Below are 57,671 nucleotides of genomic sequence, written 5' to 3'. Positions count from 1 at the left end.
ATGGTGGGCCACCTCGGTGCAGTGAGCCTGGCGGGCCTGTCTCTGGCCTCCTCGATCCTGACGACGACGGTGGGTCTATTCGTCTTCCTGGCCTACGCGACGACGGCGACAACGGCCCGCCTCTTCGGTGCCGGCCGCCGCATCGAGGGCCTGCGGGCCGGCGTCGACGGGATGTGGCTGGCGCTCCTGCTGGGGCTGGGTGCGGGGGCATTCCTGGGACTGACCGCCCCCTGGCTGACTGAGGCGATGGGAGCCCACGGCCCGGTGGCCCAGGCCGCCATTGCCTACCTACGCGCCTCCTGCCCGGGGCTGCCGGGCATGTTCATGGTTCTGGCGGCCACCGGCGTGCTGCGCGGTCTGCTGGACACGCGCACGCCCTTCGTCGTGGCCACCGGTGGGGCGGTCCTCAACATCGTCGTCAACGCGATCCTGCTCTACGGCGTCGGGATGGGGATCGCGGGCTCGGGCGCGGGCACCGCGATCGCGCAGACGGCCATGGCGCTGGCGCTGGCTGGTCCAATTGCCCGGACGGCCCGGGCGGCCGGCGTGGGCCTGCTCCCCCACCGTGAGGGCCTGCGGGCCTCTCTGGGCAGTGGGACCCCTCTGCTCATCCGCTCGCTGAGCCTCAGGGTGGCGATCCTGGCGACCGTGTGGGCGGCGACGGCACTTGGGGACGTGTCGCTGGCCGCTCACCAGGTGGTGAACGCCCTGTGGACCTTTGCGGCCTTCGCCCTCGACGCATTGGCCGTGGCGGCACAGGCCCTCATCGGCACCGCCCTGGGGCAGGCGCAGAGATCCGACGCCGACTCCGCTACGAGCGACATCGAGGTCGACACCGCGGCAGACACCGACACTCAGTCCGCCACGGCCACGGCCGGCTGGTCCATTGATGAGCTCCTAAGACGGCTGCTGGCCTGGGGTGCTGGAACCGGCGTGCTCATCGGGGTGCTCATGGCGGCGGGCGCCGCCTGGTTGCCTCACGCCTTCACCTCCGACCCCGGCGTCATCACGGCCGCGACGCCGACGCTCCTGGTCGCGGCGAGCGCGCTGCCGCTGGCCGGGGTCGTCTATCTGCTCGACGGCGTGCTCATGGGCGCCGGTGACGGCCGCTACCTGGCGTGGGCGGGCCTGCTGACGCTGGTGCCCTACGTCCCCCTCGCCCTGCTCATCGGCGGCGGCGCACTGCCGGGAGTAGTCGGCACGGTCTCGGGCCTGGTGCTGCTGTGGATCGCCTTCGCCTGGGTCTTCATGGCCGCCCGCGGCGCCACCACCTACCTACGGGCCCGCGGCACCGGCTGGCGCCACTGACCTACCCCTCGCCGACCGGCCCTTCCCGCGCTGTCGTGCTTTACGCCTCGAGGTCGAGGGTTAAGGCTACGACCTCGCGACCTACCCTACGATCCGGACCGCCGGCACGAGGCCGTCACCCCGTGGCCACAGCGCTGTCCGTTCCCTGCTGCATCCACAGGGCTCCGATGCTGCGGTGGCCACCTCTCCCACCCGCCCATCACGCTTGCGACATGGAGCCCTATCCCGAACCGCCTCAGCTGCCGCCCGTTGTCGCGTCCGCTGGCCCACCGGCCGCCATGCGCAACCCCGTCAGGCTCCTTCGTGGTGTCTATGGGGATATCGGCGTTCAGGACCTGCCCCGTTGGGAGGCCGGCGCGCGCCTCAGTCTGGCTCGTTGCGCGGCCGCCTGCCTTCAGGTCAAGTCCGCGCGCTGCCTGAGCCACGAGTCGGCCGCACTCGTTCACGGTCTGTGGTTGCGGGAGCGTGAGCCGGATGTCAGCGTCGTCGTCCCCTCAAGTCCGCACCATCCCCACCAGGAGCTCCCCCTCCCACCGGGAGCGCAGCGCCTCGCGTACCTGCGCCGGCGACATCTGACGCTGCCGCAGAAGGACATCACCACCGTCTCGGGCCTGCCTGTGAGCACCTTGGGACGGACCGCGGTCGACTGCGCCTTTGACCTTCCCGCCCACGACTCGGTGTGCGTGGTCGAGTCGGCGCTTCGCGCTATCGCCCGTCCATCGCGATACCAGTACGCGCAGTCGAGCCGCCGAGTCGAGGCTGCCCGGCATCAGCTCCAAGCCGCCATCGCGGCGCAGGGCCCGCGTGCCGGGGCCCGGCGCGCCCGTGCCGTCGTCGCCATAGCCTCGGCCTTCACCGAATCACCGGGAGAGTCACTGCTGCACTGGTTGGTGCGCGCCCTGGGCCTGCCGGCTCCGCGCATTCAGATGGCGATCACGGATGTCCACCACTCCCGCCTCTACTTCCCCGATGAGGCATGCCCGGAATACCGGGTACTGGCGGAGTTCGACGGGCGGATCAAGTACAGGGCCCCGGAGGACCTGTGGCAGGAGAAGCAGCGCCAGGACGCCCTCACGCGCATGGGCTGGCGCATCGAGCGCTTCATCTGGGCGGACTTCACGCATCTCGACGTGCTGCGCGACCGGATCCTGGCTCTCTTCCCCGCCACCGTCGCCCGCAGCGCGCGCCCCGTGGCAGACCTGTGGAGATGACCGCCGGCTCCCGACCGCGCTGTCGTGCCTTATGCCTCGAGGTTGAGGGTTAAGGGTACGACCTCGCGACCTACCCTACGATCCGGACCGCCGGCACGACCCAGCACGACCCTGTACGACCCCGGACAACGCCGTCGGGCCGGAGTCCCCGCATGGAGGACCCGGCCCGACGGCGGAAGGATGCCCGGTGGCGCTCAGCGCGCGGGGACGACGTTGACCTCGAGGGGGGCCACGACATCGGCGTGCAGGCGCACAGAGGCGCTGTGACGGCCGGTCGACTTGATCGGCGGCACGACCTGGATCTTGCGACGGTCGACGGCGGGGCCGCCGGCAGCCTTGACGGCGTCGGCCAGGGTCGCGGTGGTGACGGCGCCGAAGAGGCGGCCGTTGTCACCCGCGGTGGCGGAGACGGTCACGACGTTCTCCTGCAGCCAGGCGCGCGCGGTCTGGGCGTGCTCGAGGGACTCGATGGAGCGCTTGCGGCGAGCCTCGGCCATCTGGTCGATCTGGCGCTGGGCGCCCTTGGTCCACGGGGTGGCCAGCTTGCGGGGCAGGAGGTAGTTACGGGCGTAGCCGTCCTTGACCTCCACGACCTCGCCGGCGGAGCCGAGGTGGGAGACGTCGTGCGTGAGGATGAGCTTGGTGGTCATTGCGCGTGCCTCCGATCAGCGAGCCGAGCTCGAGTAGGGCAGCAGAGCCATCTCGCGGGCGTTCTTCACGGCCTTGGCGATCTTGCGCTGCTCCTGGACGGAGACGCCGGTGACGCGACGGGCGCGGATCTTGCCGCGGTCGGAGATGAACTTCCGCAGCGTGGCGGTGTCCTTGTAGTCGATGGTGCCGACCTTGATGGCCTTGACGGGGCTGACCTTCTTCTTCGGCTTGCGAAGTTGGGGCTTCGCCATGGTGGTACTCCTTGGTCTGAGCGCCTGGGCGCTCTACGAGATGAAAAGTATTGTGGTTGAGGGAACGGGTCGACGACGTCGCGGCTTCAGAACGGGGGCTCGTCACCGAAGGAGGTGGAGCCGCCCGTGGCCCACGGGTCGTCCGCGGCGCCGCCGGCAGGGGCGTTGTACCCGGACTGGCCCTGGCCGCCGAAGCCGCCACCGCCGTTGTAGCCGCCCTGCTGGGGACCGCCCTGGTTGTATCCGCCCTGGTTCTGGTTGCCGAAGCCGCCGCCCTGGGGACCGCCCTGACCTCCGCCGAAGCCTCCCTGGCCACCCCCGCGGGGCTGGCGGGTGACCTGGGCCTTGGCGTAGCGCAGTGAGGGGCCGATCTCATCGACCTGCATCTCCACCACCGTGCGGTTCTCGCCTTCACGGGTGGTGAAGGAGCGCTGGACCAGTCGGCCCTGGACGATGACGCGTGTGCCCTTGGTCAGCGACTCGGCCACGTTCTCCGCGGCGTCGCGCCAGATCGAGCAGCGCATGAACAGGGTCTCCCCGTCCTTCCACTCGCCGGCCTGGCGGTCGAAGGTGCGCGGCGTGGAGGCGACGGTGAAGGAGGCCACCGCTGCCCCGGAGGGCGTGAAGCGCATCTCGGGGTCCGCGGTGAGGTTCCCGACGATGGTGATGATGGTGTCTCCGGCCATGGCGTTGTCTCCGTTCCCGGTAGAGGCTCAGGCCTCGGGACGCAGCAGCTTGGTGCGCAGAACGGTCTCGTTGAGACCGAGCTGACGGTCGAGCTCCTGGGCGATCTCGGGCGTGGTGGTCATGTCCACGACGGCGTAGAAGCCCTCGGACTTCTTCTTGATGTCGTAGGCCAGCCGGCGCTTGCCCCAGATGTCGACCTTGTCCACGGTGCCCCCGTTGCTGGGAACGACCTGCAGCAGCTTCTCGAGCGTCGCGCTGGCGGTGCGCTCGTCCGTCTCGGGGTCGAGGATGATCATGATCTCGTAGTGACGCATGCTTGGTACCCACCTCCTCTGGTCTGTGGCGGTCACGGTCCTTCCGTGACAGGAGGGTGATGCGTGCGGCGCACCATCTGGCGGAAACAGGTTCATCCGCCCGACGACGCAGCCAGTTCGCCACATTACCGGACAACCGGGCGGCCCTGAAAGCCGAGACGGTGGGCCGACGACGTGCCATGCAACACGTCGTCGGCCCACCGTCAGGCACCTATCGGCAAGCGGGTGCTCATTCGCCGTGGACTAGTGGCGCTAGCCGACGCCGCCCTGGCCCCCGCCTTGGCCGCCGCCCTGGTTTCCACCGTTGCCGCCGTTACCGCCTTGGTCTCCACCGTTGCCGCCGGCATCGCCGCCTTGGTTTCCACCATCGCCGCCAGAGTCACTTGTGGCCTCAGGTACCTTGGTCTGTTGCCGCTCAGGCTGCGGCGTACCCTGCTGAGTCGCCTCGGGTGTGGGCGCGGCGGTGGGAGCCTGCGTCGCCTCCGGTTGGGCGGTGGGGGTCGCAGTCGCCTCCTCCTCCGGCTCGCCAGTGGGGTTGGCGGTCTCAGGAACCGTTCCGCCACGGGTGGCCGGGATGTCGGCCGGCTCCGGGAAGTCCTCGACCTCGAGACCCTCGTGGGCGACCTTCATGTAGTTGATGAAGATGTCGGCGGGGTAGGTCGAACCGGTGATCTCCTCGTAGTCGCCCCAGGGCTCGATCGACTCCTCGGAGCCGTCAGTACCAGTCTGGTAGAGGGTCACCGCGGTGACCACCTGCGGCGTGAAGCCCACGAACTGGGCGGACTTGTTGTCCGACGACGACCCGGTCTTGGCGGCGACCGGGCGATCCATCTGGGCGGCCACCTTGTCCGCGCTGCCGTTCGCGCCGGAGACGACCTGCTGGAGGGCGTAGGTCGTGTCCGCCATGACGTCCTCTTCGAACTCCCGATGACCAGCGGTGTCCGCCTTGTAACGGTCCGTGCCATCGGGGTTCTTCAAGGAGGCCACGATGTGGGTGTCACGCCTGATGCCCTGCGCGGCGAAGGTGGAGTAGGCCGAGGCGATGTCGATCGTGTGCGGCGAGGCCGACCCGAGGACGTTCTGGATGAGAGTCCGCTGCTCCGGGGTCTTCAGCCCCTCGGTCTGCTCCGGGTAGCCGGCGCGGTTCGCCACCTTCGCCGTGACCCCCTCCTCGATGTCATCGGCATTCATGAGCTCCTGATTGAGCTGAAGGTAGGGAGTGTTGAGCGACTGCTCCGTGGCCTGAGTCAGGCTGGCCCACTTCAGTGAGACGTTCTTGAAGTTCTGGAACTCGTGCCCCTCAATGGTCATTGGCGAGGTAGCCGGATAACCACTGCCCAAGGACCACCCGTTCTCCAGGGCTGCCACCAGCGCGAAGGGCTTGAAGGTGGAGCCGGCCTGGGCGATGGCGTCAGTAGAGGTGTTGACCTGGCTGGTCAGATAGTCCTCGCCCCCGTAGAGCGCCAGCAGACCCCCCGTCTTGGGATCGATGGACACCAGCGCCTTGCGCAGGTTGGGTGAGGCTCCCGGAGGCAGGGAGTTGACCGCGTTGACGGCGGCCTCCTGGTCCTTCGGGTTGATCGTGGTGATGATCTTGAAACCACCCGTATCGACCTGCTCGGGCGTGAGCTTGGCCTTGCTCTGCAGCTCGGCGCGCACCATCTGGAGCAGGTAGCCGTTGGTTCCGGCGTAGACCTGCTTGGTCTGGGACTCTTGAGTCTTCGGCATGCCCGCCTGCTTGGCGGTGTTGTACTGCTCGGAGGTGATGTAGCCGTCGTCGGCCATGAACTGCAGGACTCGACCCCACCGCTCCTGGGCCTTATCCGGGTTCTCGGCCGGGTCCCAGGCGCTGGGCGATGGCAGGATTCCCGCCAGAAGCGCGGCCTCAGACGGGCTGAGGTCCTTGGCGGGCTTGCCGAAGAAGGACTTCGAGGCAGCCTCGATACCGTAGGCACCGCGACCGAAGTAGACCGTGTTGAGGTAGTCCCCCAGAATCGCCTTCTTGGGCTTCTCCCGGTCGATCTTGATGGCCATGATGGCCTGCTTGAACTTGCCGCTGTAGGAGCTCGTCGTGTCGACGTAGTAGTTCTTCACGTACTGCTGCGTCAGCGTTGATGCTCCCTGGGTGTCGCCTCCGCGCAGGTTGTTCACCAGAGCACGGGCAATGCCCTTGGGATCGACTCCCTTGTTGGAGTAGAAGGTGCGGTCCTCGGAGGCCACGACCGAGTTGCCCACGTAGTCCGGCAGGGTGGAGGCGTCCACGGACTCACGATTGATCTCGGCGAACTTACCCATCTCCGTCGAGCCGTCGGCGTAGTACACCGTGCTGCTCTGCGCGAGCGCGAACTCGCTGGGGTTGGGAACCTTGATCGTGTTGTAGGCCCACATGAAGGCGCCCACCATGCTGAGCACCCCCAGCAGGAAGGTGCCCAGGACGAACCGCCAGCTGGGGATCCAGCGATGGATCTTGCCCTTACCGGCGCGAGGGTAGTTGAAGAAACGGCGCTTGCGCCCCGAGGCGGCGTCCTGAGATCGCTCGGCCTTCGAGGGCCTGCGTCCCTTTCCGGACTTCTTGCCAGGCCCCGAGGCCTTGCCCTGGACCTGCCGACCGGCGCTGGCCCTCTGGGACAGCTTCTTGCCGACGGGGCGGCTGGGTCCGCCCCAGTTCGTGCCTTCTGCCACGCGCTCCTCGTTTCGGTTGACTGTCATAGAAGGTGACTGGATACCGCGACGGCGCGGGGGATAACGCTCCGGTTGCGGTCAGGACTCCATCATGACCGATATTGGCGGTCGATGCCGACTCGGGTATCAGTCACAGTCCTGTATGACTGTCGACGGCGATCGGACGCGATCGCTGCGGACAAGCCGCATCGGGCATCGACTGCGGACCAGTATGGGGGAACAGAGGGGAGTGGCGGTAGCGATGCAGGCCTGGGAACCGGCCATGGAAGCCGCCACCGAACGTTATCTTAACTCCACCTGATTGGCCCTGACCAGCGCGCTCATGCGCTTTGCGAACCGTAAACATTTCGCGGCAAAACCAGAATGTGAGTTCGCGCCCAGACAGCACCACCGTCCGATGTCATCGGATATTACCGATCGGGACAATAGTCCCGCACAATGAATGAGACACTGGACACAGTGCTGACAACCTGTCAGTTCCTCACCCTGGCTCCTCGGTCTGCCCGAGGAGCCCCGGCTCCCGTCCGCCCTGCTCATGAGGGAGTTCCACCGTGGACGCCAGTTCAGCCCTCCAGACCCTCAGCATCATCCTTCAAGTCGGCATCATCCTCACCTGCCTCATCGTCGGGGCGAAGAAGGGCGGGATCGCCCTCGGCCTCATTGCGGGAATCGGCCTACTGGTTCTCGTCTTCGGCTTCCGTCTGGAGCCGGGTGAGGCTCCGGTCGATGTCATCCTCACCATCCTGGCCGTCATCGGGTGCGCAGCCACTCTCCAGCAGTCCGGGGGACTGGACGTCATGATGCAGATGGCCGAACGAGTCCTGCGTCGACATCCCGAGCAGATCACCATTCTCGGCCCATGCGTCACCTGGCTCCTCACCGTGCTGTGCGGAACCGGGCACGTCGTCTACACGATGCTTCCGATCATTGCGGACATCGCCATCAAGAAGGACATCCGACCCGAGCGCCCCATGGCCGCCTCCTCAGTCGCCGCCCAGATGGGGATCACCGCCTCACCGGTCTCCGTGGCCACGGTCTCCGTGGTCTCCATCATCGCCAAGAACACCGACCGGCACTGGTCGGTCCTCCAGATCCTGGCGATCTCCATCCCGGCGTCCCTGTGCGGAGTACTCCTGGCCGCCCTGTGGTCGATGCGTCGCGGCAAGGACCTGGACCAGGACGAGGCGTACCAGAAGCGCCTGGAGGATCCGGAGTTCCGCGCCGCCGTCCACTCCAGCTCCGAGACCCTTATCGGGAAGGTGTTCTCACCCGAGGCCTACCGCGCCACTGGGATCTTCCTGGCAGCCATCATCGCCGTCGTCGTCCTGGGCGCCTTCGACGTACTGCGTCCCGAGTTCCCCACCGGCGACAACGGCGAGCTGGAGCACCTGAGCATGAACCTCGTCATTCAGATGGTCATGCTCGCCGCCGGGGCACTCATCCTGCTGACCTGCAAGGTGCAGGCCGGCAAGATCGCCTCCACCGCCGTGTTCAAGGCCGGAGCCACCGCCATGTTCTCCATCTTCGGGGTCGCCTGGATGACCGAGACGGTCGTCCACGCACACCTGGAGGACCTGGAGCACGGACTGGCCGGCGTGCTGGCGAACCACGTGTGGATGTACGCCATCGTCTTGTTCATCATCGGCAAGCTGGTGAACTCTCAGGCGGCCGGCCTGCTCATCGTTGCCCCGATGGCCCTGTCACTCGGGGTGAGTCCGGTCGTCGTCGTCGGGTTCATCGGCGCCTCCTACGGGTACTTCATCCTGCCCACATACCCCTCGGATCTCGCGGCGATCGGCTTCGATCCCACCGGCACCACCCACATCGGCAAGTACGTCATCAACCACTCCTTCCTGGTCCCCGGACTCATCGGAGTCGTCACCTCCTGCCTCGTGGGCTCCGGACTGGCCCAGCTGCTCCTGTCATGAGCCCGGTCTCCTGCCGGCCGGGGCGGGGGTGAGGTACGACCGGTAGGCAGGTGCGACGTCAACCACACTGCTCAAGCCGTCCTTCTGGGCAGAACGTAACAGGAGCGTGTCATCTGGTCTGTCTAGGCTCGTGCCATGACAACTACAGACGCGGCCACTACTTCCGCCATCGCCCTGCGTTTGGAGCTGCTGGGGCTCTCCGCCCCGGCACCGGTCAAACAGAGTGAGGCGGACCGTCTCATGTCCCCGATCCTGGCACGCCAGCGCGAGCTCTCCCGCCGGTTGGCCCACCGCCCCTGTGCCGCTGACCAGCGCATCCAGACCTTCCTCGACTCCTACCTGGAGGGCGCGGCCGCCACCCCGAAGCTGCCCCGCTCGACCTTCGTCCTGGACCAGCCCGGCCTGGCGCGGGCCCTGTCCCTGCCGGCGGACTCCACCAGCTTCACCTCCGACTACGTCGAGAGCTACCAGGTGCTCGGCGGTGTCCTGCACAACCCCCGCAACGACCGCCGTACCACTGCCGGCGTCTTCCACGTCGCCGAGGGCGGCCTGCCGATCCCAGATGACAAGATCGCCGTCCCACGCGACGTCTTCGCCCGCCTGCTGGCCCACGCCGTCGAGGCCCCCGAGGACCTACTGACCCTGCCCTGGGCCTCCCGGCAGGAGGACCCGGCGCGCTGCTTCGTGTCCCTGCTGCTGCGCCCCGTCGTCGTGCCCGAGGTCCCCGGCTTCTCCGCCGAGCGCTCCATGGAGATCCGCTTCATCGCCCCCGGCGGTCTGGTCTCCAACCTGGACTTCGTCGAGGGCATCTTCGGCAACGGCGGCGACCCCTACCTGCCGGAGAACGACTCCTCCCTGGCCCCGGAGTCCTGGACCGGCCACACCGGCTGCGTCATTCTCGCCCCGCACCTGACCACCCTGACCAAGAAGGAGCTGGGCCTGCCCTCCTGGGAGGAGGCCACTGAGCGCCAGCGCCGCGATGGCCAGTGCTGGAAGGACGAGGCCGAGCTCTACAACGGCGGCAAGGCCTTCAAGTGCGTGGCCCGCGACGAGCGCGGCGTCATCGTCACCATCATCGCGGACAACTACTTCGGCTACTGCAAGAAGGAGGTCAAGACCCAGATCGGGTACTCGGCCAACCTCTTCGGCTGCGTGGAGGAGGAGCACGCCGGCGGCGCCGTCGCCTACCCGCGTTACAACATGAGCCAGGAGTACACCGACACCCACACGCCCGAGGGCCTGACCCTCGAGCACGTCGTCGAGCGCAACCCCGGCCGCTTCGAGCGGCGCGAGGACGGCTCCGCCGTCGCCATCGACGACCCAACCGTGGTCCTGGTTCCCGCCGGCGCCCACTACTCGATGCGCAGCCAGACGATCACCTGGACCGGCCCCGACGGTCAGGAGGCCTCGATCCCGTTGCTGGTGAGCAACACCTACGTGGCCCCCAACGGCTATCGGGTCCACGCCAAGCACCGCGAGGGCGACGCCACCCAGTGGCACCTGGTGGGCACCGCCCCCTGGTCCACGCAGGCCCACAAGCCGGCCACCGTCTCCGGCGGCGGCAAGTCGGAGATCTCCAAGTCCCTCCTGGACGCCTTCGTCTTCGGTGAGGCCTACGTCGGCGACGTCGACGAGGACTTCGACACCGTCCAGAGCATCCTCGACGGCAACTACGCCGACCGCTTCGTCGACCCGGCCAACAAGAGCGACAACCACCGCTCGATCCTCTCCGAGCGCCGCTCGCTGGGAAGCGTCATCAAGCTGCTGACGCCGTCGTCGATGTACACCGACGAATACAACGCCTTCCTGGAGTCTATCCCGGCCCACATCAAGGAGCTCATCTTCACCGTCAAGCGCTTCTACCAGCCCAGCTGGGGCCAGGACTGGCGCAGCCACTTCTCCGTGGGCATCATCAACGGCCGCAAGGGCAACTCCCTGCGCCTGGACGGTGAGGTCATCAAGGTCAACATGCTGCGCGTGGGCTTCGAGGACGACGGCGCCTGGCGCCTGCTGTCCCTGCGTCCGGACTTCTCCCCCGCCGCCAAGGTCCAGACCGAGGACGACATCACCTCCTCGATCGTGGTTCCCGGCGGCCTGGTCTCCACCCCGGACGCGGAGCTGTCGCGCAAGTTCGTCACCAACTGCGAGTCCTTGCTCTTCCAGCGGCCCGACGACGCGATCGTGCGCGGCTACGACAAGCAGACCGAGTCGGACATGTCGGATGCGCAGGCGGACCTGTTCATCTCGAACTTCCAGCCGCTCACGCCCGCCGACGCCCGGGCGATGGCCGCCGACGCCCCCGGTCTGTCCCGCTTCACTCAGCCCATGCAGGACCTCGTAGCCCGTGCCGCCGCCCTGCCCGAGGCCGAGGATCCCGCCGAGGAGACCTACTGGGTCTCCACGGCCAACCCGCGCCTGGTCAACGGGGCCCCCACCAAGAACCCCCGTTACCTCCAGGTGCGCCCCGACATCGCCAACCCGAAGGATGTGGCGCTGGCGGACCTCACCAACCACCTCTTCCGCGACGTGCCGCTGACCGAGCCGCTGTGCCACAGCGTCGACGTCGTCGCCGCCGGACGCCGCAACAACCCGCCCGAGGACGGGGTTCCGCCGCTGTGCGCCTACAACCCGCTGCACTACATGGAGCTGCCGGAGCTGTTCATGGAGTTCATCTCCTCCATGACCGGCAAGTCCCCCTCGACGACGGGCGCCGGCAGCGAGGGGGCGCTGACCAAGTCCCCGTTCAACGCGCTGCCCGCGATCTACGACCTCAACGCAGCCCTGCTGTCCTACGCCCTCAGTGGCTACGACGGCTGGCTGTCCTCGGCCGGCTACATCGGTCCGAAGGTCCAGGTGGCTCACGACATCTCGCTGCTCATCCCGGAGATCTTCTCCCGCATGAGCGCTGAGGAGCGAGACGCCCACAACCTCATCGAGGACGGCTACCTCGAGCGCATCGAGGACTTCGAGTACAAGGGCCGCACCGTTCAGGCCTCGCGCCTGGGCTACCGCATGAACCAGGCCTTCGCCTCGACCTTCTTCGGACGGATCTTCCTTCACCCGGACGTCGTCTTCACCGAGGAGATGCTGCGTCCCGAGCTGCAGGACGAGGAGGTCTTCGCCGACTCGGTGGACATCATCGTCACCACCCACAAGGTGGTGGCCGAGCACTACCGGGCCGACGGCTCCATCGAGTGGGCCGTGCCGCCGCTGCGGGCCCTGCTGGAGATCATGATCGACGGCACCTCCCGCGAGGGCTGGGACCTGACGAGCCCGGAGTTCCGCGCCCTGTTCGAGCGCGAGAACATCCTGAGCTCGTCGTGGTACGCGGAGCGTCTGGACGCCAAGGTCGCCCGCGACTCCCACCAGGCCCAACAGGCCATCGAGGACCTCACCCGCTTCTACACCGCGGAGAACAACGAGGAGGTCATCGAGCGCCTGGGCATCGAGGGCCGCCTGGCCGAGGCTCGCGCCTGGCTGGACAAGGTCAGCTCTCCGGCCTACCGCGAGCACCTCGTGGGCACGCTCGGTCTCCAGCCCTCATTGGCCTGAGCCGACGCTCCCCTGCTGACTGGGAGCTTCCACGCGTGGGGGGGCAGGATTCCTGTCCCCCCATTGCCGCCGCAGTACTCCAGCTCACCCCGCAGCGGTCACTCCTCAATGCCGAGACCTTCGGCGAGGCCTTCGGGCTGCTGCTCGAGTCGTCATGCCTCCACGATCTGCGGGTCTACGGCGGAGCGCTGGGAGGAAGCATCTTCCACACGGCAACGGGTCGCGACCACTCTCAGGCGGTCGCGACCCGTGAGGCCTGAGGGGCGTCAGCCGACGTCGGCGTTGCCGGAGAGGTGCCAGGTGGCGTTGGCCCAGGGGAAGACGTACTGCATGAGCACGTAGACGACCCCGGCGATGAGGATCAGCGCCTCGATGGCCCTGAGCCAGGCCGGCCCGGGCAGGTGGCGCCAGATGAAGCCGTACATCAGTTGACCCCCGGATCATTGAGCACAGAGGCCGGCCTTCCCTCGGCGCGGTCCATCCAGTACTCGAACTTCGCGTGAACGATCCAACGCTGGTCGTTACCGAACTCGCCGGCGGTCGAGCCGTGACAGGTGGTCAAGGTAATGTACCGCTCGGTTGGTTGCGCGTCGGGCTGGTTCGGAACCGGGGCGATGACCGATACCTGTTCGGGCTGGACGATCTCATGGCCGGTCACTCGGAACACGTACCAGGTTTTGGCGGTGGAGACGACGATCTCGTCGCCCTCCTGGAGCAGGTCGATGCGGCGGAAGGAGTTGCCATACGTGCGGCGGTGTCCGGCGATCGAGAAATTGCCGAGCTCCCCGAGCTGCTGGGTTTCGGGGTAGTGACCCGCGGCCGCCTGGTCCAGGACGTCGGAGCCGGTGCCCTCGAGGATGGGCATGTTGTTGTTGGTAACGCCGTACCACTTGGGAACGACGAGCATCCCGATGGTCTCGCCGTAGCCGACCTTCTCCACCGCAGGAGGAGCGTCGTAGTGCTTGGTGCCTTCGGTCTTCGGGGAGTCGACCTGCTTCTCGTGGAACTGGGTCGCAACGGCCTGAGCACTTGCGTTGGCATCGATACCGGTCCACCACAGCTGCCAGACGAGGAACAGCGCGACGACGAGGCCGGCGGTGATGAGCAGCTCACCGATCCCGGTCAAGGTGCCATTGAAGATTCGTACAGCACGGCTCTGACCGGGCGCGCGATGTCGCACAAGCCCTCCTCCTGCCATCGCCCCTCCTCAAGATCGAGACATCATCGGATTAGCCGCCAGTCTATGGTGACAGACCCCGCCCGTGACCAGCCGGGAGTGGTGGACGTATCACAGAGCACACCGTGAGGAAGCTTCACTGCATGTCCTAGGCTAGGCCCGGATGTATTGCGGTGGCCTCACACCACCAGCCCCAACCAGTAAGGAGACCCAGGGTGGCCTTGGAGAAGAAGTCCACAAAGGACGACGCCGACAAGAGCTCGGAGAAGGTCTCGAAGAAGAGCGCCGGCAAGAACAGCTCCGAGAAGAAGAACACCGAGAAGAGCTCCGACACGGCTAAGAAGTCCACGAAGAAGGACAAGGACGCGAAGAAGAGCTCGTCGTCGAAGAAGCACCCTGAGCGCTCCGGCAACCCCGCCAAGGCGGCCAAGGCTCTTGAGGAGGAGTCGCGCGCCGCGGCGAACCGGGTCTCCCGAACACCCACCAAGGTCAAGGACACCGCCTCACCGCGTTGGTACGCCCCCACGATGGTGACGCTCATGGTCATCGGGCTGCTGTGGGTGGTCACCACCTACCTGTTCAACGGTCAGTACCCGCTGCCGTACTTCACCAAGCACCACGCCACCGACTGGCTGCTCAACGGCAACCTCTACATCGGCTTCCTCATCATGATGTCGGGCTTCCTCGGCCTGTTGCGCTGGAAGTAGCGCTCCGAGCGGTCCACGCCGCTCAACAGAGAGCCTCAAGGCCCCCGAGCTGGTGCTCGGGGGCCTTCGCGTACGCATTCGCGCCCCAGGGGTGCGGACTCCACAGAGATCCTGTGGATCAGTGGACAGCCTCGTCCCCACAACCCACCCCGACTTTCCCCATGTGTGGACACACCTGTGGATAACTACACCCTTGTGTTTCCACATCTGTGTCCCCAGGTGTGGATGGATGACAGCGCTGTTCTTTCAAGGGTGTCATTCGGGTCCTTGGCACCCTGCAGACATCTCAGGCGATGAGGGCCCGTACGACGTTGAGCCCTACGAGCAACACCAGGACCGCTGCGGTTCCAGCGATCCCCACGGACTGCCGCTTCCCACGGGGGGCCCAGGCATAGATCGCCGCAACGATTCCCCCGACGATGAGCCCGCCAAGGTGCCCTTGCCAGGAGATGTTGGCGCCGAGGAAGGAGACAACGCCGTTGATCACCAGCAGCGCCACGATGCCTGAGGTGTCCCGCCCGAAGCGCCGCTGCACCACGAACATGGTGGAGAACAGGCCGAAGACCGCACCAGAGGCGCCAACAGTCAGGGTGGTCCAAGCCTCGGTCTCCGGCCAGGAGAGCCAGTAGATCGCCGTCGAGCCACCTAGGGCGCTGAGCAGGTAGACGGCGGTGAAGCGCCACCGTCCCAGCACCGGCTCAAGAGCACCGCCCAGTACCCACAATGCCCACATGTTGAAGCCGAGGTGCATGTAGTTCGCGTGAAGGAATGCGGTCGTCAGGAACCGCCAGGGCTCAGAGGCTGCTGCTGCCGGGAAGAAGCCCAGCATGACATCCAGGTTCTTATCACCTTGGCCGGGGACGAGGACCTGGAGGACGTAGACAACGACACACAGGCCGATGAGCACCTTGGTGACGATGGTGGTGCTGGATACAGCGGCACCACCCAGCAGCGTGCGCGCCTGGCGCCGACCGGCCTGCGACCGGCGCGCACAGTCCACGCAGTGCACACCCACGGTGCTGGGAACCTGACAGGTGGAGCAGGTGGGCCGTTCGCAGCGCTGGCAACGCACGTAGGCCACCGTGTCCGGGTGCCGGGGGCACACCGGCGGCGCCTGCTGGCTGAACGAGTTCGTTGAGGTCATCGGGTACTCCTGTGTGGCGGTGAGAACAGAGCTCGGTATGCGGTAACGAGTACAACGACGCCGCCGGGACGCGGGTCCCGGCGGCGTCACAGGGGCGAATCACACCTGGCGCTGGTGACTCGGCCTATTTCGGGCGATGTGGCTACTCGGTGACCTCCACCGAGGTGATGATGACGTCCTGGACAGGACGGTCACGCGGGTCGGTCTCAACGGCGGAGATCGCGTCGACGACGGCGCGGGAGGCCTCATCGGTAACGGCACCGAAGATCGTGTGCTTACCCTGAAGCCACTCGGTAGGCGCGGTGGTGATGAAGAACTGCGAGCCGTTGGTGCCCTTGCCCAGACGGCGGCCGGCATTGGCCATGGCCAGGACATAGGGAGCGGCGAAGGTCAACGAGGCATCGATCTCGTCATCGAAGACGTAGCCGGGACCGCCGGTGCCGGTGCCCAGCGGGTCACCGCCCTGGATCATGAAACCGGGGATGACGCGGTGGAAGATGACGTTGTCGTACAGGGGCGCGTGGGACTCTTCCCCGGTGCGAGGATCCGTCCAGGCCTTCTGACCAGTGGCCAGTCCCACGAAGTTGGAGACGGTCTCGGGTGCCTGCTCGGGGTAGAGCTCCAGGCGGATATCGCCGAGGTTGGTGTGAAGAGTCGCTTCCATAGGTGCCATGGTGGCACGCTCCCGCTCCTCTCGGCATGAACCCTGAGCGGTGTGCGGCACTGTTCACCCCAGGCAAAACGTCTGGACATCTTGTAGGCCCAATGGCCCGAGGGTGCGACCATTAGTGCACGTTGCACAACGACCGTCACTATCCGTATCCGACCTGGGAGGCGACCATGTCCTGCCTGACGAAGACATGCTGCGACAAGAAGCTCGACACTACTCATCTGCGCAAGGAGGCTGCCGCCTTCGCCGAGTCCGTCGTCGATCAGGCCGAGCGGGCCGCTCTGTGGGCGGCCCCGCACGTGAGCAAGGCCGCTGAGGAGGTGGGCCGCAGGGCCAAGGACGCACAGGAGCGTCTGGAGCCGGTGGTCCACGAGGCCCGCCATCGGGTTGTCGAGGACTACATTCCGCGTGCGCAGCGCGCCGCCGTGGCTGCCCAGGCCGCCGCGGGTAAGGACGGTACCCTGACAGAGCGCGCCCAGCGCGTGGCTGTTGCCGCAAAGTCCGCCGCATTGGAGGTTCCCGTGAAGAAGCAGAAGAAGCACCGCGTGCTCAAGACCCTGGGTTGGCTCGCCGTCGCCGGCGCGGCCGCTGCCGGCGCCTACGTCGTGTGGCGTCGTAGCCAGCCGGTCGAGGACCCGTGGGCCGAGGAGTACTGGGCCGACTCCACCGAGGAGGAGGGCGGCTACGGCATCAGCCCCGAGGACGCTCAGGCCTGACGACCACTCAGATCCGTCGACGACGGCGCCGTACCGGTTCCCGACCGGGCGGCGCCGTCGTCGTTCCGTCTTCGGCGCGATGTTCACCCACCCCTGCCGGACACCCTCGGTAGGCTGTGCCTATGAGCGCACTGTCCGTTCCCGCCAGCGCCCTGACCCGTGGAACCAATGGGGAGGAGGTGCTCATCCCCCAGCTGGGGCTGGGGACCTACAAGGTTCCCGATGACGAGGCCGAGCGCGTCGTCCACGACGCCCTGGAGGTGGGTTACCGACACATCGACACCGCCCAGATGTACGGCAACGAAGCGGGTGTGGGACGGGCGATCGCTGCCTGCGATCTGCCGCGCCGGGACCTATTCATCACTTCCAAGCTCAACAATCCCAACCATCGGCGCGACGACGCGCTGCGCAGCTTCGATGCCACCATGAAGGCGCTGAGGCTGGAGGTCCTCGACCTGTTCCTCGTCCACTGGCCCTTGGCGAACTCCGCGGGAATCGATCTGGTGGACACCTGGCGCACCATGATCGAGATCCTTCACAGCGGGCGGGTGCGAGCCATCGGGGTCTCCAACTACCAGCCCGAGCACCTGCACCGGATCGTGGAGGCCACAGGTGTGGTTCCGGCAGTCAACCAGATCGAGCTTCATCCCTGGTTGATCCAGTCAGAGCTGCGCTCCGTGCACGCACAGATGGGCATCGCCACGCAGTCCTGGTCGCCGTTGGGACGGGGCGGGCTGCTGACAGAGCCGACGATCGTAGAGGTCGCCGAGGCCCTGGGGACGAGCCCGGCCCAGGTCATCATCCGATGGCACCTGCAGAACGGTCTCGTCGTGATCCCCAAGTCGACCCATCGCGAGCGTATGGCCGCCAACGCCGACGTCTTCGGTATCACGCTCGACGACGCCCAGATGGCGGCTCTGAACGCCCTGGACCAGGGCCGGCGCACCGGCTCCCACCCCGATCAGATTCAGGTCTGAGCGAGGCAGCCCCGGATACCGGCGCCGAACCGCCGGTCAGGGCCGGTGGCGGTGGACGCGGAAGCCCGGCCCGATGTCACCAGCGGGAATCAGCTCGGCCAGGGCAGCCGGTTCGGACAGGGAGCGCGCCGCGACGAAACCGGTGATGGTGTCGACGCCCGCGTCGAAGAGCACGGGGTTGAGCGGCGTCGAAGGACCAACGAGGACGGTGTGCGCGTGTCGGGAGAGCTCGATGAGCCTGGGCGCGGTCTTGTTGACGAAGCTCGACGAGGAGATGAAGACGAGGTCGCACTCGGGCAGGACGTACTCGCAGGCACTGTCCGGCCAGTCACCGGGCTGAAGGTTGCGCTCGAGGCAGATGTACTCCCCGGCGGTCGCCAGGGCGGCCTCGGCGAAGGGGAAGTGACCGATGACCGCGACCTTCTTGCCGATAATCATCTCCCGGTAGGGGTCGAAGACCTGGCGCCAGGTGGTCCCCTCCCCAGTGGGCTCGAACCCGTTGGTAGCGGCCGTTTCCTCACGGGAGTACCAGGAGTTGATAGCAGCCTGTCCGATACTGGCCTCGGCGAGGTTCCAGGACTTCACCAGGGCAGCGACATCGCGCAGCGGGCGGTCCTCCAGCGGGCCCTCCGCAAGAGCCGGGCGGCTGCGGACATCCATGGTCCAGGCCGCGCCGACACCGCCGGCGGAGTTGAGAACACGGCTCCAACGGGGCCCCTGGCCGGCCGCCCGCACAACGATGTCGCCGGGCAGTCCGTCAAGAAGCGCGTCGTAGATCTCCCAGGGCTGTGACATGACCTCATCCTCCTGCACCACTTAGTAACTGAGCCTCACCTATCCTAAGCAGTCCCGTCCGACGGCGCAGCCCTTCGAGTCCGGCCGTCTCACGATTCCTCACGACATCGTGTCAGCAACGACAAACCCTCACTGGATTCTTCTTATGGAAACCACGTGCTTGCCTGCGTCGAGAGATCACCGAAGAATTACTTTCCGACCGATGACGTAGATATATTGATGACACTCAACCGTAATATTGATTGCTGTTGAGTTGCAGGGGTCTTGGCCAGAGTCTCCCTGGAATTCCCTGATGCTACCGTGTCAAGGCCCATGCCCCTAAGACTGAGGTACCGCTTCATGCTTCGCCGACTTTTTGTCCGCTCACGCCGGAGGGAACTGACGTCATCACGTCAACCAGCGCACCAGTCTCGTCAGAGACTGAGGAGTGGTGCCGCCATCTCGGCGCTGGCTCTGATAGCTGCCGCACTGGGCACGGCAACGCTTCCGGCACCCCCGGCCGAAGCCATTCACGGCAATCCTTCCGGGGGGTCAGGAAAATTCGTCCAAGTGATCGACTGGATCGACTGGACCGAAATGACCAACACCGTGGCAGGCAGAGGTGCGGCGATCCTTCCTGACGGAAGCACCGGCGTGGTCTGGTCGACTCCGACACAGATCTCCGGCAATATGTGGCGCACCAGTCGTTGCACCGTATCCAATGTGCGAACCACTGCCGTAGGGAGAAAAGAGTCGGGTCTACCCACGGATCGGGGCCTGAGTATCGGATACAAACCGGGTAGCTGGAGAGGAGATGGCCTGCCTCATCTTTATAACGACGGTACGAACTACACGGCCGGGGCTGTCAAAAGGCCCTACGTGACCTCATCCAACCTGCCCCTGGGTATTGCCAACCTGCAAGACTCCTCAACCCACCAGTTCCAGGTCGAATGCAGTTCCTACCTCGTCACCTCCACCTCCCAGCCCGCGAAGAGCCAGCTGGAACGTCTCCCCAATAAGGTCGAGATTCCCATGGAGGGCATGGTTTTCGCCGATGCGGAGTCCTCGAGCTGGCACAACCCGCACGGCCAGAAGGAGTACATCTCCGTTTCCCCAATTCCCTATATCCGCTCCCAAGACGTCTCCTACCGCCTACTGGAGACCGCCCGAACACCTGGGTGCAAGACGAGTTCCTGGGCGGGTAAGGTCACCGTCTCCACACCTGTTGGCAACAGGTCCGGCGTCAAGCTCCGCCCGGACAACGCCGAGTGCAGCTCGTTCTTCAACACGGGTTACGGACCCTCTTCGGTCATACTTCTGAGCAACACCCGCAGTGGCTACGTTGAGATCCACGGAGGCGGTAAGGGCGCCGTCGCCCTCGGCATCGTCTCCTACATGGACTACGGCGACGCACCTGAGAGCTATGGCGTCGCCGGCAGCGTGTTCCAGCCCGCATGGAACGGTGGGGAGCTGTCCGACACGGGACAGCTCAACATCGCCCGCGGCGAGACGCCGTACGAGGGCGACCCCGGCAATTGGTACAACCTGAGTCAGGCCGCGGATCAAGAGCACGTGGCCACTACCAATTCCGCAGTCGTGCGCCTGGGTGCCCTGACGGACCATAATGGCAGCGTCCTCCACACCACTGACGCCTTAGGCGACGATACTGACGACATCGATGACGAGGACGCTCTCCCTGACAATTGGGACCAAGTTATCTGGACCGATATTGGTAAGAAGTGGAGCCAACAGATCACCTGCTCGGGCCGGAGCACCAAGATCGCCGGCTGGATCGACTGGAACGGCGACGGCTCTTTCAGCTCCACCGAGCGCTCTGCGGTGACCTCCTGCTCCGACCAAGGCACCGCCACTTTGACCTGGACCGTCCCCCAGGACGCCAAGCGAAGCACCTTGACCGGCAACGGCGCAGCCACCTTCATGCGCCTGCGCATCACCGGCCCGTCGGCCAACGGTAAGGCGGCGGAGGATCCGAAGCCCACCGGTATCGCACTCAACGGTGAGGTCGAGGACCACCAGGTACAGGTCCAACTGCCTAACCTGACCATGGTCAAACAGGTGGACAACACCGCGGCCGGATCCCTGGGCCTGTCCGCCAATGACTGGACACTCACCGCCTCTCCCAAGAATGGTAAAACGGCCTCAGGAGCCGGCGGCTTCGACGCCGCTTACCTGCCCCAGGGCAAGACGGTTCTGTCCGAGTCCTCGTCGTCGCCCAAGTCCGCCGGGTACGAGGCCACCGTCACCTGCACACCGCACCCGAACTCCGATCTCCGGACTCCGGCGTCGACCATCGACACCGCCTCGAAGACCCTGGATCTCGCCATCGGCGAGTGGATGCAGTGCACGATGATCAACACGGCACTGCCGGGGCAGGTCGTCTGGAGCAAGGTCGACGAGGCCGGCAACCCCCTGGCAGGGGCCGTCTTCACGCTGGCCTCGGCATCACTGAACGACGGCCAGAAGGAGGTGGCCGACTGCGTCGTCACCGGCGGCAAGGCCACGTGCCCCAACGACTCGACGGACCAAGACCCTCGTGCCGGGTTCTTCAGAGTCTCCGGGCTGACCTGGGGCGAGTACTCCCTCACCGAGACCCAGGCGCCGACCGGCTACCACATCTCCGGGACAACACTGACCAAGACCCTGGACGGATCGGCACCCGCCGCCGGCAAGGACGACAAGACCCCCACTCTCAACCTCGGGCAGGTCACCAACACCCGGATCAAAGGATCGGCCACCTGGACCAAGACCGACGAACGGGGCAACGCCATCAAGGGAGCCCAGTGGTCACTGACCCCTCTCGACTCCAACGGCAGGCCCCTACCCGACCAGACCCGCACCATCACCGACTGCACAGGCACCTGCGCCCAGGGCGGCCTGGACACCGATACGAACCCCGGCGCCTTCAAGCTAGCGGACTTGGACCACGGCTCCTACCAGCTCATTGAGACCAAAGCGCCGACCGGCTACGTCCTCGACGCCACGCCTCGCACCATCACCATCTCCACTCAGGGCCAGGTCGTGGCGCTGGGCAACATCTCCAACCGCAAGTCGGCGGTTCCCGCCATCCCCTTCACCGGAGGGAGTGCGGCCGACACCTTCATCATCGCCGGAGGAACGGTACTGGGGATCACGGCACTGGGCATGATGATTCAGGCGTACCGACGCCGTCGAGCCGATATGGACTGACAAGAGACCAACGAGGGAGCGATCCTCCCAGCGGTCAAGCACGTCTGACGGGCTGTTGATGCTTCGGCATCGGCAGCCCGTCAGACGTTTCCACCTCCATCTGTTTTGTTTTCAATATCGATACTGATACTGTTTGGGCATGGCCTCCTCCGCACTGCTGCACCCGGTTCGTCTGCGCATCGTCCAGACTCTGCTCGCCGACGGCGACCTCACACCTCATCAGCTTCATGCACGCCTTGTCGACGTCCCCATCGCGACGCTCTATCGCCACGTCAACCACCTCGCCTCACACGGACTCATCGAGGTGGCCCAGGAGCAACAGGTCCGGGGGGCCAGCGAGAAGACCTATCGAGTCACCCCCGGAATGGCCAACCCGACCCCGGGGGACCTCGAATCCTTGAGCCGCGAGGAGCTCATGACGGTGTTCACGGTCTTCACCACCGGACTCATCGGCGACTTCGCCGCATACATCCGCGATGGCGATCACCCCGATCTCACCGAGGACCGGGTGAACTTCACCCAGGCCAGCTTCTGGGCAACTCAGGCGGAGATCGATGCTTTTCTCAACACCGTCTCCCGGGCTCTGCAGGACCTGATGGGGAATCAGCCCGGAGACGATCGGCGGCGTCGGACGCTGACCACCGTCCTGATCCCACGGCCCGACGGCGAGCAGGACGCCTGACCGCCACCGACACCCTCCCCACTCATCCTCACCGAGAAAGCGAGCTGTCGCGATGAATACTGCTGATCATCCGGCTGTCTGGATCCCCCTCATCGTCCTGGTCACGATCGTGATCGTGGCGTGCCTGATCGATATCGTCAGGCGCCCCCGCGTGGAGAACCTGCCCAAGGCGGCCTGGGCTCTCATCGTGGTGCTCGTCATCCCCCTCGGAGCGGTCGCCTACCTGGCTCTGGGTCGGGGCAGGGGAACAACACTGAGCGACGGAGACCTGTGATGACACCCGGCATCGCCCTTCACGTCAGCCACCTGAGTCGGGTCTTCACCAACGGCGCCGGTATCCATGACATCTGCCTATCGGCACAGGACCGGTCGGTGACGGCCGTGATCGGGCCGAACGGCGCCGGCAAGACGGTTCTGTTCAGCGCGATCACGGGCCTGTGCCCGGCTGATGAGGGCGACGTCGAGGTCTCCACCGGCAGAACGGTGGCCTACTGCCCGGATGTTCCTCAGTTCGAGTCGTGGTTGACGGCAACCGAGATCGTGGAGACCTCCTTGGCACTATCGGACGCCTCCGGCGACATCGGCGTCTCCGAGGCGCTGGATCAGTGCGGGCTGACCCGTGTGGCCAAGCGGCGGGTCGCCGACTTCTCGAGAGGGATGCTGCAGCGCCTGGGGATCGCGGCGGCACTCGTTCTGGACCCGGGTCTACTGATCCTGGACGAACCCAACAGCGCCCTGGATCCTGTCGGCCGCGCCGACGTGCGCCGCCTCATCCAGGAGCAGAAGCGGTATCGATGCATTCTCCTGTCCAGCCACCTGCTCAGCGAGGTCGAGCAGCTGGCCGACCACGTCGTCGTCATCAGCGAGGGGCGCGTCATCTCCCAGGGCACGACGGCGGACCTCCTCACCTCGGGTCGTGAGCCCGCCTGGACCCTCAGGTTCCTTCACTCCTATGAGCCCGGTGAGCAGGCACGTCTGACGGCAAGACTGCATCGCGCGTTTCCCACTGGTTCCTTCACCACACCAACCAGGACGACGTGCCTGGTCCGGTTTCCGAGCCTCGAGATGGGGACGGCTCTGCTTCCCCAGGTCATGGAGCAGGTGGATGTCCCCATGCTCGAGGTGACGCTGACGGGCCGTGACCTCGACGCGTCCTTCGCCCACCTCGTCACCGGACAGGAGTTCTGATGTCTACCCCGCTTCGGCCGGCCGCGGCCTACCTCACCAGAGCCTCCATCACGAGCTCTCTCAAAGTCGAGCTGCGCCGGCTCACACGTTCCGGACTCGGACTCGGGGTGCTCGTGGCCTTCGCCTTCTTCGGCCTGTCCAGCCCGGTACTCTCGATCTACATGCCTGAGATCCTCGGTGCTGCTGCGAGCACCGATCAGCTGGCGATCTCGGCCTCCCAGGCCACACCGGCCGATGCCATCTCCCTGTTCAACCAATCCGCCATGCAGCTGGGTCTCATCGTGACGGTCGCGGTGGCGATCACCTCGATCGGTTGGGACACGCGCCCTGGATCCTCGATCTTCTACCGGACCCGGGTACACCGGTTGAGCACCGTCCTGCTCCCACGCCTCATCATCGACTGGCTCATCGCGCTGGCAACGTACTCGTGCGGCCTGCTGCTCGCCGTCGTTGTAACTGCCAGTGCGATCGGACGTCCACCTGCCGGAATGGTGATCAGGACATGGATGGCCTGCGGACTCTACATCGTCATGGCGATGAGTATCGGCCACCTGATCGCAGCAAGCCTGCGTCGGACGACGACGGCGATCGCCCTGACCACGCTCCTGGTCCTCGTCCTGCCGGTGATGAACCAGGTACCGGGAACGTCCCGTTGGGTTCCCACTGCGCTGCTCCTACCGACGGGGCTGCACGCGATGCCTGTGATTGCGGCCCTGGTCGTCACCGGACTGTGCGCCGTCGGAAGCGTCCTCATCGCCGGACGACAGACGCTCCGACGGGACGCCTAGCGGGACTCGTGGGCCAGGACGATCTTGATGGGCAGCAGACACCGAGGTGTCTGCCGCCCATCTGCGTGCCCCCTTGGTGCGGATGCCTCACAGGAGCGGCAGGAGGATATCGGTGACAGCGTGGACAGGCGGGGTAGTCGCCGGGTCGGTGAGGTACTCCTCGATGACCGGATGGTCTCGCGGCTCCTCACCCGAGCTCGGCAGCCACTGACCGTAGAGCCACAGGTAGGCGACATGCATCGAGGAGTAGGGGCCGACGTAGCGCATGATCGCGTACCGGCCGGCCGGCACCAATCTCTCTGCAAGGTCGTGGGGAATCCTCGTGCCGGGGTCGACGACGGTTCCAGCCGCCGAGCGCAGATCAGCCGGGGGAACGGCGTCGGGATCGTCCTCATAGATGGCAACCATCAGACTCCCAGAGCCCACACGGTCTCTGACTCGGCTGAATGCCCGGCCGATATCCATATAGGAACCACGGTGCTCGGATACGGCAAGTCGATAGCCGCAGCGCGCCTCCACGCGCACCGGCCATCCCGGTGCCTCTCTCACCGGCGACGTCAATCCCGAACCACAACTCATCATCGATGAGCCGCTTGACGCCGCGCGTCCGTCGTTGCGGAATCGGCTGGGAGTCGTCCCATAGGAGCGGAGAAAGGCTCGGCTGAACACCTCGGTGCCGGTGAACCCGGCTTTCCAGGCGATCCGCTCTACCGGCCACGAGGTCTCAGTGAGCATGGCGGCCGCTCGCTCCAGGCGGAGACGGCGTACGGTCTGAGCGGCGGTCTCCCCGCGCACCGCCCGGTAGATGCGGTGCCAGTGATAGCGGGAGAACCCGGAGACGTGCGCGAGAGTCTCCAGGCTGAGGTCGTCGTCGAGATGGGCGTAGATGTAGTCAGTGACGGCGTCGAGCTGGCGCTGGTACTGCTCGGCCCTCATACGTCCGAAAGAACCCCGATGGACAGGCGGGTCGAGCCGTCCGGCCCGTAGTACTCGTAGTCGGCGCGGTAGTCACGGGCCAGATCGGCACGTTCCCAGACGCCCACCCACGCCTGGTAGACACTCTCGGGACGGGCGTCGGCCACCGTGACGATCTCGCGAAGGGAGTTCGGGATCGTCACGGTCACCTGTCCAGGGGGAACCGAACCTCCGGCCTCGATGCGCCTGCCGATGACGAGGGTGTAGACGCCGTCGACATCGTCGCCGGGAGTCTCGTAGTCGGTATAGACCGCGTAGATGCCGGGGCCAACGCCGGGCTTCTCGGGTGCGAGGAGCCCGGCGTCGGCAGCGGCCCGCCAGTGAGGAGGAATGGTGCGGGCCGCCTCTCGGTTCGATGTCCGAAGAGGCAGTCCGACGACGTCGAAGGAGTCGATCGTTTCTCTCATGCGCACCATGATGCTCGCATGGCTCCCGGAGCTCACCGACGATTCTTGCGGACTTGGGGGCCGTCAGTCCTGAACGTGGGCCAGGACGATCTTGCCGGTGGTGGAGCCTGAGCGGACGGCGGCGACGGCCTGCGCGGCGTCCTGGATCGGAACCTGGTCGGTGACGTGGACGCTGAGCTCTCCGGAGGCCACGAGCTCCACCGCACGCCTCAGGTGGCGTCCGACGAGCGCGGGGTCTACCCGGCTGAACGCCCCGAGGTTGAAGCCGATGACACCGATGCCCCGCAGCCACAGCGACGTGGTGCTCACCTGCTGATCTTCCGCCTGGGAGGCGTCTCCCAACGCCAGGAGCCGTCCTCCCGTGCGCAGCAGGTCGAGGCTGCGCAGTCTGGCCGGGCCGGCCACCGGGTCGGCGATGACGTCGAACTGGGCGGGTTCGGCGTCGGCGAGGTCCTCGGTCAGCCAGGCCTCGTCATAGCCCAGGTCCAGGATCTCCTGGCGCTTGGCCTCGCTGCGGGTGATGCCGACGATGCGACTCGCTCCGAGCAGCCGGGCCACCTGACCCATCTGCGAACCGAGGCCGCCGGCGGCGGCATGGACCAGCACGCTCTCACCACGACGCAGGTGGGCGATCTCCTCCAGGGCGACGAGCGCCGTCGTCGAGTTGGCCGGAACTGCCGCGGCCAGGACCGGGTCCAAGCCCGCAGGCAGAGGCGTCACGAGCTCCGCGGGAGCCACGGCGACCTGCCCGTAGCCACCACCCCCGGTAATGGTCAGAGCGACAACGGCGTCCCCGACCCGGTAGCCATCCACCCCGTCGCCGAGGGCGCGAACACGGCCGCTCATCTCCAACCCGGGGGTCCAGGGCAGGTCGATGGGCACGAAGCCCTCGGCGAAGAGTGCCTCGACGTAGCCGACGCCGGCATGGTCCACATCCACCGCGATCTGGCCCGGCCCGGGCTCGGGAGTGGGGGCGTCCTGGTAGCGCAGTCCGGACGCGGGGCCGTCGAAGCTGACGATCTGCATGGCCTTCATGTGCAACACCTTTCTGTATCAGTCGTCAACACCGTATCAGATATCTTATACTAGACAAGGGGCGGCCCACCGATCGACGGCTGCCAGCAACCAGGTGAGCACCATCAGGAGCCATAACAGGACCAGGAATGTCCAAATCGGTGACAAAGGCGTGGATCGTCGCCGTCGAGACGGAGTGAAACCGCATGATTCCAAGGTTCTCGTTCATACGGCCTGGAGACCTTCGGTCCTTTGTCACCGATTTGGACATCACCGTGCCAATTTCCCCGAGAACCCGGCGTTGCCAACCCCATCCGCAGCCCAGACGCAGCAACACATCCAAAGGTTGAGAAGATGTGATGCCCCGCCTCACTCGCATGATCGTTACGGATCCGGGGCCGAGGATCCCGCTACCTGCTGGCCGCTACTCGGCCCTGAGATCGCCCCGCAGGACGGCGGTGACCCGCCCGAGCATCTCGGTGAGCTGCTCGCGCTCCTTGACAGTGAAGGCCTCGGCCATGCGTTGCTCAATGTCTCGCGCGGCTTCATCGGCACGGAGCAACAGGGTCTCACCCTCGGGCGTCAGTGAGGCGATGAGGACCTTGGCGTGGTCGGAGGAGGGGTGTCGGGTGACGAGTCGCTTCTGCTCCAGCTTGGCGATGACGGTGGCCATCGTCTGCGGGGTGACCGCGGCGGCCCTGGCCAGCTGGGCCGAGGACTGCTCGGGCACGTAGTACAGGGAGAGCATGGCGGCGTACTGGGCCACCGTGAGGCCGAAGCTCCTCAGGGCCTCCGTCTTAGCGGCCATCATGGCCTGCTCCGCCGCCTTGATGTGCAGACCCAGGCGCAGCCCGGTGTCCTCGGCGAGCTCGCGACGCCCTCGCCTCGGGGGCGGAATATCTACGATGCGGCTCACGGTGCTCATCCTAGGAGGACTCATCATCGGGGAAGAAGATCTCCTCGATGGTCAGGCCGAAAACGCGCGCGATGGTGAAGGCCAGGGGCAGGGAGGGGTCGTAGCGCCCGGCCTCCAGGGCGTTGACAGTCTGGCGGGAGACACCCAGCTCCTCGGCGAGCCGGGCCTGAGTCCAGCTGCGCTGGGCGCGCAGCACCTTGAGGTCATTCCTCACCGGTACCGCCAGGTAGACCACAGCATCCCGGCACCGAAGAAGAAGGCCCATATAGCACTGACCCATATGAGACTGGCATGGGGCGCCCCCACCTCCTCCATGAAGCCGTATGCCATCGAGACGATCACCGTTCCTGCTGCAGAGATGACGAGCGCATCCAGCATCTTGCGCGCCTGCATCTCGTCCAGCTCCTGCGACAATCTCATCATGGCCCACGCGCACACGGCGACGCCAACCATGGGAAGCAGCACGACGGCGAAGCGCCACGGGTTGTCTTCCAAGGATCGCGCCCACCGCAGGCCGGCCAGAACCCCGACGGAGTAGAGAACAGCACCGATGCCGAATCGGATGGAGTAGACGATACCCGCCTTACGCTCAATGGTCATGACTGCCTTCCGTCGATGGAGACAATGAAGCGGATCGATTGCCAGTCATCAGCCGGGTCAACCGTGGCCACAACCAGAACTATAAAGTGACCTTGTCATTCAGTCAAGTTTACTTTCCTACTCGACAGCATTTACCAGACCGCTGTTTCGTCACCAGATACGCACTGCCGAGCGCCGTGCCGGCAACGACCGGGAAGGCCGGGATCACCCATTGATGAGGACGCACCTCGACCCCATGGGCTCGCAACGTCCGTTTCGCTAAGATCCAGAAGGGAAGGACGACCGGCAACGCCGTCGCCGATCCCGGGGTGTAGCGCTGGGCAAGGGCTGCTGCGGCCAGGTGACTGAAGGTGTGCATGCCATAGCCGTAGAGCACCGCCTGATAGAAGGACGAGCGTCCACGGGTGCGGTAGCCCTCGATCGAGGCGGCTGCCATGAGGACACCCATCAGACCGATCCCGAGACGGACGTGCCCACGCGAGCAACCATGGCGCCGAATGTCCTCGGGCAGAAAGGGAATCGTGTCAAAGACCGGGTGCGTCCAGCCGGGCATCGTGGCCAGCTCCTCGATGTCGTGAGCCAACCACGAGAAGAACAGGCCCCCGGTCGCCAGTGAGACGGAGTCCATGTCATCACCTCCGGTTTCGATACCGATAGTTGCGCTACCAACAGTAGCGCTTCCTTGTCAGCTCTGCCAGACTTCCCGTCAGCATCGCGAGGAGAAGTGAAGTGCAGATGAGTGATCCTTCCGGAGAGAACCGCACAGGCGGACGTGGCGGACGTCCTCGAGACATCACCGTCGACCAGCGGATCCTTCAGGCCACCACGTCTTTGCTCGCCCAGAGGGGATTTCGGGGTCTGCGGGTTGATGACGTCGCCCGCAGCGCCGGCGTCCCGAAGTCGACGATCTACCGGAGATGGCCCTCACTGACGGATCTCGCCGTCGCCGCCGTCGATGACGCCCTGGGGGACCGGGAAACCGTTATCAGCGACGACCCACTCGACGACCTGGCCCAGATCGTCGTCCGTACACACACGCTGCTCATCAGCTCACCCCTGGCCGGCACCCTGGGGCAGCTGGCCCTCGACCTCGTCAACCGTCCCGAGACCGCCCGTCTTTACCGGGAACGAGTGATCAGCCCCCTGCGCGACGCCGCGATCGATGCCGTCCAGCGGGCTATCGAGCAAGCCTCCTGGGAAGGGCCGGACGCGGAGATGAGCGTGGACATGATGATCGGAACCGGCCTGTACCGGCACAACTACCTGGGGCATGTGCCAACACTGGAGGAGGCATTCGCGATAGCCGACACCGTTGCGGGTCGTCGGCTTCCTCGTCCCGATTCTTCTCCGAAACGACGGCGCTAAACATGTTCCCCGAGACCAACCATTACCAATGGGTCGTCTCGGGGAACGGAGAATATGAGGAGTAGGTGGTGGAGCCAACGGGACTCGAACCCGTAACCCCCTGCTTGCAAAGCAGGTGCGCTACCAATTGCGCCATGGCCCCTTTCGGGAGCGATCATCTGATCGCGTCGGTTCTCAATCGACGGGATCAGTGACCTCAGCCCATGCGGCCCGCTCCATGCGAGCAGCCTCGAACCTGAGCCACGCGGTATAACCGGCTACGGCCAGGAACGAAAAGACCGCGGCTGATACGACTGCACGGTTCCTCATGAAACCTCCTCATCGTCTCACCGCGGACGGTGGGCCTAGCTGGACTCGAACCAGCGACCTCATCCTTATCAGGGATGCGCTCTAACCAACTGAGCTATAGGCCCTTGCGACCGGAGAAGATTAACCTACCCGGCCACGGGAGACCAAATCCGATCACTCGTCCGCAAGCGTGAGATGGATCCCACCAACAAGGGTGGCGGTGATATTGTAAAGAAAGGCGCCCAGCGTGGTCAGAGCCGTCACGAGCACCATATCCACCACGGCGATGATCGTGGAGACGGCCAGGGCTCGCGGCAGCTCCAGGTAGGCCACGATCGCGGAGAAGGTGTTGGAGCGCTCGCCGGCCACCGTCTTGACCAGGTCCTCGATGGTGGAGAAGACGTGCATGGCGTCCAGCATGAACCACACGACGGCCGTGGCCACGATGAGCATGATGCCGCCGGCGAAACTGAGCAGGAAGCTCGCCTTCATCACCGACCACGGGTCCACCCGAGTCAGAGCCAGGCGCACGCGGCGCGGCCCCGCGATGGTCTTCTTGCTCTTCTTGCTCTTACCGCCCGACGCGCTGCCAGAGGCATCCGCGCCACCCACGATGGATGCGGCACCTGCGGACTGCCCTCCGTCAGGGGACATGGAAACCGGCTGGCTCATGCTTCGACCTCACTCTCGTTGTCTTCCAACGCTACCGTGTCAGCCACTGAGTCTGCAGGAGAGTCGCCAGTCTCACCTTCCGGGGCCACGTCGTTCCTCACCTCGGCAGTGGAGTCCGCCGAGTCGGCGCTCGGAACGCTATCGGCGGCGTCGACCGCCTCCTCCATGTCCCGTTCGGTGTTGCGGGCCACCGCGATGATGCGGTCTCCGGCGTCGGGCTTGGCGAAAGTCACGCCCTGCGTGGTTCGTCCCGTGCGCGAGACCTCGACGACGGCGGAGCGGACCACCTTGCCCGAGGCCATGATGCACAGCACCTCGTCACCGGAGTCGGTCACCAGCGCGCCCACGAGGTTGCCTCGTGCCTCCACGAGGTTGGCGACCTTGACGCCCAGTCCGCCGCGGCCCTTGACGGGATAGTCGACGACATTGGTGCGCTTGGCATAGCCGCCCTCGGTGACGACGAACAGATCGGCGTCCTGCCAGGAGGGGTCGACGACGTCCATGGCCAGCAGGTAGTCGCCGGGGCGGAAGCGCATCCCGGTCACACCGCTGGTGGCCCGGCCCGTGGGGCGCAGGGTGTCGTCATCGGCGTGGAAGCGCAGCGACTGCCCTCCGTGGGAGACCAGGAGAAGGTCCTGTCCCTTGCTCATAAGCCTGGCGGAGACGAGCTCGTCGTAGTTGCCGTCCTCGTCCTGGCGCAGGTTGATCGCGATGACACCACCGGAGCGGTTGGAGTTGTACTCGCTCAGGCGCGTCTTCTTCACCAGGCCACGGCGGGTGGCCAGGACCAGGAAGTCGGCCTGGTCGTAGTCCTGAAGCTCCATGACCTGGGCGATCTCCTCGCCGGGCTGGAAGGCCAGGAGATTGGCCACGTGCTGGCCCTTGGAGTCGCGCCCGCCCTCGGGCAGCTCATAGCCCTTGGCCCGGTAGACGCGGCCGTAGTTGGTGAAGAACAGCAGCCAGCGGTGAGTCGTCGTGACGAAGAAGTGGTCGACGACGTCGTCCTCACGCAGCGTGGCGCCGCGGATCCCCTTGCCGCCGCGGTGCTGGGAGCGGTAAGAGTCGGTGCGGGTGCGCTTGGCATAGCCGGAGCGGGTGATGGTGACGACCACGTCCTCCTCGGGGATGAGGTCCTCCATGCTCATCTCGCCGTCGAAGGGCACGATCCGGGTGCGGCGCTCGTCCCCGTACTTCTCAACGATCTCAGCGAGCTCATCGGAGACGATGCCCCGCTGACGCTCCGGGGAGGCGATGATCTCGCGCAGGTCCTTGACCCGGGCCCGCAGCTCCTCGGACTCCTGCTGGATCTTGAGGCGTTCCAAAGCGGCCAGGCGTCGCAGCTGGAGGGAGAGGATCGCCTCGGCCTGGGCCTCATCGACGTCCAGCAGCCCCATGAGGCCGGTGCGGGCCTCCTCGGTGGTCGGAGAGCGCCGGATGAGGGCGATGACCGCGTCGAGGGCATCGATCGCCTTGAGCAGGCCCTCGAGGATGTGGAGGCGCTCCTCGGCCTTGCGCAGGCGGAAGCGCGAGCGGCGCACGATGACGTCGATCTGGTGGGTGACCCAGTGACGCACGAACCCGTCCAGGCTCAGGGTGCGAGGCACTCCGTCGACCAGGGCGAGCATGTTGGCCGGGAAGTTGTCCTGGAGCTGGGTGCGCTTGTAGAGGTTATTGAGGACCACCTTGGCGACGGCGTCGCGCTTGAGGACGATGACGAGCCGCTGACCGGTGCGTCCGGAGGTCTCGTCGCGAATGTCGGCGATACCGGTGACCTGACCGTCGCGCACGAGCTGGGCGATCTTGTCCGCCAGGTTGTCGGGGTTGACCTGGTAGGGCAACTCGGTGACCACAAGGCACTGGCGTCCCTGGATCTCCTCGACGTTGACCACGGCCCGCTGGGTGATGGAGCCGCGGCCCGTGCGGTAGGCGTCCTCAATACCCCGCCGGCCCAGGATGGTGGCACCGGTGGGGAAGTCGGGTCCGGGGATCCGCTCGATGAGGGCGTCGAGAAGCTCCTCACGCGAGGCGTCGGGGTGCTCGAGGTACCACTGGGCGCCGCGGGCGATCTCGCGCAGGTTGTGCGGCGGGATGCGGGTGGCCATGCCGACGGCGATTCCCTCGGAGCCGTTGACCAGGAGGTTGGGGAAGCGGGCCGGCAGAATGACCGGCTCCTGGTTCTTGCCGTCGTAGTTGTCCTGGAAGTCGACGCTGTCCTCGTCGATGTCCCGGAGCATCTCCATGGCCAGGGGCGCCATCTTGCACTCGGTGTACCGGGGGGCGGCGGGCCCCAGGTTGCCGGGCGTGCCGAAGTTCCCCTGACCGGCCACCAGCGGGTAGCGCATCGACCACCACTGGACCAGGCGGGCCAGGGCGTCGTAGATGGCGCTGTCTCCGTGGGGGTGGTAGTTACCCATCACCTCACCGACGACGCGGGAGGACTTGGAGAAGGAGGCGGTGGGGCGGTAGCCGCCGTCGTACATGGCGTACAGGACGCGGCGGTGGACCGGCTTGAGCCCGTCACGCACGTCCGGCAGGGCTCGGCCCACGATGACGCTCATCGCGTAGTCGAGGTAGGAGCGCTGCATCTCCATCTGGAGGTCGACCGGCTGGATGCGCTCGGAGGTGACGACGTCCGTCTGCCCCTCGTCGCCGGTGATCTCTTCAACTTCGTCGCTCACAGGATTCCTTCGTGTTCAGAGGATGTCGCCGGAAACAGGCCGGCGGTTCACGTACGGGTCGCGACCATTCAGATGTCCAGGAAGCGGACGTCGGAGGCGTTGCGCTGGATGAAGGAGCGCCGCTGCTCGACGTCGTCGCCCATGAGGATCGCGAAGGTCTCGTCGGCGTCGGCGGCCTCATCGAGCGTGACCTGCTTGAGGATGCGGGTCGTGGGGTCCATCGTGGTCTCCCACAGTTCGTGGTCGTTCATCTCGCCCAGACCCTTGTAGCGCTGGATCCCTCCGTCCTTGGGCAGACGGTGGCCCTTCTCCTGGCCGGCGGCCAGCAGCTTGTCACGCTCGGCGTCGGAGTATGCGAACTCGTGCTCGGCGTTGGACCACTTGAGCCGGTAGAGCGGCGGCATGGCGATGTAGGTGTGGCCGTGCTCGATGAGCGGACGCATGTAACGGAACAGGAGGGTCAGCAGGAGGGTGGCGATGTGCTGGCCGTCGACGTCGGCGTCGGCCATGATGACGATCTTGCCGTATCGCAGCTTGGTGATGTCGAAGTCCTCGCCGATGCCGGTGCCGAAGGCGGTGATGAGGCTGCGGATCGTGTCGGAGGACAGGGCCCGGTCCAGGCGCGCCTTCTCCACGTTGAGGATCTTGCCGCGGATCGGCATGATCGCCTGGTGCTCGGGGTCGCGGCCGCCGACAGCGGAGCCACCGGCCGAGTCACCCTCGACGATGAAGATCTCAGAGTCCGCGGCGTTCTTCGAGGAACAGTCCCGCAGCTTGCCGGGCATGGAGGCGGACTCCAGGACGCCCTTACGACGGGTGGCCTCGCGGGCCTTGCGGGCGGCCAGGCGCGCGGCGGCGGCCTGGGATGCCTTGGTGATGATGGCGCGGGCGTCGCTCGGGTGGGAGTCCAGCCAGTCACCGAACTGTCCGTAGACGGTCTGCTGGACGAAGGTGCGGGCCTCGGTGTTGCCGAGCTTGGTCTTGGTCTGGCCCTCGAACTGCGGCTCGGAGAGTTTGACGGAGATGACGGCCGTCAGACCCTCACGGATGTCGTCACCGGTGAGGTTGTCGTCGCGCTCCTTGAGCAGGCCCTTGTCCCGGGCGTACTTGTTGACCAGTGTGGTCAGCGCCGTGCGGAAGCCCTCCTCGTGGGTGCCGCCCTCGGTGGTGTTGATCGTGTTGGCGTAGGTATGGACCGACTCGGAGTAGGAGCTGGTCCACTGCATCGCGATCTCGAGGCTGATGGAGTGGGTCTCGCCCAGGGTCTGCTCGGCCTCGAAGTCGATGATCTCGGGGTGGATGAGCTCGGCCTTCTTGGACTTGTTGAGGAAGGCGACGTAGTCGCTCAGGCCGTGCTCGTAGCAGTAGGAGTCAGTGCGGAAACCGACCTCGGGGGCATCGGGGGCGGAGTCGTCACCAGTGATCTCGTCGCCGGCGTCCTGAACGCCGACGCGCTCGTCGGTCAGGGTGATGCGCAGTCCCTTGTTGAGGAAGGCCATCTGCTGGAACCGACGCCGCAGCGTCTCGTAGTCGAAGTCGACCGTCTCGAAGATGCTCGGGTCCGGGTAGAAGGTCTGGGTGGTGCCGGTGAACTCGGTGGACTCACCCTTGACGAGCTCGGTGATGGGGCGGCCGCCGTCGGCGAAGGACATACGCCATACGAATCCCTGGCGGCGGACCTCGGTGTCCACCCGAGTGGACAGGGCGTTGACCACGGAGATGCCCACGCCGTGCAGACCGCCGGAGACCGCGTAGCCACCACCACCGAACTTGCCTCCGGCGTGCAGGATCGTCATGACGACCTCGACGGTGGGCCGGTGCTCGGTGGGGTGCTCATCGACCGGGATGCCGCGCCCGTTGTCGCTGACGCGTACGCCGCCGTCGGCCAGGATGGTGATCTCAATGTGGTCGCAGTATCCGGCCAAGGCCTCGTCGACGGAGTTGTCGACAACCTCGTAGACGAGGTGGTGCAGGCCGCGCTCACCGGTGGAACCGATGTACATACCGGGGCGCTTCCGGACCGCTTCGAGCCCTTCGAGGACGGTGATGTCCGAGGCTCCGTAATCATGATTCACAGTGGCGTCCTGGTCAGACACGTGTCAGTTGCTCCTCAATCTGTGCGCATCGGGACCTCAGTGGTCCGATGTCTCCGTCCGAGCCCTTCACGCGACGATCCTGAGGAGGATCATGCGCACACGTAGGTGGGTACATCAGGACGGTCCTGGGCGCACCTGGGCGGTTTCACCGCATTCTAGCGTAGATGGATACTCAACCCGCTGTGCTGAGGGTCGCTGAGAGCGTGCCCGTGGTCACCTCTGTTACATGCAGATCACCGAACCGTGCGGTGTCTCGTGTCCGTCCCAGATCTTTCCGACGACGACGCCCGGCGACTGGTGCACTGGAGATGGTACCGCTAGCCGTATGTATCGCGTGGTCCGCGGGTTCCTCGCAGGCCGACGCCCCGACGCTTCCAGGACGGGCCGGCCGGTCCCAGGATCCGCAGCTCCACGCCATCACTGGTACTGACGCCCCCCGCCTGGCGCCCTCCGGGACCCGAGCGCAGGGCCTCGATGATCCGGGCCTCGATGGTCGGCTGAAGGAGCCGCAGCTGCTGGGCCCAGCTCGACGACGAGGCGCGGAGGGTGATGCGACCGGCCTCGAAGGACTCGATGGTGCAGTGCTCGGCGATCTGATCGCCCACAATGGCCTGCCACCGGGCGACGACGCCGGCCACCGCGAGCTTTCCGGCCCAACCGTTGTCGGCCACCATACGGCGCAGCTCCCGCTGACCAGTGCGGGGGTCGAAGGGGGTGGGGCCGGGCCGGTCTCGACCGCGTGCCAGCCCGGGGCCGCGATCGGCCAGGTCATCCGGGTTCTGTCCCAGTGCCCGGGCCAGCTCACGACGCTGGTCCCAGGGCGCCGTCTGCTCCGCACCACCGACTCCGTTGGAACCACCGGCCGGCTCACGCAGTCTGCGGGCCGGAACCCGGCTGTCTCCCTTCTCCCAGGCCTGAGCCCGCTGCCGGGTCAGTGCCCGCTGGGCCAGCACGTCGGGCAAGGGGCCGGGGGCCGTTCCGGATCCCCGACCGGATCCACCGTCCGCGCCGGTGGATCCTTCACCTGTGGGCCGGAGGCGCTCAGCCACGGGCGACCTCGCCGTCGGCCACCCGGTACCGGGCACCGGCGAGCTCATCGGGGACGTCGTCGTCGACGGCCGCGGTCAGCAGGACCTGCTGGGCCCCGGCGACCATGTGGGCCAGAGCGCGTCGGCGTTGCTCGTCAAGGGAGGCGAAGACGTCATCGAGGATGAGGACGGGCTCGCCGTCCCCGCCGTAGGCGTCGACGTCGGTGCGCAGCATGTCGTAGGAGGCCAGGCGCAGCGCCAGGGCCAGGGACCACTGCTCACCATGCGAGGCGAATCCGCGGGCGGGCAGGCCGGTGATGAACAGAGACAGGTCGTCGCGGTGCGCCCCGACGAGGTTCGCGCCGCGGTCGATCTCTCGGGCGTGGAGCTCGCCCATGGCGCTCTCCAGGCGTGTGGTGACGGCGGTCTCGTCCAGAAGCGTCTCCTCACCGGCGAGCCAGGCCGCCTCGTCATGAGGGTCGGGTTCCGGGATCCCCTCATGAGTCAACAGGCTCGAACGGTAGGCGAGCTGGGCGCGCGAACGCTCCCCGGAACTGCCCGAGACGGTCCCGTAGGCGGCGGCCACCCAGGGGCGCAGACGCCGCATGACATCGACCCGGGCAGCAATGAGCCGGGCGGCCGCAGTGGCGAGCTGGGCGTCCCAGACCTCCAGGGTGGAGAGCATCGAGGCAGTCGATGAGCGGGCGGCGCGCGCGGACTTCAGAAGGCTGGCGCGCTGGGCGAGGATCTTGTCGTGCTCGTTGCGCACCCCGGCCAGGCTCGGACGCAAGGTGACCACGAGGTCATCGAGGAACGCTCGGCGCACCCCCGGCTCTGCGCGCACCAGGGACAGATCCTCCGGAGCGAAGACAACAGCGCGCAGCACTCCGAGCAGGTCCCGAGGCCGGCAGCTGCCCCGGTTAAGGCGGGCCCGGTTCGCCTTGCCGGCGATGATCTCGATCTCCAGGACACTGGGTCTCTCACCGTGGACGGTCCGGGCGCGGACAACAGCGCCGGCCGGCTGGCTCTGTCCCGGCACCGCGCGTCGCACCAGGGCGGTGTCGGCCCCGATCCGGTGGGAGGAGAGCGTGGCCAGGTAGACGATCGCCTCGATCAGGTTGGTCTTGCCCTGCCCGTTGGAGCCGACGAAGGCGCTGGGACCGGGCTCCAAGGACAGAACGAGGTTGTGGTAGGAGCGGAAGTCGTCCAGGGAGAGGTCAGAGACGTACATGCACCGTTGAGTCTCAGGCTCCGAAGCGGATCGGCATGAGCAGGTAGCGGAAGGTGGAGTCCTCTGCGCCTCCGATGGAGTCCATGCCCGTGAGTACCGCCGGCTTGGAGGCGTGAGTGAAGTCCAGTCGGACGTAGGGCTGATTGAGTGCGCCCAGGCCGTCAAGGAGGTATCCGGGGTTGAAAGCGGTGGAGATGTCGTCACCCTCGAGATGGGCGACGAGCTGCTCGGTGGCCTGGGCGTCGTCGCCCTGTCCGGCGTCGAGCTCCAGGTTGCCCTGGGTGAAGGACATGTGGATGGGGGTGGAACGGTCGGCGACGAGGCTGACGCGGCGCACGGCCGCCATGAGCTCGTCGGTACCCACGGTGGCGTGGATCGAGGTGGACTCCGGGAAGAGCCGGCGCACCGGCGGGTAGTCGCCGTCGGTGAGCAGAGAGGTGGTGCGCCTGCCGCCGGCCTCAAAGCCGATGAGGCTGGAAGCGGTCGACTCGCTGCTGAGCGCCACCGTCACATCACCCGAGGAGGTCAGGGACTTGGCGACGTCGGACAGGGTACGGGCCTTGAGCAGCGCGGTGGTGGACAGTTCGGTGTTGGCCGGCGACCAGGTCAGCTCCCGCATGGCCAGGCGGTAGCGGTCGGTGGCCATGAGTACCAGGGAGCTGCCCTTGACCTCCATCTGGACGCTGGTGAGCAGGGGCAGGGTGTCGTCGCGGGAGGCCGCGATGGAGACCTGGGCGACGGCGCGGGCCAGGTCGTGGGCATCGATCGTTCCGGCGACGGCAGGCATGACGGGCAGTGCCGGGTAGTCGTCGGCAGCCATCGCGGCCAGGGAGAAACGGGCCGAGCCGCAGGAGACGGCCACCTTGTTGCCGTCGACCTCCAGGTCGACGGGCTTGTTCGGCAGGGCCTTGGCGATATCGGCCAGAAGTCTTCCGGAGACGAGGACGACGCCATCCTCCTCGACATCGGCGGCCACCTCGCAGTGCGCTGAGACCTCGTAGTCGAAGGAGGCCAGGATCAGGCTGGAGCCCTTGGCCTCCAGCCTCACTCCGGCCAGTACCGGCACCGGTGGGCGGGCGGGCACGGACCGTGCAGTCCAGGTGACGGCTTCGGCGAGGATGTCTCGGTCAACCCTGAGCTTCACGGTAGGTGCCTCCGTCAATCGTGGTAGGTCGGTCAATGGGGCGTCGTGGCACCAATGAGCCGAGCAGCAAACATTCGTGCCGGCAGGTCACCGGCAGGTCGTCATACAGGAACCGCGTTGCTCGCAGCGCAGTCCTGGGTCGAGAGTGTAGACGGTAGACCGTGGCAATCGCTTCCGTCACCAGCGATCACCCATCCTCATCCCATGAGTCTCCCTGAATGACAATGCCGTCGGGGTCCGAACCGGTCCCGTTGGCCGATCGTGCTTCGCGATTCCTGTCATCTTGGTTTGTAGGTGTAGTAGCACGTGTGGATGCTGGGGATAACAGGGTCTTTCCTTGCTGTCACGCCAATGCTGCTGGGGAACGACACGTGGGTGGTTCTGGTGAGCCCTCGAGGGCATCAGTGGAGAGAGTGAATGACAAGAATGTCATTCCACAGTGAGGGTGCCTGACCTCCACAGCGACACGCTCGCTCCTCCACGTGCCGTCCTCAGCACCGTCCACAGCAGCGTTGGATGCGGTCGGGTACAGGTACTCGAAGGCGTGGCGGGTCTGGCGGGAGCGCCGCGAGGAACGAGCGGCGCGGATGGTAGCCGAGGGCGCGTGTACCCGACCGCTCGTGCGACGACGTCGTTGGGGACGGTGCGTCGTCAGGTCAGGCGGGTGACTGGGCGGCCTGCTTGATGCGGCTGGTCAGCTCGGTGACCTGATTGAAGGTGGAGCGCCGCTCGGCCATGAGGGTGCGGATCTTCTTGTCGGCGCTCATCACCGTGGTGTGGTCGCGCCCGCCGAACTCCCGGCCGATCTTGGGCAGGGACAGATCGGTGAGCTCACGGCACAGGTACATGGCGATGTGGCGGGCCGAGACCATGGTGCGTGAACGGTTGGCCGAGCACAGGTCGTCGATGGTGATGCCGAAGTAGTCGGCGGTCTGCCCCATGATGAGGGAGGTGGTGATCTCCTGGCCCTCGGGATCGGAGATGATGTCCTTGAGCACCATTTCCGCGAGGGTCTGGTCGACCGGCTGCTTGTTGAGTGAGGCGAAGGCCGTGACGCGGATGAGCGCGCCCTCGAGCTCGCGGATATTGGTGGTGATGCGCGAGGCGATGTACTCCAGGACGTCGAAGGGCAGGTCGAGGCCCTCGGCGGTGCCCTTGCGGGAGAGGATCGCGATGCGGGTCTCCAGGTCCGGGGGCTGGACATCGGCCAGCAGGCCCCACTCGAAGCGGGAGCGCAGGCGTTCGTCGAGTCCTCCCAGGGCCTTGGGCGGCTGGTCGGAGGTGAGAACGACCTGCTTGCCTGATGAGTGCAGGGAGTTGAAGGTGTGGAAGAACTCCTCGAGGGTTGACTCCTTGCCTTGAAGGAACTGGATGTCGTCAACCAGAAGAATATCGACTTCCCGATAGCGGCGCTTGAACCCCTCCATGCGCCCGTCATCCTGGTTTCCGTCGCGTACGCAGGCGATGAAGTCGGAGACGAAGACCTCGGAGTTGACGTACTTGACGCGGATTCCGGGGTTGAGTGTCTGGGAGTAGTGGCCGATGGCATGCAGCAGGTGGGTCTTGCCCAGTCCGGAGCCTCCGTAGATGAACAGAGGGTTGTAGGCCCTCGCCGGGGCCTCGGCGACCGCCAGGGCCGTGGCGTGGGCGAACCTGTTGGACGATCCGGTGACATAGGTGTCGAAGGTGTAGCGCGGATTGAGTTGAGAGACGTCATTGGCCGCCGTCGGAGTGAGCAGTCCGCTTGCGCTCTGCGGGCCGGCGGTTCCGGGGCTGTAGGCACCGGGGAATCCCGACATGGCCGGCAGTGAGCCCGATGTCGGTGAGGAGGCCGAGGCGGCGGAGGCTTGCGACCGGGGTGCCGGTGAAGGAGCGGAGGCCGAGTGGGCCGGCGGTTCCCCGATCGACTGACCGTAGGCGGGCACAGCGGAGCCATCAGTGGGGGCGGGACCGGCTGGTGCGAGTGGGGCCGAGACAGGGGATGACCCCGACAGTGAATGTGACGGTGAATGTGATGGTGAGACGGTGGCCAGATTAACGGGTTCTGGAGCCACGGGGGGCATGGGTGCTCGTGAGACCTCCGAGGAGGTGTCGACCGTGACCTCGATGGGCATGGGCCGTCCCCAGACCTGGGTGACGGCGGCACCGATAGGACCGCGTGCCTGCTCGACGATGTCCTTGGCGAAGGCCGATCCGACGACGAGAACGAGAGTGCCATCGACGTCGATGAGATGAGTCATGCGAATCATGGACATCTTGCCCTGGCCCAGCTCCCCGGAGCTGGAGAGCACCTCGAGAGCTGAGAGCCATTTGGTGTTGGCGGCGTCGGGCACGACGGACTCCTGATCGGCATGGATGATGAACCCGGTGAGGACAACCTGACCGGTGTCGGCCAGGACACTGCGTCGATGATGACAGGGATCTGTGGACCTGGCGAACCGGACGGTCTTGACCGGGCGTCCCATCATGCTGTTTCTCCACAGCCTTGTCCACATCTGGGGACAAGGAGAGCAATGACTCACAGGTCCTATTCAGGATAATCTCTGGAATTACTAGGATTGTCAGGTCCGGATCACGCGGCACGAGGTTGCCGAATGACAGATGTGTAGGCAATTGAGGGCCTGATGAGAAGATGCCCACAGGTCGGCGAGTTATCCACATATCCGCAAGGCTGTGGACAGCCTGCTTCCCACAACGGTGGACATGGGTGTGCCCGACTGTGGAAGACGTGTGGACGAGGTGTGGAGACGTCATCGGTCACAGTCGGCTGTATCCGTTTGACCGGCAAGAGGGCCAAACGTAGGCTGTTGCAGACGTTCGCGCGGAGTCAGGTCCCGAACCATGGGGCAGCCGCACGAGCGACAGTGCCGCGAACCTCGTGATGCACTGTTCCGATCACCTCAAGCAGGAGTTAAGCCCGTGAGCAAGCGGACCTATCAGCCGAACAACCGTCGTCGTGCCAAGGTGCACGGCTTCCGTAAGCGCATGTCCACCCGCGCAGGCCGCGCTGTCCTCGCTTCGCGACGCCGCAAGGGTCGCGCTCGTCTCTCCGCCTGAGGTGCTCGGCGCGGCGCATCGGTTGGCGCGGGGTGAGGACTTCACCTCCGCGATCCGTCGAGGTACGCGTTGCGGGAACCGCAGGCTGGTCGTTCACTACCACGCCGGCGGGAGAGGGGATGATTCCCCGGCTCTCGTCGGCGTCGTCGTGCCCAAGAAGCAGATCCCGCTGGCAACGCACCGCAACCGGGTCAAGCGTCGTGTAAGAGCTCTGATGGCGCAGCGGATCGGTGCGCTCGAGCCGGGTGCCCGTGTCGTCGTTCGCGGACTGGCGGGTGCCGACGGTGCCGACAGCAGCATTCTGGGGAAGGATCTGGATCGGCTCCTGACCCGGTGCCGCGAGCGTCAGGCACAGGGATCGCGACGGTGAACCGCGCGGAATGGTGATGAGTGAGTGATGAGTGGATGGTTGACGCGAGCCCTTCTGGCTCCTGTGCGTCTCTATCAGCGCTTCATCTCTCCGGCGCTGCCGGCGTCGTGCCGGTACTACCCCACCTGTTCCGCCTACGCCGTTACCGCGGTGGAGGTGCACGGTCCGGTCAAGGGCGCGCTGCTGGCCATCTGGCGTCTGCTGCGATGCAACCCATTGACCCTCGGTGGAGTCGACCATGTCCCGGACAAGGGACGCTGGCGCTACCACCACCCCCATGATGTTCCGAGGTTCAGGGTTGAGGAATCCTGACCGTTCTTCTCAGCCGGCCGGTGTCATTCCGACCGCGCGCTGAGCCCGCACTGACACCGGTTCCCCACGAGAGCCCTTATACAAGGAGTACGGATGGACACGTTGCTATGGCCCCTCAAGGTGGCTGTGGCCTGGGTCATGGTCACGATCCACAAGGCCCTGATCCTCGTCGGATTCCCCGACGGGCCGGGGATTGCCTGGGTACTGTCCATCATCGGTCTGACGATCGTGGTGCGGCTGCTCATCATGCCGCTCTTCGTCAAGCAGATCCGCGCGTCTCGTGGAATGCAGCTCCTCCAGCCGGAGATGCAGGCGCTCCAGGCCAAGTACAAGGGCAAGAAGGATCCCGAGTCGCGCCAGCGCATGAACGAAGAGATGATGGCGCTCTACCGCAAGCACGGGACCAACCCCATGGCCTCCTGCCTGCCGATCCTGGTGCAGATGCCGATCTTCTTCGCCCTGTTCCGGGTTCTGGCCTCGCTAGGCGCCGTCGCAGGCGGAAGCTACGGCCGCCCCTCGATCGGACCGCTCACCCAGGAGCTGGCCAAGCAGGTCCAGGCCTCCAGCGTCTTCGGCGCGAGCCTGTCTTCGTCCTTCATGAGCAGCACCGACACGCAGGTCAAGATCGTCACGGTGGCGATGATCGTCATCATGTCGGTGACGCAGTGGTACACCATGGCGCAGCTGTCGATGAAGAACATGTCGGCGGAGTCCCTCAACTCCGACAACCCCATGATCCGATCCCAGCGGATGATGATGTACGTGATGCCGGTGATCTTCGCCGTCTCCGGTGTCAACTTCCAGATCGGTGTGCTCGTCTACTGGGTCGTCTCCAACCTGTGGACCATGGGCCAGCAGTTCTTCACCATCCGCAACATGCCGGCGCCTGGAAGTGAGGCGGAGAAGAAGTACCGCGCCCGGATCAATGCCAAGCGCGCCCGCAAGGGCCTGCCCTCCTTGGAGGAGGAGGAGCGAGCCGAGGCGGTTGCCAAGGCTGAGGCCGAGGGGCGCACCGGTGGTCAGCGGGTGCAGCCGGTGCGTAAGAACCGGCAGAAGAAGTCCGGCGGACAGAACGAGTCCCGCAGTGGCGTCGGTGGTCCCTCCGACGCCGACCAGGATGCCGGCGAGGACGCGAGTGACTCCGACGGATCTGCATCCTCCAAGAGTGGTGGCCTCAGCGATGAGGAGATCGCTCGACGTCGTTACGAGCGCCGAGCCCGTCAGCGCCGTGAGGCGGCGGCCCGGCGCAAGGCTCAGGCCAAGAAGAAGCGCAACCGCTGAAACGTGTTCAGCGGTGAGACAACCCGGTTCCCATGACAGATACGGATGACATGATGAGTGAGCAGCACAGCAACGACTCCTCCCGCCAGCCCGCAGGTCAGCCTGTGAGCAACACCGTCTCGCGCCTCGAGGAGGAGGGCGAGATCGGTGCCGACTACCTCGAGGAGCTTCTCGACATCGCCGACCTGGGCGGCGACATTGACATCGACATTGACCACGGGCGCGCCTCGATTGCCGTGCTCGCCTCCGAGGAGGGTGACGAGCGCGAGCTCGACGACCTCGTCGGACGCAACGGGGAGGTCCTCGAGGCGGTTCAGGAGCTGACCCGTCTCGCGGTTCAGGCGCGCACAGGCAACCGTTCGCGGCTCATGCTGGACATCAACGGCTACCGCGCGGATCGTCGGACCGAGCTGACCAAGGTCGCCCAGGAGGCCGTCACCAAGGTGCTCACCACCGGCGAGTCCGTCAGCCTGGAGCCGATGAACCCCTTCGAGCGCAAGGTGTGCCACGACGTCGTCGCCTCGGCCGGTCTGATCTCGGAGTCAGAGGGTGCCGAGCCGCACCGCTACGTCGTGGTCCTGCCGGCCGATGAGGTGGAGGACGAGGAAGTCGACGACGTCGATGACACTGAAGAGATCGGTGCCGAGCCCGTCGGCGAGCAGGCTTGAGTATGAGTGAGGAGCAGCGGGCCCAGGTGGAGGAGCCGACGCCGGAGATGCGGGAGATCTTCGGGGTCTCCTTCTCCGCCGCGGAGCACTTCGCGCAGATGCTCGCTGAGGAGGGTGAGCTGCGCGGTCTGGTGGGGCCGCGTGAGCTTCCCCGTCTGTGGAGCCGGCACATTGTCAACTCGGCCGCCGTGGTCCCCTTCCTGCCGGCTCGGGGAAGTGTGGCCGATGTCGGCTCCGGGGCCGGTTTTCCCGGCATCGTCGTCGCCCTGCTGCGTCCTGATCTTGATGTCACGCTCATTGAGACAATGGAGCGCCGTACCCAGTGGCTCTCCGACGTCGTTGAGGAACTGGATCTGGACAACATCACCATCAGGAGGGCTCGGGCCGAGGAGATCAAGGACCGCTATGACGTGGTCACGGCTCGCGCGGTAGCGAACCTGTCCAAGCTCGTACGGCTGACCGCGCCGTTGCTCCGACCGGGGGGTGCTCTGCTCGCACTCAAGGGCATGCGGGCGCAGGACGAGGTCGATGACGCCAAGTACGTGATTAAAAAGGCAAAGTTATCAGTTGCTGTAGTTCACGAGGTTGTTACTCCCGGTGACGAAACGACGGCCGTCGTTGAGATTCGCCGCCCGAAGAACCGGTGAGATACGGCGCGCGTTCGGTGTAACGCGTGAGGATCGGCCTGCTCGCGTAGACTCGTAACTGCCCGACTGGCTCGGGCCGTTGGGTTGCCGTCCGAGGAGAAGCAGGTTTGTCCGGATCGTCTATCTTCGATCAGCTCCAGGCCGAGCACCTCGCTCTAGACGAGGTAGCGGGTGGAGAGTTTCCACGTCCCGAGCGAACTCGTGTCATCGCGGTCGCCAACCAGAAGGGCGGCGTCGGAAAGACATCGACCGCAGTCAATCTTGCCGCAGCACTGGCTGAGGGCGGGTTGCACGTGCTACTCATCGACGCCGACTCGCAGGGCAACGCCTCGACAGCGTTGGGAGTGGAGCACGACGAGGACAGTGCCTCCATCTACGACGTCCTTGTTGACGGTATGTCCATCAAGGATGTGGTCGCCAAAACTCGTTTCTGTGAGACCTTGTGGTGTGTGCCGGCGACGATCGATGTGGCCGCGGTCGAGATTGAGCTCATCTCAACGGCCGAGCGGGAATCGCGGCTGCGGCGTGCGTTGGTGGACTACCTGGTTTCACGTGAAACCGACGGGCAACCGGCCCTCGACTACGTCATCATCGACTGCCCACCGAGCCTTGGCATTATGACGATCAACGCCTTCGTTGCAGCCGACGAGGTCCTCATTCCGATGCAGGCGGAGTACTACGCTCTTGAGGGCTTGGCACTTCTGACACGCTCTATCGATCGAATCGCCCGCATTCACAATCCTGGGCTGGGCGTATCCATGATCGTGCTGACCATGTTCGACGGGCGCACCACCTTGGCGCGCGAGGTGGAGTCCGAAGTTCGTTCCTATTTCCCTGATGCAACGTTGGACACCAAGGTCCCACGTTCAATCCGTGTTGCTGAAGCCCCCTCCTTCGGCGCTCCTGTGGTGTTCTGGGACCCCCGGTCCACCGGCGCAATTGCGTATAAGAAACTGGCTCGTGAGGTCGCTCTGCGGGGCGCTCCCCGAAATGAAGGCGAGGAAGCCTAATGGCTCAGAAACGGCGCGGACTCGGTCGGGGTCTGCAGGCGCTGATTCCCGAGGCGCAGAAGGAGAAGGTATCTGCATCTCGTCCCTCCGATGTTTTCTTTCCTGAGTCGAGGAAGGACGATGCACATGAGGAAAATACCCCTTCCCACGCCGAGACCGAGCATGCTGACCCGGAGCCCGAGCCGACAACGGAATCGCGGAGTACCCGAGATCTGACCGCCACCCTCTTGGCCCCCTCTCAGCGGAAGCGGGGATCAAAGAGCCGTTCAACGCGTTCGACGACATCCCGCAGAACGGCGGAGAAGGACGCTCAGGAAACGCCGGTTTCACGTGAAACCACGCCGGCTTCGGCTACGACGACGCAGATGACCGAGAAGAAGACTGGCAAGAAGGCCGTCAAAAGGACTGAGAAGGCTTCGACGACCGCCTCGACCAAGCGAGCTCACGCGGCCGGTCAGACAACTCGGAAGCGTGCACAGAAGAAGACCGAGGAAGCGACATCCAGTGCGGTTGAGGCTTCGACGCAGGACGATGAGACCGCGCTCAATCATGCTGCTGTAGAGCCGGCTCCGGAGACGGTCTCAGTTTCAGAGAAGTCAGTTGTTTCACGTGAAACGGAGGACGAGCAGATATCAGAGGTTGTTGATCAGCCGGCTTCCTCTGAGACCGACCACGAAGTATCGGCCGGGCTTGAGACTGATGGTGAGTCCGATACTGGCAATGACCCAGCGGGCGCTGATGCTTCTGATCTAGTTCCTGTTCCTGGAGCTCGTTTTGCTGAGATTCCGGTGAACTTGATCCATCCCAATCCTCGCCAACCTCGCCAGGTCTTCGACGAAGAGGACATCTCGGAGTTGGCTGCTTCGATCGCGGAAGTGGGACTGCTGCAGCCCATCGTGGTGCGGCAGGTGCCGACCTTGCAGGGAGAGGAGCCGCGTTATGAGCTCATCATGGGTGAGCGTCGTCTGCGTGCTTCCAAGGAAGCCGGCCTGGAGACGATTCCGGCTGTCGTTCGGGATACCGACGACGTCGACCTGTTGCGTGACGCCCTGCTGGAGAACCTGCACCGAGTACAGCTGAATCCACTCGAAGAGGCTGCGGCGTACCAGCAGTTGCTGGAGGACTTCCAGTGCACGCACGCGGAGCTGTCCGAACGGATCGCTCGGTCACGCTCGCAGATCTCGAATACGCTGCGTCTCATGAAGCTTCCTCCGCTGGTGCAGCGGAGACTGGCCGCTAATGTCATTTCGGCGGGTCACGCCCGCGCACTGCTAGGCCTCCCGAATGCTGCTGAGATGGAACGGCTCGCCCAGCGGGTTGTGGCCGAGGGGCTGTCAGTTCGGGCAACGGAAGAGCTCGTTGCTCTTCACGAGGAAGCGGACTCGGGATCGGATCAGCCGAAGGTGCTGCGGGCCCGCAGTACGCCTCTCCCGGCGCTTTCGACGCGTCTTTCCGACGCCTTCGATACGCGCGTCAAGGTGACACGTGGAGCGAAGAAGGGGCGTATCACTATCGAGTTCGCAGGGGACGAGGATCTCGCGCGTATCGTCGGCGCGTTGGCACCAGGTACGTCCCTCGATGAGGAGTAGACCTCGTCGGAGGTGAGTACGGCGGTGGGGCCGAGGCTGAATATGCCTCGGCCCCACTTCTATATCCACTAAGACATACGATGCCGATCTGCCGTCCAATCTGGTGTGGAAAGGATGAGCCTTAGTTTCACGTGAAACATGGGAGGGGGCTTTGCGGAACCAGCACACCTGTGAAGGACGGCGGCAGGCGACACATGGCCGGTGCTCTGGACGTGAACAAGTAGGTTCGTAGGCCGCGCGTCGCAGAACCCCTCCCCTGGGGGAGTGCCGACGGATAATGGCTGTGGCATCCGTCCTGTTCCGTATGGTGTACGGTGCGGCGGAAAGAAGATGGCACGGTTTCACATGAAACCGCTCCGCCATGCGAAGCGTGGGCTCCTGCCGTTCCGGAGAAGACTCCTTGGGAAGTGGATGTGCGAGGCGCAGGAGCTTCGGCTGTAAGGAACCCGCAAGAATCCTTCCCACGTTGAAACCTGAGTAGACCTTACGGAGGAGAGAAGGCGCTCGCTGCATTCGGTGAGTTCGCTGCCTGTGCGTCCTGTAGGAACGGTGAATGAAACGATGATGGGGAGCGTCGACTTGGTTGACTCGGTGAGTGACGAGTGGAGGGGGTGCGCTATCGCGGAAGCGTTGAGATCCTCGTAGTATATGCGCGTGCCCAGGGCCTACTTATATCGAGCGATGCATTCACCTTGGGACGGTTTCACGTGAAACAGTGTGAGGCATGGCCTTTCGGGTAACGGTCTTGGAACGTAGCCCGCTCAGTTCGTCGAGATGCAGCATTACTTGTTGCTCCGCCGGCCACGGGAGGGCCATCGGTGACCCGGTTTCACGTGAAACCGAGAAAGAAAAGTGGCGATCGAATCGTATCTGCACCTCTGACTGGAGGAGTCCGTGCACATATGCGGAGTAGTGCGGTCGAATGCCGGGAACGACGCAGCGACGAGCGTTTGCTGGAAGGTCCTCTCCCGAGGGGCGGGCTGACATGACTGTATGACAGAGCCAGCCAAGCCTCCTACGCAAGCCTGTCTCGCTGGGATCGTATGCTGTCTGCTGGCATCCGGTATGGTGCTGCGTTCGTAGCGCTATAGCAACATCCCTTGAACTGAATGTGGAGAGTGGATCGGTTTCACGTGAAACAGTGGCTGAGTCGTGAGGCAGCACTCCAAGGTCGTGGCCTCTACTCCTTTCATCGTCAGTGGGGCGCCGAATGCGTTCATACTGCGAGGAACGAGGATGCCGCGTTCGTCGAAGCGGATAGTTCTCAGAAGAAGGCCGCCTGTCGGGCGTCGACGTATCGAAGTCATAGTTTCAGCCCAAACCGTCGTCTGTGGTTGACATATGGGTCTCCACGATGATGGCTGGCTACATGAGGACACCCCACGCACGTTGAGGCTTTGCCAAACCTCGTCTGTCGTTTGATGGCGTGAGCGGTTCAATTGCGGTTTCACGTGAAACGTGTACCTGACGATGGCGGAACGTGAACCTGGGATTAGCTTGTCTTGCGCTTTGTTCATTGAATGCCGGTTTCACGTGAAACGAGAACAGGCTCGTTGTATATGGTCCCGGTGGTTGGTGCTGCTCTTGCATGCGCTGACCCGACCTGGGCATACGGCAGGGGCCGATGCAGCGGTTGCGCGCTTGACGTGCCTCCTCTCCTCGAGAGTAGGGAGAGAAGCTGAGACGGGATCGAGGAATCTCTTGTTCTTCGGGCTTCAGTCTCGCGGGTGCACCACCGCAGTATCGGTGCTCGAAGCGTGCTCAGGACCGGTTCCGTGGCAACGAAGTGAGTCCGATCGAATGAGATGAGAGCTTCGGTTTCACGTGAAACGCTTCGCCAACCGAGTGCGTCCGCGAGCACGAGAAGACGAAATGGGGAAGGAGTGCGTGAACTCCGCGTATGTCGACTGCATCGTTCGACAAGGCCTCCTCGGAACAAGGATTCAAACCGCGAAGAAACTGTGGACACTTATACTTGCTCTTCGGGCTACCCGAAGGAATCGAACGACATGGTGTTGCCTTAGACTCGTCCGTACGTTGGCCTGCGCAAGGTATTTGGGAGGTTTCACGTGAAACCTAATCGGGTGTCTCGCGAACGGGATACTGTCAGTCGTGGTTGAGGAACCTACTACCCCGTGTCGAGGCGGTGCAAACCACTGTCGGGACTGATCCGGTATTTGAGGCTCCTGCGTTTCTAAGAGCTATGGAGCCTGAGACTGAAATAGCCTTGGTAGCGTCGGAGACAACGGGTGTCGTTGGTGGTGAGGAGCCAGCGCAGCAGTTCGCTGTTGGATCTGTCATCTGGCTCGGGCACGGGACTGACATTGCTCTGCCGATCGAAGCGGGGAACAGCACTGTTTCACGTGAAACTGTGGTGGGGCTGCGCGGCGGAAACGACTACTGCGACTCCGACTGTCGGCTCGGTATCGAACTGAGCATGGGGACGATGATCCTGAAACAGGCCTCGTCCAGGTGCGATTCCATGACGGTTGATCGTTCAGTGACGAAGAGACACATAGAGGACGTCCCCTAGTGTGAGTACAGTTGGGTGGGTGACGAGTTGGATATCAGCGTAGTTTGTGATGCACTGGCGATACAACCTGGCTTCGCATCGTTCGTGGAACGCCCTGTTTCCCCCCGATGGGCAAGCCCGCATTCGCGCGGTTTCACATGAAACCAGATCTGCAGTCCCGTCGATAGTTCGCACCGGTATCGTTGCGTGAATGAGTCTTTTACTCCGTGGTGGAGCTATCCGTTTCTTGGCAACCATGCCTCGTCCGTTGATCGCCCGAGAACTGGTTTCGTCCCCGCGGAGCGGGGCCCAGGCACGATGGCTGGATTCTGTAGGAGGATTATGAGGGCCTTCGTTGGTGCGCTGGAGCGGATACAAGTGGAGGCAGGTACGTCCTCTTCGCCTCACGTACCGCATAGGTTCCGTTCATACTCCGCTACCTGAATTTGATGAGTGACTCGGTTTCACGTGAAACAAGGGAATGGGTCCGAGATCAGCAGTGAAGGCTTCTCCGAGGTGAACCAGTGCCCGGTGGTGTTCATCCTGCAGGCGACTTACTGTCCGCTCCCCTGGGGAGGGGGATGATCACGGACGCTTCCAGCGGAGCCGCGTGTGATTCGTTGTCTTGACGCTGTTTCACGTGAAACACAGAGAGGCAGGACCGTTTCAGTTATCTTCGATGAGCGACGTTAGTTCCGTCCTCGAGTTGGTGACCGATTCACAACGATGCGCCGCACGAACCGTTCGGGGCGCGCTCCTCGATCGTTGCGTCGTACCTGGCGGTGCACTTCCTACATACGACGGTGGCTCCACTCTGATTGAGTGGAGCCACCGTTTCACGTGAAACCAGAAACTACGGGTGCACAAGTGGATTTCGCACGAGAGCGTCGTACAGCTCCTCCAAAGAGCCCTCTGCCTTGGCCGCAATTGGTAGTAGCGACGTCTCAGTCATTCCTGGAATGACGTTCACGTCGATGAACCAGGGCGTCCCCTCCTCGTCGAGGATGAGGTCGGTTCGAGAGAGATTCCCGAGCCCGAGCGTCGTGTGGACGGTGATGGCGGTGGTCTTGACCATGTCGATGACCGAGTCATCCAAGCGCGCGGGTACGAAGTACTCTGAGCGGCCTGGGTTGTACCGGGCATCAAAGTCGTACTGTCCTTCGGTCACCACCTCGACGGGAGGGAGTGCACGTGGCCCCTCTCCTGTATCGACGACGGACACAGCAAGCTCTGTTCCGGGAACGTAACGTTCGATGAGAGCCCGCTCGTCGTAGGCAAAACAGGCCACCATCGCCGACCGTAAGTCGTCCGCCGTTGAAGCGTAGGACACGCCGAGTCCGGAGCCGCCCTGATGAGGCTTCACCACAACGGGAAGACCCAGATGACCGGCGACGACGGTCAGGACGTCCTGCGCCCCGAGTTGACTGAAGTAGGAATGTGGAAGCGTCAACGAATCAGGAGTAATCACTCCTCCGGTGCGAACGCTCGCCTTAGCGGTGGGTTTGAAGGAGGCTCGCTGACAGCCGTCGGAATGGGTCCCCACATATGGCAGGTCCAGCGCAATGAGCATGTTCTGCAACCCTCCGTCCTCTCCTGGGCCACCGTGGACCAGCGGCCATACGACGTCGGGGCCGAAGGTCTTGAGCGATCCGATGGTGCGTGCGTCGATGTCCAGGACCAGGACGGTGTGCCCGAGGTGCTTAAGGACCTGGGCGACGCGATGCCCGGAACGCAGCGAGATGTCGCGCTCGTGGCTCAGACCGCCGGCGAGGACAGCGATACGGAGTGGAGACTGGTTCATCGTCAACCTCAGATCTGGTCGGGTGCGGGCGCGTGGACGCCTTCGGACGGATGGGGACTATGGGTGGGACCGAATAGATCCAGCAGTTCGAGATCGCGGGTGACAACGCCGGAGAGTCGTCGCACGCCTTCGCGGATCTCAGGAGGTTCGGGGTAGCAGAAGGACAGCCGCAGATGGTCCTGTCCGGCCCTTCCACCGGCGTAGAAGGCAGTCCCGGATACGTAGGCGACCAGGTTGGTGACTGCGCGCGGAAGCATGTCCTTCGCATCGAGTCCCTCGGGCAGCTGCACCCACACGTAGAATCCGCCCTCGGGGATGTTCCAGTGGCACATCGGCAGGAACTCCTCCAGCGCTGCCACCATGGTGTCGCGCCGTCCCCGGTACATGGCTTGGAAGTCCACGATCTGCTGTTTCCAGTCGAACTGGTCCAGGTACATGGAGATCGAGAACTGGCCGACCGACGACGGGCACAGGATGGCCGCCTCGGAGGCCAGCTTCATCTTCTCCCGAACGGCTGGTGGGGCCACTGCCCAGCCCACGCGGTACCCGGGCGCGAAGATCTTGGAGAAGGAGCCGAGGTAGACGACGTCGTCGGGTGCGAGAGTCTTGAGGGCCGTGTAGGTCTGTCCCTCGAAGCCCAGCAGCCCGTAGGGGTTGTCCTCCACGATAAGGATGTGGTGGCGCCGGCAGATCTCGATGACCTGTGGACGGCGCTCCTCCGTGAGCGTCACCCCGGCAGGGTTGTGGAAGTTGGGCAGGCAGTAGAAGAACTTGATGCGGCGCCCCTCGCGCTCGAGGCGGACGATCATCTCCTCCAGGGCCTCAGGGACAACGCCATCGGCGTCAATCGGCACCTGCTGCACATCGGCCTGATACGTCGCGAAGATCGACAGGGATCCGACGTACGTGGGCGCCTCGGTCAGGACGACGTCGCCGGGATCGACGAAGAGCTCGGTGACGATGTCGACGGCCTGCTGGGAGCCAGTCGTGATGATGACGTCCTCCGGATCGGCCTGGATGCCCTCGAGGGCCATGACCTCGGTGATCTGCTCCCGCAGTCGCGGTAGCCCCTGGCCGTTTCCATACTGCAGCGCTTTGCCGCCGTCCTTGCGGATCATCTGCGCCGTGGCCTCCGCCAGCCGCTCCAGTGGGAGGTCCTTGAGATTGGGCATTCCGCCTGCCAGCGAGACCACTTCCGGTCGTGAGGCGACGGCGAACAGTGAGCGAGTCTCTGAGGCGCGCAGACCGTGAGCTCGTGCAGCGTAGCTGTCCAGCCACGGATCGAGTCGGTTGCCCTTCACCTGGTTACTGCTCTGACTCACCTTCGGTCCTTCCTTGGTCGCCGCTGCTGCGTCCGTGGATCCAAGTCTGCCATGCCGCACCGGCGGGAAGGACATGGTGAGGTCAGGAGTAATCCGCGGTGTTTCACGTGAAACACGAAAGTGCTTTCGGAGCGCAACGAGACGGGTCGGTACCAGCAGATGCAGACGCGCCGCGCATCATGGGCACGATGCGCGGCGCGGCGAGAGACGCTCATCCGACTCCGGATGGGCGTCGATCAGGAGGTCAGGGCTTGTTCCTCGATGAGGTGGCGCAAAGGGGCCTCCTCATTGTCGATCGTCTCCACCTTCTGGGGTTGGGCGAGCAGATCGGCGATGACAGCGGGTGTCTCCGGCTCCGTCCCGAGCGCCTCGGCCACGGTCTGCGGGAACTTCGCGGCCTTGGCCGTCTCCATGACGAGAGTCGGGAACCCTGGCTCCATGGTGCGTAGAGCCACCGTGACGCCGTCGGCGGTATGAGGGTCGATGAGCCGGCCAGAGCGCTCCTTGACGGAGCGAATGGTCTTCAGGCGGTCGTCGTGCGACGACGTCCCGGCCACGAAGCCGAAGTCCTCTCCCAGGCGCGGGAGCTGATCGCGCAGATCGAGAGTGCCGGTGGACTCCAGCTCCGCCCAGCGCTGCACGAAGGCCTCCGGCCCCAGCAGGGCCCAGATGAAGCGCTCCAGGTTCGAGGCCTTCGAGATGTCCATCGACGGGCTGGAGGTAGCCAAGGTGTCAGCTGCCGAGCGAGGTCGGTAGATGCCCGTGGTGAAGAACTCCTCGAGGACGTTGTTCTCGTTGGTGGCCAGGATGAGACGGCGGATCGGCACTCCCATGGACCGGGCCAGGAACCCGGCGTAGATGTTGCCGAAGTTGCCCGAGGGGACGCACACGTCGAGGCGGTAGCCGGCTCGTGCCCCCTCCTCCACCGCGTCGGTGACCCGCAGCCAGGACCACACGTAGTAGACGGCCTGCGCGGCGATCCGGCCGATGTTGATGGAGTTGACGGCACCCAGGTGGTGGGCCGCCTTGAAGTCCGCGTCGTTGCTCAGGGCCTTGACCAGTGCCTGGCAGTCGTCGAAGACACCGCGCACCGCGATGTTGTGGATGTTGGCGTCCTGGAGGGTGTACATCTGCGCCCGCTGCACCGGGCTCATGCGACCGGCCGGCGAGAGCATGAAGACGCTGACGCCTTCCTGCCCCCGGAAGGCGTGCTCGGCCGCCGAACCAGTGTCGCCCGAGGTGGCACCCAGGATGTTGAGGACCTTGCCCTGCTTGGCCAGCACGTAGGGAATCGCCTGCCCCAGGAACTGCATGGCCAGGTCCTTGAAAGCCATGGTCGGCCCCTCGGACAGGCCCACGAGGACCAGGCCGTCGGCGACGTCGTCAAGCCCGGTCACCGGAACGACCGGCTGCGGGAAGCGGGACTCGCCGTAGGCCGCCCGGGTCAGAGCCGCCAGGTCCTCACGGGGAATGTCAGTGGCGAACAGGCCGATGACCTCGGTGGCCAGTTCCGCGTAGTTGAGGGATCTCCAGGTCTCGAGCTGCTCCGGGGTGAGAGCGGGCAGCCGCTCCGGTACCGCCAAGCCGCCGTCGGGTGCCAGACCCGCCAGGAGAACGTCCATGAACCCGGCGGGTGCCATCTGTCCGCGGGTGGAGATGTACTGAGTGTGCTGCATGTGCCGCCTTCTTGCCGTGTCGCATGCCATGATGCCACTGCGATTCCTGAGCGATTCTACGGGGCCGTGGCCCGTGGTGACAGACGAGCCCAACCGGGTGCGGCAAGTCGTCAGACAACTCGTGGACGACGCCGGCCCCATCCACCACTCTGTGAGAGACGGTGAATGGGACCGGCGTCGTAGCAGCTGGTATCAGTTGGCGGAAGTCCGGGCTCAGGCCAGGACCTTCTCCACCTCTGCCTTGAAGGACGCCTTCGGACGGGAGCCGCTGAACTGGTGGAAGACCTCGCCGTCGCGCACGACCGCGAAGGTCGGGATGGAGCGCACGCCGTAGGAACGGGCCGTGGCCGGGTTGGCGTCCACATCCACCTTGACGAACTTGACCTTGTCACCGAAGTCGGCGGCGACCTCGTCCACGATCGGTGCCATCTGGCGGCAGGGGCCGCACCACTCGGCCCAGAAGTCGATGACGACGGGAACCTCGGACTTGAGGACCTCCGCCTCGAAGGTGGCGTCGGTGACGGCGAGTGCCTCGGACATGGTTTTCTCCTCGAACGTTGTGGGTAGGTGAGTCGGGATAGCGCAGCGCAGGTCCTCCGACGACGTCGGAGCCCGCCTTTCGCTGAGCTGAGAGGCCGGGTCAGGCCTGCAGCGTGGTCAGGTAGTGCTCGGCGTCCAGAGCGGCGCGGCAACCCGAACCGGCTGCCGTAATGGCCTGCTGGTAGGTGGGATCGGCGACGTCACCGCAGGCGAAGACCCCGGGGATGCGGGTGCGCTGCGAGGGGACCTCGACCTTGATGTAGCCGGCCTCGTCGAGCTCAAGGACATCGGCGACGAGCTCGCTGCGCGGCACCTGGCCGATGGCGACGAACAGACCCGTGGCCTCGATCTGGCGGCGCTCCCCAGTGATGGTGTCCTCCAGGGTGACGCCGGTCAGGGAGTCCTCGCCGTGAAGCTCAACGACGCGCGAGTTCCAGGCGAAGGAGATCTTCGGGTCCTGCTGGGCGCGCTTGGCCATGACAGCCGAGGCGCGCAGCTCGTCGCGGCGGTGCACTACCGTGACGGAGCGGGCGAAACGGGTCAGGAAGGTGGCCTCCTCCATGGCTGAGTCCCCACCGCCGACGACGATGATGTCCTGGTCCTTGAAGAAGAACCCGTCGCAGGTGGCGCAGTAGGACACGCCGTGCCCGGAGAGGCGCTCCTCCCCATCGATGCCCAGATGCCGGTACTCCGAGCCGGTGGAGATGATGACCGTACGGGCCTCGTAGACGTCGTCGGAGGTGGTGATGCGCTTGACGTCGCCCTCCAGCTCAAGGGCAGTGACGTCCTCGTAGCGGATCTCCGCGCCGAAGCGCTCAGCCTGCTCCTGCATCTGGTTCATGAGCTCGGGGCCCATGATCCCCTCGATGAAACCGGGGTAGTTCTCCACCTCGGTCGTGTTCATCAGGGCGCCGCCCGCGGTCACCGAGCCGGCCAGGATGACCGGGTTGAGCTGGGCGCGGGCCGCGTAGATGGCGGCCGTGTAGCCGGCGGGGCCGGAGCCGACGATGACGACGTCGTGAATCATGACTCTCCTGACGAATGAGCGATGGACGCGGTGCGCGACCACCCAGTGCAACTAGTGATCAATGAACTATGTTCCCTTGCCACAGCTTATTTGACTGTGACCTCTGTCATGGTGGCCTTGTAGGGGTACTCGCCGGGTTCACTGTTCTTGGGAAGCTGCATCACCCTGATGACGATGGTGTCGACCTCTTGGGGATTGTCGACCTTGAGGGTGGTGCTCCCCGCGGCGAAGGGGCCTTGGGCGAGAACCGTGCCGCCTGCCGCGTTGTTGATGTCCGTGGCACGGACCTCAACCTGCCCGCCCTCGTTGGTGCCCTGCATGTCGATCTCCGAGACCTTGGCACGGCTCTTGAGCTTGATCTCGATGTCGATCGGTTGGCTCAGCTCCGGACTGCCGGTGTTGTGAGAGAACCAGGGGCGGCTGGTGTCGCCGTCACTGAGGTACTTCTGGTTGTTGTCCGCCTGAGTGCTCAGGTTGTTGGCAACGCTCACGCCGGCGATCTCGGGCTTGGCCGCAGGCGCCTCAGTGGCGGGAGCCTGCTGCTGTCCACCCCCGCCACCGGCGTTGTGCGCGGTGGCTGAGGGAACCGTGTCCGCGGCCGCTTGATCCTTGTCCGCGAAGGGGATACCGATCGTCTGGTACACGATGTAGCTCGCCGCCGCCAGGGAGACGATGACGATGAGGACGAGCGTCACCAGGATGGAGCTGGTGGTGCGCTTCTCCTGACGAGCGACCGCGGGATCGATCTCCTCCTCCTCGTCATCGTCCTCGAAGGCCGGGAAGCTGCCGGTGAAGGGCTCGGCCGGAACCGGCGCGGGCCCGGGGACGGTC

General features: G+C 65.1%; 53 protein-coding genes, 2 tRNA genes and 1 pseudogene (1 of these 56 running past the window's edge). 23 read left to right on the top strand and 33 right to left on the bottom strand.

Annotated elements, in window-relative coordinates; genetic code table 11:
• A protein-coding gene (locus BKH33_RS10475) for an MATE family efflux transporter (protein WP_076142733.1) crosses the window boundary here: on the top strand, positions 1-1,308 show its 3' portion. It extends 117 nt beyond the left edge of the window; only the last 1,308 of its 1,425 coding nucleotides appear in the window; its start codon lies off the left edge, out of view; its stop codon occupies positions 1,306-1,308.
• A gap of 212 nt (positions 1,309-1,520) precedes the next feature.
• Complete coding sequence (locus BKH33_RS10470) at positions 1,521-2,519, top strand: endonuclease domain-containing protein (protein ID WP_232621408.1); 999 nt, start codon at positions 1,521-1,523, stop codon at positions 2,517-2,519.
• 194 nt (positions 2,520-2,713) lie between these two features.
• Here BKH33_RS10470 and rplI read toward each other — a convergent pair whose 3' ends face one another.
• From rplI to BKH33_RS10445, 5 genes are all read right to left on the bottom strand, one after another.
• On the bottom strand, positions 2,714-3,169 hold the full coding sequence (gene rplI, locus BKH33_RS10465; RefSeq protein ID WP_003783683.1) for a 50S ribosomal protein L9: 456 nt from the start codon (positions 3,167-3,169) through the stop codon (positions 2,714-2,716).
• A gap of 15 nt (positions 3,170-3,184) precedes the next feature.
• Entirely contained in the window at positions 3,185-3,421 is a 237-nt protein-coding gene (gene rpsR, locus BKH33_RS10460; RefSeq protein WP_003783656.1) for a 30S ribosomal protein S18, read from the bottom strand.
• Between the two features lie 86 nt (positions 3,422-3,507).
• Positions 3,508-4,107, bottom strand: a complete 600-nt coding sequence (locus BKH33_RS10455; RefSeq protein ID WP_003783693.1) for a single-stranded DNA-binding protein — start codon at positions 4,105-4,107, stop codon at positions 3,508-3,510.
• Between the two features lie 27 nt (positions 4,108-4,134).
• A complete protein-coding gene (gene rpsF, locus BKH33_RS10450; RefSeq protein WP_003783531.1) occupies positions 4,135-4,422 on the bottom strand; it encodes a 30S ribosomal protein S6 in 288 nt (95 codons plus the stop codon).
• Positions 4,423-4,674: 252 nt separating this feature from the next.
• Positions 4,675-7,131 (bottom strand): transglycosylase domain-containing protein, encoded by a 2,457-nt coding sequence (locus tag BKH33_RS10445; RefSeq protein WP_244157425.1) that lies wholly within the window; start codon positions 7,129-7,131, stop codon positions 4,675-4,677.
• A gap of 524 nt (positions 7,132-7,655) precedes the next feature.
• On the opposite strand from BKH33_RS10445, the gene BKH33_RS10440 reads away from it, so the two are divergent.
• From BKH33_RS10440 to BKH33_RS10430, 3 genes are all read left to right on the top strand, one after another.
• Entirely contained in the window at positions 7,656-9,032 is a 1,377-nt protein-coding gene (locus tag BKH33_RS10440) for an anaerobic C4-dicarboxylate transporter (protein ID WP_003783579.1), read from the top strand.
• Between the two features lie 135 nt (positions 9,033-9,167).
• Positions 9,168-12,584, top strand: coding sequence for a PPi-type phosphoenolpyruvate carboxykinase family protein (locus BKH33_RS10435; protein WP_003783598.1), 3,417 nt, complete (start codon positions 9,168-9,170; stop codon positions 12,582-12,584).
• Between the two features lie 35 nt (positions 12,585-12,619).
• Positions 12,620-12,844 carry a hypothetical protein gene (locus BKH33_RS10430; RefSeq protein WP_076066660.1) on the top strand — a complete coding sequence of 75 codons (225 nt, stop codon included), beginning with the start codon at positions 12,620-12,622 and terminating at the stop codon, positions 12,842-12,844.
• A 6-nt stretch (positions 12,845-12,850) separates the two neighbouring features.
• On the opposite strand, the gene BKH33_RS13895 is transcribed toward BKH33_RS10430, so the two are convergent.
• Together BKH33_RS13895 and BKH33_RS10425 are read right to left on the bottom strand one after the other, a co-directional pair.
• Entirely contained in the window at positions 12,851-13,009 is a 159-nt protein-coding gene (locus tag BKH33_RS13895) for a hypothetical protein (RefSeq protein ID WP_003783572.1), read from the bottom strand.
• The gene (locus BKH33_RS10425) at positions 13,009-13,782 is read right to left on the bottom strand and encodes a class E sortase (RefSeq protein ID WP_003783709.1); all 774 of its coding nucleotides are present in this window, start codon (positions 13,780-13,782) and stop codon (positions 13,009-13,011) included. The genes BKH33_RS13895 and BKH33_RS10425 overlap by 1 nt, the downstream gene beginning before the upstream one ends.
• Positions 13,783-13,976: 194 nt before the next feature.
• Here BKH33_RS10425 and BKH33_RS10420 point away from each other — a divergent pair, with 194 nt between their 5' ends.
• Positions 13,977-14,468 carry a cell division protein CrgA gene (locus tag BKH33_RS10420; protein ID WP_003783617.1) on the top strand — a complete coding sequence of 164 codons (492 nt, stop codon included), beginning with the start codon at positions 13,977-13,979 and terminating at the stop codon, positions 14,466-14,468.
• A 286-nt stretch (positions 14,469-14,754) separates the two neighbouring features.
• Here BKH33_RS10420 and BKH33_RS10415 read toward each other — a convergent pair whose 3' ends face one another.
• On the bottom strand, positions 14,755-15,612 hold the full coding sequence (locus tag BKH33_RS10415) for a rhomboid family intramembrane serine protease (protein ID WP_003783635.1): 858 nt from the start codon (positions 15,610-15,612) through the stop codon (positions 14,755-14,757).
• Between the two features lie 142 nt (positions 15,613-15,754).
• Positions 15,755-16,276 carry a peptidylprolyl isomerase gene (locus tag BKH33_RS10410; protein WP_043539440.1) on the bottom strand — a complete coding sequence of 174 codons (522 nt, stop codon included), beginning with the start codon at positions 16,274-16,276 and terminating at the stop codon, positions 15,755-15,757.
• 176 nt (positions 16,277-16,452) lie between these two features.
• On the opposite strand from BKH33_RS10410, the gene BKH33_RS10405 reads away from it, so the two are divergent.
• Positions 16,453-16,998, top strand: a complete 546-nt coding sequence (locus BKH33_RS10405) for a hypothetical protein (RefSeq protein ID WP_076066657.1) — start codon at positions 16,453-16,455, stop codon at positions 16,996-16,998.
• Between the two features lie 122 nt (positions 16,999-17,120).
• Complete coding sequence (locus BKH33_RS10400; protein WP_003783770.1) at positions 17,121-17,975, top strand: aldo/keto reductase; 855 nt, start codon at positions 17,121-17,123, stop codon at positions 17,973-17,975.
• A 36-nt stretch (positions 17,976-18,011) separates the two neighbouring features.
• Here BKH33_RS10400 and BKH33_RS10395 read toward each other — a convergent pair whose 3' ends face one another.
• Complete coding sequence (locus BKH33_RS10395; protein WP_003783582.1) at positions 18,012-18,770, bottom strand: Rossmann-like domain-containing protein; 759 nt, start codon at positions 18,768-18,770, stop codon at positions 18,012-18,014.
• Positions 18,771-19,319: 549 nt separating this feature from the next.
• On the opposite strand from BKH33_RS10395, the gene BKH33_RS10390 reads away from it, so the two are divergent.
• The 5 genes from BKH33_RS10390 to BKH33_RS10370 all read left to right on the top strand — a co-directional run bounded on the left by BKH33_RS10390 (position 19,320) and on the right by BKH33_RS10370 (position 24,614).
• A complete protein-coding gene (locus BKH33_RS10390; protein WP_003783624.1) occupies positions 19,320-21,956 on the top strand; it encodes a CshA/CshB family fibrillar adhesin-related protein in 2,637 nt (878 codons plus the stop codon).
• Positions 21,957-22,095: 139 nt separating this feature from the next.
• Positions 22,096-22,638 (top strand): helix-turn-helix domain-containing protein, encoded by a 543-nt coding sequence (locus tag BKH33_RS10385; protein ID WP_003783555.1) that lies wholly within the window; start codon positions 22,096-22,098, stop codon positions 22,636-22,638.
• A gap of 52 nt (positions 22,639-22,690) precedes the next feature.
• Complete coding sequence (locus BKH33_RS10380; RefSeq protein WP_003783714.1) at positions 22,691-22,912, top strand: PLD nuclease N-terminal domain-containing protein; 222 nt, start codon at positions 22,691-22,693, stop codon at positions 22,910-22,912.
• Positions 22,912-23,826: an ABC transporter ATP-binding protein gene (locus BKH33_RS10375; protein ID WP_043539442.1), complete on the top strand. Its 915-nt coding sequence runs from the start codon at positions 22,912-22,914 to the stop codon at positions 23,824-23,826. The genes BKH33_RS10380 and BKH33_RS10375 overlap by 1 nt, the downstream gene beginning before the upstream one ends.
• Positions 23,826-24,614, top strand: a complete 789-nt coding sequence (locus BKH33_RS10370; protein WP_003783537.1) for a hypothetical protein — start codon at positions 23,826-23,828, stop codon at positions 24,612-24,614. Before BKH33_RS10375 ends, BKH33_RS10370 begins: the two co-directional genes overlap by 1 nt.
• A gap of 87 nt (positions 24,615-24,701) precedes the next feature.
• Here BKH33_RS10370 and BKH33_RS10365 read toward each other — a convergent pair whose 3' ends face one another.
• The 7 genes from BKH33_RS10365 to BKH33_RS10335 all read right to left on the bottom strand — a co-directional run bounded on the left by BKH33_RS10365 (position 24,702) and on the right by BKH33_RS10335 (position 29,154).
• Positions 24,702-25,550, bottom strand: coding sequence for an AraC family transcriptional regulator (locus BKH33_RS10365; RefSeq protein WP_003783776.1), 849 nt, complete (start codon positions 25,548-25,550; stop codon positions 24,702-24,704).
• Complete coding sequence (locus BKH33_RS10360) at positions 25,547-25,996, bottom strand: GyrI-like domain-containing protein (protein WP_043539461.1); 450 nt, start codon at positions 25,994-25,996, stop codon at positions 25,547-25,549. The genes BKH33_RS10365 and BKH33_RS10360 overlap by 4 nt, the downstream gene beginning before the upstream one ends.
• Positions 25,997-26,059: 63 nt before the next feature.
• Positions 26,060-27,031 carry a quinone oxidoreductase family protein gene (locus BKH33_RS10355; protein WP_003783750.1) on the bottom strand — a complete coding sequence of 324 codons (972 nt, stop codon included), beginning with the start codon at positions 27,029-27,031 and terminating at the stop codon, positions 26,060-26,062.
• A 403-nt stretch (positions 27,032-27,434) separates the two neighbouring features.
• Positions 27,435-27,935, bottom strand: a complete 501-nt coding sequence (locus BKH33_RS10350) for a MarR family winged helix-turn-helix transcriptional regulator (RefSeq protein ID WP_003783728.1) — start codon at positions 27,933-27,935, stop codon at positions 27,435-27,437.
• A 1-nt stretch (position 27,936) separates the two neighbouring features.
• Positions 27,937-28,140, bottom strand: a complete 204-nt coding sequence (locus BKH33_RS10345; RefSeq protein ID WP_043539463.1) for a helix-turn-helix transcriptional regulator — start codon at positions 28,138-28,140, stop codon at positions 27,937-27,939.
• The gene (locus tag BKH33_RS10340) at positions 28,137-28,526 is read right to left on the bottom strand and encodes a hypothetical protein (protein ID WP_003783674.1); all 390 of its coding nucleotides are present in this window, start codon (positions 28,524-28,526) and stop codon (positions 28,137-28,139) included. Before BKH33_RS10340 ends, BKH33_RS10345 begins: the two co-directional genes overlap by 4 nt.
• 109 nt (positions 28,527-28,635) lie before the next feature.
• Positions 28,636-29,154 (bottom strand): HXXEE domain-containing protein, encoded by a 519-nt coding sequence (locus BKH33_RS10335; protein WP_003783614.1) that lies wholly within the window; start codon positions 29,152-29,154, stop codon positions 28,636-28,638.
• Between the two features lie 107 nt (positions 29,155-29,261).
• On the opposite strand from BKH33_RS10335, the gene BKH33_RS10330 reads away from it, so the two are divergent.
• Positions 29,262-29,891, top strand: a complete 630-nt coding sequence (locus BKH33_RS10330; RefSeq protein WP_043539465.1) for a TetR/AcrR family transcriptional regulator — start codon at positions 29,262-29,264, stop codon at positions 29,889-29,891.
• Positions 29,892-29,957: 66 nt separating this feature from the next.
• Here the strand turns inward: BKH33_RS10330 and BKH33_RS10325 are convergent.
• The 10 genes from BKH33_RS10325 to dnaA form a co-directional block, all read right to left on the bottom strand.
• Positions 29,958-30,033 (bottom strand) — tRNA-Ala (locus tag BKH33_RS10325).
• Between the two features lie 32 nt (positions 30,034-30,065).
• Positions 30,066-30,200 carry a DLW-39 family protein gene (locus BKH33_RS14165; protein WP_216095240.1) on the bottom strand — a complete coding sequence of 45 codons (135 nt, stop codon included), beginning with the start codon at positions 30,198-30,200 and terminating at the stop codon, positions 30,066-30,068.
• A 30-nt stretch (positions 30,201-30,230) separates the two neighbouring features.
• Positions 30,231-30,304 (bottom strand) — tRNA-Ile (locus tag BKH33_RS10320).
• 49 nt (positions 30,305-30,353) lie between these two features.
• Complete coding sequence (locus BKH33_RS10315) at positions 30,354-30,851, bottom strand: DUF3566 domain-containing protein (protein WP_003783541.1); 498 nt, start codon at positions 30,849-30,851, stop codon at positions 30,354-30,356.
• Positions 30,848-33,529 (bottom strand): DNA gyrase subunit A, encoded by a 2,682-nt coding sequence (gene gyrA / locus BKH33_RS10310; RefSeq protein WP_003783784.1) that lies wholly within the window; start codon positions 33,527-33,529, stop codon positions 30,848-30,850. Before gyrA ends, BKH33_RS10315 begins: the two co-directional genes overlap by 4 nt.
• A gap of 68 nt (positions 33,530-33,597) precedes the next feature.
• Complete coding sequence (gyrB, locus tag BKH33_RS10305; protein WP_003783681.1) at positions 33,598-35,625, bottom strand: DNA topoisomerase (ATP-hydrolyzing) subunit B; 2,028 nt, start codon at positions 35,623-35,625, stop codon at positions 33,598-33,600.
• A gap of 317 nt (positions 35,626-35,942) precedes the next feature.
• A complete protein-coding gene (locus tag BKH33_RS10300) occupies positions 35,943-36,674 on the bottom strand; it encodes a DciA family protein (RefSeq protein WP_003783759.1) in 732 nt (243 codons plus the stop codon).
• Entirely contained in the window at positions 36,667-37,884 is a 1,218-nt protein-coding gene (gene recF / locus BKH33_RS10295; RefSeq protein ID WP_076142731.1) for a DNA replication/repair protein RecF, read from the bottom strand. The genes BKH33_RS10300 and recF overlap by 8 nt, the downstream gene beginning before the upstream one ends.
• A gap of 13 nt (positions 37,885-37,897) precedes the next feature.
• A complete protein-coding gene (gene dnaN, locus BKH33_RS10290) occupies positions 37,898-39,028 on the bottom strand; it encodes a DNA polymerase III subunit beta (RefSeq protein ID WP_003783525.1) in 1,131 nt (376 codons plus the stop codon).
• A 656-nt stretch (positions 39,029-39,684) separates the two neighbouring features.
• Entirely contained in the window at positions 39,685-41,361 is a 1,677-nt protein-coding gene (gene dnaA / locus BKH33_RS10285; protein WP_043539469.1) for a chromosomal replication initiator protein DnaA, read from the bottom strand.
• Between the two features lie 586 nt (positions 41,362-41,947).
• On the opposite strand from dnaA, the gene rpmH reads away from it, so the two are divergent.
• The 9 genes from rpmH (at position 41,948) to BKH33_RS13820 (ending at position 50,495) form a co-directional block, all read left to right on the top strand.
• Entirely contained in the window at positions 41,948-42,085 is a 138-nt protein-coding gene (gene rpmH / locus BKH33_RS10280) for a 50S ribosomal protein L34 (RefSeq protein ID WP_003783787.1), read from the top strand.
• Between the two features lie 22 nt (positions 42,086-42,107).
• Positions 42,108-42,455, top strand: a complete 348-nt coding sequence (rnpA, locus tag BKH33_RS10275; protein WP_076066645.1) for a ribonuclease P protein component — start codon at positions 42,108-42,110, stop codon at positions 42,453-42,455.
• A gap of 27 nt (positions 42,456-42,482) precedes the next feature.
• Complete coding sequence (gene yidD, locus BKH33_RS10270) at positions 42,483-42,767, top strand: membrane protein insertion efficiency factor YidD (RefSeq protein ID WP_043539445.1); 285 nt, start codon at positions 42,483-42,485, stop codon at positions 42,765-42,767.
• A 93-nt stretch (positions 42,768-42,860) separates the two neighbouring features.
• Entirely contained in the window at positions 42,861-44,048 is a 1,188-nt protein-coding gene (gene yidC / locus BKH33_RS10265; RefSeq protein ID WP_003783597.1) for a membrane protein insertase YidC, read from the top strand.
• 50 nt (positions 44,049-44,098) lie between these two features.
• Complete coding sequence (locus BKH33_RS10260; protein WP_050998525.1) at positions 44,099-44,716, top strand: Jag family protein; 618 nt, start codon at positions 44,099-44,101, stop codon at positions 44,714-44,716.
• 2 nt (positions 44,717-44,718) lie between these two features.
• Positions 44,719-45,363, top strand: a complete 645-nt coding sequence (rsmG, locus tag BKH33_RS10255) for a 16S rRNA (guanine(527)-N(7))-methyltransferase RsmG (RefSeq protein ID WP_003783764.1) — start codon at positions 44,719-44,721, stop codon at positions 45,361-45,363.
• A gap of 107 nt (positions 45,364-45,470) precedes the next feature.
• Positions 45,471-46,373 (top strand): ParA family protein, encoded by a 903-nt coding sequence (locus BKH33_RS10250; protein ID WP_003783604.1) that lies wholly within the window; start codon positions 45,471-45,473, stop codon positions 46,371-46,373.
• Positions 46,373-47,962 (top strand): ParB/RepB/Spo0J family partition protein, encoded by a 1,590-nt coding sequence (locus tag BKH33_RS10245; RefSeq protein ID WP_003783741.1) that lies wholly within the window; start codon positions 46,373-46,375, stop codon positions 47,960-47,962. Before BKH33_RS10250 ends, BKH33_RS10245 begins: the two co-directional genes overlap by 1 nt.
• A gap of 2,203 nt (positions 47,963-50,165) precedes the next feature.
• Complete coding sequence (locus BKH33_RS13820) at positions 50,166-50,495, top strand: hypothetical protein (protein ID WP_043539447.1); 330 nt, start codon at positions 50,166-50,168, stop codon at positions 50,493-50,495.
• Positions 50,496-51,327: 832 nt separating this feature from the next.
• On the opposite strand, the gene BKH33_RS10235 is transcribed toward BKH33_RS13820, so the two are convergent.
• The 6 genes and pseudogenes from BKH33_RS10235 to BKH33_RS10210 form a co-directional block, all read right to left on the bottom strand.
• Positions 51,328-52,275 (bottom strand): D-alanine--D-alanine ligase family protein, encoded by a 948-nt coding sequence (locus BKH33_RS10235; RefSeq protein ID WP_003783711.1) that lies wholly within the window; start codon positions 52,273-52,275, stop codon positions 51,328-51,330.
• Positions 52,276-52,283: 8 nt separating this feature from the next.
• Entirely contained in the window at positions 52,284-53,597 is a 1,314-nt protein-coding gene (locus BKH33_RS10230; RefSeq protein WP_003783529.1) for an aminotransferase-like domain-containing protein, read from the bottom strand.
• Between the two features lie 236 nt (positions 53,598-53,833).
• Positions 53,834-55,273, bottom strand: a complete 1,440-nt coding sequence (gene thrC, locus BKH33_RS10225) for a threonine synthase (protein ID WP_003783685.1) — start codon at positions 55,271-55,273, stop codon at positions 53,834-53,836.
• A 213-nt stretch (positions 55,274-55,486) separates the two neighbouring features.
• Positions 55,487-55,813 carry a thioredoxin gene (gene trxA / locus BKH33_RS10220; protein WP_003783735.1) on the bottom strand — a complete coding sequence of 109 codons (327 nt, stop codon included), beginning with the start codon at positions 55,811-55,813 and terminating at the stop codon, positions 55,487-55,489.
• Between the two features lie 100 nt (positions 55,814-55,913).
• On the bottom strand, positions 55,914-56,840 hold the full coding sequence (gene trxB / locus BKH33_RS10215; protein WP_003783649.1) for a thioredoxin-disulfide reductase: 927 nt from the start codon (positions 56,838-56,840) through the stop codon (positions 55,914-55,916).
• 86 nt (positions 56,841-56,926) lie between these two features.
• Positions 56,927-57,671: pseudogene (locus tag BKH33_RS10210) on the bottom strand (hypothetical protein); the annotation flags it as partial.

The sequence above is a fragment of the Actinomyces naeslundii genome, from assembly GCF_001956585.1.
Lineage (GTDB): Bacteria > Actinomycetota > Actinomycetes > Actinomycetales > Actinomycetaceae > Actinomyces > Actinomyces naeslundii.
This window is presented reverse-complemented; position numbering and strand designations above follow the sequence as displayed.

Coding starts and splice junctions, on each gene's coding strand:
- BKH33_RS10385 (WP_003783555.1), top strand. CDS start 22,096: ATGGCCTCCTCCGCACTGCTGCACCCGGTTCGTCTGCGCATCGTCCAG.
- BKH33_RS13820 (WP_043539447.1), top strand. CDS start 50,166: ATGGAGCCTGAGACTGAAATAGCCTTGGTAGCGTCGGAGACAACGGGT.
- BKH33_RS14165 (WP_216095240.1), bottom strand. CDS start 30,200: ATGAGGAACCGTGCAGTCGTATCAGCCGCGGTCTTTTCGTTCCTGGCC.
- BKH33_RS10410 (WP_043539440.1), bottom strand. CDS start 16,276: ATGGAAGCGACTCTTCACACCAACCTCGGCGATATCCGCCTGGAGCTC.
- BKH33_RS10340 (WP_003783674.1), bottom strand. CDS start 28,526: ATGACCATTGAGCGTAAGGCGGGTATCGTCTACTCCATCCGATTCGGC.
- BKH33_RS10350 (WP_003783728.1), bottom strand. CDS start 27,935: ATGAGCACCGTGAGCCGCATCGTAGATATTCCGCCCCCGAGGCGAGGG.
- BKH33_RS10470 (WP_232621408.1), top strand. CDS start 1,521: ATGGAGCCCTATCCCGAACCGCCTCAGCTGCCGCCCGTTGTCGCGTCC.
- BKH33_RS10380 (WP_003783714.1), top strand. CDS start 22,691: ATGAATACTGCTGATCATCCGGCTGTCTGGATCCCCCTCATCGTCCTG.
- BKH33_RS13895 (WP_003783572.1), bottom strand. CDS start 13,009: ATGTACGGCTTCATCTGGCGCCACCTGCCCGGGCCGGCCTGGCTCAGG.
- BKH33_RS10435 (WP_003783598.1), top strand. CDS start 9,168: ATGACAACTACAGACGCGGCCACTACTTCCGCCATCGCCCTGCGTTTG.
- BKH33_RS10425 (WP_003783709.1), bottom strand. CDS start 13,782: ATGGCAGGAGGAGGGCTTGTGCGACATCGCGCGCCCGGTCAGAGCCGT.
- trxB (WP_003783649.1), bottom strand. CDS start 56,840: ATGATTCACGACGTCGTCATCGTCGGCTCCGGCCCCGCCGGCTACACG.
- rpsR (WP_003783656.1), bottom strand. CDS start 3,421: ATGGCGAAGCCCCAACTTCGCAAGCCGAAGAAGAAGGTCAGCCCCGTC.
- BKH33_RS10455 (WP_003783693.1), bottom strand. CDS start 4,107: ATGGCCGGAGACACCATCATCACCATCGTCGGGAACCTCACCGCGGAC.
- BKH33_RS10235 (WP_003783711.1), bottom strand. CDS start 52,275: ATGAACCAGTCTCCACTCCGTATCGCTGTCCTCGCCGGCGGTCTGAGC.
- BKH33_RS10375 (WP_043539442.1), top strand. CDS start 22,912: ATGACACCCGGCATCGCCCTTCACGTCAGCCACCTGAGTCGGGTCTTC.
- BKH33_RS10445 (WP_244157425.1), bottom strand. CDS start 7,131: ATGACAGTCAACCGAAACGAGGAGCGCGTGGCAGAAGGCACGAACTGG.
- rplI (WP_003783683.1), bottom strand. CDS start 3,169: ATGACCACCAAGCTCATCCTCACGCACGACGTCTCCCACCTCGGCTCC.
- rpsF (WP_003783531.1), bottom strand. CDS start 4,422: ATGCGTCACTACGAGATCATGATCATCCTCGACCCCGAGACGGACGAG.
- BKH33_RS10330 (WP_043539465.1), top strand. CDS start 29,262: ATGAGTGATCCTTCCGGAGAGAACCGCACAGGCGGACGTGGCGGACGT.
- BKH33_RS10395 (WP_003783582.1), bottom strand. CDS start 18,770: ATGTCACAGCCCTGGGAGATCTACGACGCGCTTCTTGACGGACTGCCC.
- BKH33_RS10260 (WP_050998525.1), top strand. CDS start 44,099: ATGATGAGTGAGCAGCACAGCAACGACTCCTCCCGCCAGCCCGCAGGT.
- BKH33_RS10315 (WP_003783541.1), bottom strand. CDS start 30,851: ATGAGCCAGCCGGTTTCCATGTCCCCTGACGGAGGGCAGTCCGCAGGT.
- BKH33_RS10400 (WP_003783770.1), top strand. CDS start 17,121: ATGAGCGCACTGTCCGTTCCCGCCAGCGCCCTGACCCGTGGAACCAAT.
- BKH33_RS10245 (WP_003783741.1), top strand. CDS start 46,373: ATGGCTCAGAAACGGCGCGGACTCGGTCGGGGTCTGCAGGCGCTGATT.
- BKH33_RS10365 (WP_003783776.1), bottom strand. CDS start 25,550: ATGAGGGCCGAGCAGTACCAGCGCCAGCTCGACGCCGTCACTGACTAC.
- BKH33_RS10335 (WP_003783614.1), bottom strand. CDS start 29,154: ATGGACTCCGTCTCACTGGCGACCGGGGGCCTGTTCTTCTCGTGGTTG.
- BKH33_RS10415 (WP_003783635.1), bottom strand. CDS start 15,612: ATGACCTCAACGAACTCGTTCAGCCAGCAGGCGCCGCCGGTGTGCCCC.
- thrC (WP_003783685.1), bottom strand. CDS start 55,273: ATGCAGCACACTCAGTACATCTCCACCCGCGGACAGATGGCACCCGCC.
- yidD (WP_043539445.1), top strand. CDS start 42,483: ATGAGTGGATGGTTGACGCGAGCCCTTCTGGCTCCTGTGCGTCTCTAT.
- BKH33_RS10360 (WP_043539461.1), bottom strand. CDS start 25,996: ATGAGAGAAACGATCGACTCCTTCGACGTCGTCGGACTGCCTCTTCGG.
- rsmG (WP_003783764.1), top strand. CDS start 44,719: ATGAGTGAGGAGCAGCGGGCCCAGGTGGAGGAGCCGACGCCGGAGATG.
- BKH33_RS10405 (WP_076066657.1), top strand. CDS start 16,453: ATGTCCTGCCTGACGAAGACATGCTGCGACAAGAAGCTCGACACTACT.
- BKH33_RS10355 (WP_003783750.1), bottom strand. CDS start 27,031: ATGAAGGCCATGCAGATCGTCAGCTTCGACGGCCCCGCGTCCGGACTG.
- trxA (WP_003783735.1), bottom strand. CDS start 55,813: ATGTCCGAGGCACTCGCCGTCACCGACGCCACCTTCGAGGCGGAGGTC.
- yidC (WP_003783597.1), top strand. CDS start 42,861: ATGGACACGTTGCTATGGCCCCTCAAGGTGGCTGTGGCCTGGGTCATG.
- recF (WP_076142731.1), bottom strand. CDS start 37,884: ATGTACGTCTCTGACCTCTCCCTGGACGACTTCCGCTCCTACCACAAC.
- BKH33_RS10370 (WP_003783537.1), top strand. CDS start 23,826: ATGTCTACCCCGCTTCGGCCGGCCGCGGCCTACCTCACCAGAGCCTCC.